General features: G+C 34.8%; 63 protein-coding genes and 1 pseudogene (2 of these 64 running past the window's edge). 43 read left to right on the top strand and 21 right to left on the bottom strand.

Annotated elements, in window-relative coordinates; genetic code table 11:
• Positions 1-424, bottom strand: the 5' portion of a protein-coding gene (trxB, locus tag Q4503_RS05325; RefSeq protein WP_303601600.1) for a thioredoxin-disulfide reductase. Its footprint begins 524 nt before the window's first position; only the first 424 of its 948 coding nucleotides appear in the window; the start codon lies at positions 422-424; its stop codon lies beyond the left edge, outside the window.
• A 187-nt stretch (positions 425-611) separates the two neighbouring features.
• The gene (gene ald, locus Q4503_RS05320) at positions 612-1730 is read right to left on the bottom strand and encodes an alanine dehydrogenase (RefSeq protein WP_303601599.1); all 1119 of its coding nucleotides are present in this window, start codon (positions 1728-1730) and stop codon (positions 612-614) included.
• Positions 1731-1951: 221 nt separating this feature from the next.
• Between ald and lrp the strand changes: the two genes are divergently transcribed.
• From lrp to Q4503_RS05255, 12 genes are all read left to right on the top strand, one after another.
• Positions 1952-2434, top strand: coding sequence for a leucine-responsive transcriptional regulator Lrp (gene lrp, locus Q4503_RS05315; protein WP_215974123.1), 483 nt, complete (start codon positions 1952-1954; stop codon positions 2432-2434).
• 105 nt (positions 2435-2539) lie between these two features.
• Positions 2540-5089: a DNA translocase FtsK gene (locus tag Q4503_RS05305; protein ID WP_368506794.1), complete on the top strand. Its 2550-nt coding sequence runs from the start codon at positions 2540-2542 to the stop codon at positions 5087-5089.
• Between the two features lie 11 nt (positions 5090-5100).
• Positions 5101-5841 carry an outer membrane lipoprotein chaperone LolA gene (gene lolA / locus Q4503_RS05300; protein ID WP_303601598.1) on the top strand — a complete coding sequence of 247 codons (741 nt, stop codon included), beginning with the start codon at positions 5101-5103 and terminating at the stop codon, positions 5839-5841.
• 145 nt (positions 5842-5986) lie between these two features.
• Positions 5987-7315: a replication-associated recombination protein A gene (locus Q4503_RS05295; RefSeq protein WP_303601614.1), complete on the top strand. Its 1329-nt coding sequence runs from the start codon at positions 5987-5989 to the stop codon at positions 7313-7315.
• Positions 7308-7709 carry a fluoride efflux transporter CrcB gene (gene crcB / locus Q4503_RS05290; RefSeq protein WP_215974120.1) on the top strand — a complete coding sequence of 134 codons (402 nt, stop codon included), beginning with the start codon at positions 7308-7310 and terminating at the stop codon, positions 7707-7709. The genes Q4503_RS05295 and crcB overlap by 8 nt, the downstream gene beginning before the upstream one ends.
• A gap of 59 nt (positions 7710-7768) precedes the next feature.
• Entirely contained in the window at positions 7769-9049 is a 1281-nt protein-coding gene (gene serS, locus Q4503_RS05285) for a serine--tRNA ligase (RefSeq protein ID WP_215974119.1), read from the top strand.
• Positions 9050-9381: 332 nt separating this feature from the next.
• Positions 9382-9888 carry a TlpA disulfide reductase family protein gene (locus Q4503_RS05280; protein ID WP_303601597.1) on the top strand — a complete coding sequence of 169 codons (507 nt, stop codon included), beginning with the start codon at positions 9382-9384 and terminating at the stop codon, positions 9886-9888.
• 95 nt (positions 9889-9983) lie between these two features.
• The gene (locus Q4503_RS05275; RefSeq protein ID WP_215974118.1) at positions 9984-11126 is read left to right on the top strand and encodes a M14-type cytosolic carboxypeptidase; all 1143 of its coding nucleotides are present in this window, start codon (positions 9984-9986) and stop codon (positions 11124-11126) included.
• A 122-nt stretch (positions 11127-11248) separates the two neighbouring features.
• Positions 11249-12757, top strand: a complete 1509-nt coding sequence (locus Q4503_RS05270) for a sodium:alanine symporter family protein (protein WP_303601596.1) — start codon at positions 11249-11251, stop codon at positions 12755-12757.
• Between the two features lie 107 nt (positions 12758-12864).
• Complete coding sequence (locus tag Q4503_RS05265) at positions 12865-13191, top strand: hypothetical protein (protein WP_303601595.1); 327 nt, start codon at positions 12865-12867, stop codon at positions 13189-13191.
• Positions 13192-13203: 12 nt separating this feature from the next.
• Complete coding sequence (locus Q4503_RS05260) at positions 13204-13542, top strand: YeaC family protein (RefSeq protein WP_215974115.1); 339 nt, start codon at positions 13204-13206, stop codon at positions 13540-13542.
• 76 nt (positions 13543-13618) lie between these two features.
• The gene (locus Q4503_RS05255) at positions 13619-16564 is read left to right on the top strand and encodes a DUF349 domain-containing protein (RefSeq protein WP_303601594.1); all 2946 of its coding nucleotides are present in this window, start codon (positions 13619-13621) and stop codon (positions 16562-16564) included.
• Between the two features lie 122 nt (positions 16565-16686).
• Here Q4503_RS05255 and Q4503_RS05250 read toward each other — a convergent pair whose 3' ends face one another.
• From Q4503_RS05250 to Q4503_RS05205, 10 genes are all read right to left on the bottom strand, one after another.
• Complete coding sequence (locus Q4503_RS05250) at positions 16687-17556, bottom strand: hypothetical protein (protein ID WP_303601593.1); 870 nt, start codon at positions 17554-17556, stop codon at positions 16687-16689.
• 149 nt (positions 17557-17705) lie between these two features.
• Entirely contained in the window at positions 17706-17942 is a 237-nt protein-coding gene (locus tag Q4503_RS05245; protein ID WP_303601592.1) for a hypothetical protein, read from the bottom strand.
• Between the two features lie 181 nt (positions 17943-18123).
• Positions 18124-19146 (bottom strand): asparaginase, encoded by a 1023-nt coding sequence (gene ansA, locus Q4503_RS05240; RefSeq protein WP_303601591.1) that lies wholly within the window; start codon positions 19144-19146, stop codon positions 18124-18126.
• Entirely contained in the window at positions 19146-21053 is a 1908-nt protein-coding gene (gene sppA, locus Q4503_RS05235) for a signal peptide peptidase SppA (protein ID WP_303601590.1), read from the bottom strand. Before sppA ends, ansA begins: the two co-directional genes overlap by 1 nt.
• A gap of 578 nt (positions 21054-21631) precedes the next feature.
• Positions 21632-21880 carry a hypothetical protein gene (locus Q4503_RS05230; protein WP_159820144.1) on the bottom strand — a complete coding sequence of 83 codons (249 nt, stop codon included), beginning with the start codon at positions 21878-21880 and terminating at the stop codon, positions 21632-21634.
• 325 nt (positions 21881-22205) lie between these two features.
• On the bottom strand, positions 22206-24200 hold the full coding sequence (locus tag Q4503_RS05225; protein ID WP_303601589.1) for a response regulator: 1995 nt from the start codon (positions 24198-24200) through the stop codon (positions 22206-22208).
• 13 nt (positions 24201-24213) lie between these two features.
• On the bottom strand, positions 24214-24696 hold the full coding sequence (locus Q4503_RS05220) for a response regulator (RefSeq protein ID WP_159820148.1): 483 nt from the start codon (positions 24694-24696) through the stop codon (positions 24214-24216).
• A gap of 36 nt (positions 24697-24732) precedes the next feature.
• Positions 24733-26229 carry an ATP-binding protein gene (locus Q4503_RS05215; RefSeq protein ID WP_303601588.1) on the bottom strand — a complete coding sequence of 499 codons (1497 nt, stop codon included), beginning with the start codon at positions 26227-26229 and terminating at the stop codon, positions 24733-24735.
• Between the two features lie 15 nt (positions 26230-26244).
• On the bottom strand, positions 26245-26475 hold the full coding sequence (locus tag Q4503_RS05210) for a histidine kinase (protein WP_215974106.1): 231 nt from the start codon (positions 26473-26475) through the stop codon (positions 26245-26247).
• A 37-nt stretch (positions 26476-26512) separates the two neighbouring features.
• On the bottom strand, positions 26513-27859 hold the full coding sequence (locus tag Q4503_RS05205; RefSeq protein WP_215974105.1) for a sigma-54 dependent transcriptional regulator: 1347 nt from the start codon (positions 27857-27859) through the stop codon (positions 26513-26515).
• A gap of 335 nt (positions 27860-28194) precedes the next feature.
• On the opposite strand from Q4503_RS05205, the gene Q4503_RS05200 reads away from it, so the two are divergent.
• The gene (locus Q4503_RS05200; RefSeq protein WP_215974104.1) at positions 28195-28764 is read left to right on the top strand and encodes a BON domain-containing protein; all 570 of its coding nucleotides are present in this window, start codon (positions 28195-28197) and stop codon (positions 28762-28764) included.
• A 73-nt stretch (positions 28765-28837) separates the two neighbouring features.
• Positions 28838-29038 (top strand): hypothetical protein, encoded by a 201-nt coding sequence (locus tag Q4503_RS05195; protein ID WP_303601587.1) that lies wholly within the window; start codon positions 28838-28840, stop codon positions 29036-29038.
• Positions 29039-29081: 43 nt separating this feature from the next.
• Here the strand turns inward: Q4503_RS05195 and Q4503_RS05190 are convergent, their stop codons facing one another.
• Complete coding sequence (locus Q4503_RS05190) at positions 29082-30005, bottom strand: DMT family transporter (protein ID WP_303601586.1); 924 nt, start codon at positions 30003-30005, stop codon at positions 29082-29084.
• 565 nt (positions 30006-30570) lie between these two features.
• On the opposite strand from Q4503_RS05190, the gene Q4503_RS05185 reads away from it, so the two are divergent.
• Positions 30571-31113, top strand: coding sequence for an NAD(P)H nitroreductase (locus Q4503_RS05185; RefSeq protein ID WP_303601585.1), 543 nt, complete (start codon positions 30571-30573; stop codon positions 31111-31113).
• A 94-nt stretch (positions 31114-31207) separates the two neighbouring features.
• On the opposite strand, the gene asnS is transcribed toward Q4503_RS05185, so the two are convergent.
• Complete coding sequence (gene asnS / locus Q4503_RS05180) at positions 31208-32608, bottom strand: asparagine--tRNA ligase (RefSeq protein WP_215974100.1); 1401 nt, start codon at positions 32606-32608, stop codon at positions 31208-31210.
• A gap of 145 nt (positions 32609-32753) precedes the next feature.
• Between asnS and Q4503_RS05175 the strand changes: the two genes are divergently transcribed.
• From Q4503_RS05175 to bioC, 3 genes are all read left to right on the top strand, one after another.
• Positions 32754-33152, top strand: coding sequence for a hypothetical protein (locus Q4503_RS05175; protein ID WP_303601584.1), 399 nt, complete (start codon positions 32754-32756; stop codon positions 33150-33152).
• A 210-nt stretch (positions 33153-33362) separates the two neighbouring features.
• Positions 33363-34436, top strand: coding sequence for a biotin synthase BioB (gene bioB, locus Q4503_RS05170; protein WP_303601583.1), 1074 nt, complete (start codon positions 33363-33365; stop codon positions 34434-34436).
• Between the two features lie 646 nt (positions 34437-35082).
• A complete protein-coding gene (gene bioC / locus Q4503_RS05165; RefSeq protein ID WP_215974097.1) occupies positions 35083-35880 on the top strand; it encodes a malonyl-ACP O-methyltransferase BioC in 798 nt (265 codons plus the stop codon).
• 108 nt (positions 35881-35988) lie between these two features.
• On the opposite strand, the gene Q4503_RS05160 is transcribed toward bioC, so the two are convergent.
• Positions 35989-36414, bottom strand: coding sequence for a type II toxin-antitoxin system HicB family antitoxin (locus tag Q4503_RS05160; RefSeq protein ID WP_215974096.1), 426 nt, complete (start codon positions 36412-36414; stop codon positions 35989-35991).
• A gap of 458 nt (positions 36415-36872) precedes the next feature.
• On the opposite strand from Q4503_RS05160, the gene Q4503_RS05155 reads away from it, so the two are divergent.
• The gene (locus tag Q4503_RS05155; RefSeq protein ID WP_303601582.1) at positions 36873-37994 is read left to right on the top strand and encodes a cell division protein FtsZ; all 1122 of its coding nucleotides are present in this window, start codon (positions 36873-36875) and stop codon (positions 37992-37994) included.
• A 59-nt stretch (positions 37995-38053) separates the two neighbouring features.
• On the opposite strand, the gene Q4503_RS05150 is transcribed toward Q4503_RS05155, so the two are convergent.
• Positions 38054-39631, bottom strand: a complete 1578-nt coding sequence (locus Q4503_RS05150; protein WP_303601581.1) for an FGGY-family carbohydrate kinase — start codon at positions 39629-39631, stop codon at positions 38054-38056.
• 22 nt (positions 39632-39653) lie between these two features.
• Positions 39654-40334, bottom strand: a complete 681-nt coding sequence (locus Q4503_RS05145; RefSeq protein ID WP_303601580.1) for an alpha/beta hydrolase — start codon at positions 40332-40334, stop codon at positions 39654-39656.
• Between the two features lie 350 nt (positions 40335-40684).
• Here Q4503_RS05145 and Q4503_RS05140 point away from each other — a divergent pair, with 350 nt between their 5' ends.
• Complete coding sequence (locus tag Q4503_RS05140) at positions 40685-40957, top strand: DUF4242 domain-containing protein (RefSeq protein WP_215974092.1); 273 nt, start codon at positions 40685-40687, stop codon at positions 40955-40957.
• A 165-nt stretch (positions 40958-41122) separates the two neighbouring features.
• On the opposite strand, the gene Q4503_RS05135 is transcribed toward Q4503_RS05140, so the two are convergent.
• Positions 41123-41287 carry an Lrp/AsnC ligand binding domain-containing protein gene (locus tag Q4503_RS05135; protein ID WP_215974091.1) on the bottom strand — a complete coding sequence of 55 codons (165 nt, stop codon included), beginning with the start codon at positions 41285-41287 and terminating at the stop codon, positions 41123-41125.
• A gap of 28 nt (positions 41288-41315) precedes the next feature.
• Between Q4503_RS05135 and Q4503_RS05130 the strand changes: the two are divergent.
• The 17 genes and pseudogenes from Q4503_RS05130 to Q4503_RS05050 form a co-directional block, all read left to right on the top strand.
• Positions 41316-41564, top strand: a pseudogene (locus Q4503_RS05130) (hypothetical protein); the annotation flags it as partial.
• 133 nt (positions 41565-41697) lie between these two features.
• On the top strand, positions 41698-42105 hold the full coding sequence (locus Q4503_RS05125) for a GFA family protein (RefSeq protein WP_303601579.1): 408 nt from the start codon (positions 41698-41700) through the stop codon (positions 42103-42105).
• A gap of 194 nt (positions 42106-42299) precedes the next feature.
• Positions 42300-42713: a CBS domain-containing protein gene (locus Q4503_RS05120; RefSeq protein WP_215974089.1), complete on the top strand. Its 414-nt coding sequence runs from the start codon at positions 42300-42302 to the stop codon at positions 42711-42713.
• 36 nt (positions 42714-42749) lie between these two features.
• Entirely contained in the window at positions 42750-43022 is a 273-nt protein-coding gene (gene nrtS, locus Q4503_RS05115; RefSeq protein WP_215974088.1) for a nitrate/nitrite transporter NrtS, read from the top strand.
• Between the two features lie 30 nt (positions 43023-43052).
• Positions 43053-43457, top strand: a complete 405-nt coding sequence (locus Q4503_RS05110) for a DUF1801 domain-containing protein (protein WP_215974087.1) — start codon at positions 43053-43055, stop codon at positions 43455-43457.
• An 89-nt stretch (positions 43458-43546) separates the two neighbouring features.
• Positions 43547-44011: a GNAT family N-acetyltransferase gene (locus Q4503_RS05105; protein ID WP_303601578.1), complete on the top strand. Its 465-nt coding sequence runs from the start codon at positions 43547-43549 to the stop codon at positions 44009-44011.
• 213 nt (positions 44012-44224) lie between these two features.
• Positions 44225-45133: an alpha/beta hydrolase gene (locus tag Q4503_RS05100; protein WP_303601577.1), complete on the top strand. Its 909-nt coding sequence runs from the start codon at positions 44225-44227 to the stop codon at positions 45131-45133.
• 108 nt (positions 45134-45241) lie between these two features.
• Positions 45242-46234, top strand: coding sequence for an alpha/beta fold hydrolase (locus tag Q4503_RS05095; RefSeq protein ID WP_303601576.1), 993 nt, complete (start codon positions 45242-45244; stop codon positions 46232-46234).
• A gap of 173 nt (positions 46235-46407) precedes the next feature.
• Positions 46408-47007 (top strand): glutathione S-transferase family protein, encoded by a 600-nt coding sequence (locus Q4503_RS05090; RefSeq protein WP_303601575.1) that lies wholly within the window; start codon positions 46408-46410, stop codon positions 47005-47007.
• Positions 47007-47477, top strand: coding sequence for an HAD family hydrolase (locus Q4503_RS05085; RefSeq protein WP_303601574.1), 471 nt, complete (start codon positions 47007-47009; stop codon positions 47475-47477). Before Q4503_RS05090 ends, Q4503_RS05085 begins: the two co-directional genes overlap by 1 nt.
• A 33-nt stretch (positions 47478-47510) precedes the next feature.
• Positions 47511-47891: a VOC family protein gene (locus Q4503_RS05080; protein ID WP_303601573.1), complete on the top strand. Its 381-nt coding sequence runs from the start codon at positions 47511-47513 to the stop codon at positions 47889-47891.
• Between the two features lie 16 nt (positions 47892-47907).
• Positions 47908-48381, top strand: coding sequence for a GNAT family N-acetyltransferase (locus Q4503_RS05075; RefSeq protein WP_215974080.1), 474 nt, complete (start codon positions 47908-47910; stop codon positions 48379-48381).
• 103 nt (positions 48382-48484) lie between these two features.
• A complete protein-coding gene (locus Q4503_RS05070; protein ID WP_303601572.1) occupies positions 48485-49090 on the top strand; it encodes a DUF998 domain-containing protein in 606 nt (201 codons plus the stop codon).
• A gap of 80 nt (positions 49091-49170) precedes the next feature.
• Positions 49171-49554, top strand: a complete 384-nt coding sequence (locus Q4503_RS05065; RefSeq protein WP_303601571.1) for an STAS/SEC14 domain-containing protein — start codon at positions 49171-49173, stop codon at positions 49552-49554.
• Positions 49555-49586: 32 nt separating this feature from the next.
• Positions 49587-50189, top strand: coding sequence for a hypothetical protein (locus Q4503_RS05060; RefSeq protein ID WP_303601570.1), 603 nt, complete (start codon positions 49587-49589; stop codon positions 50187-50189).
• 70 nt (positions 50190-50259) lie between these two features.
• Positions 50260-51039: a TSUP family transporter gene (locus tag Q4503_RS05055; RefSeq protein ID WP_303601569.1), complete on the top strand. Its 780-nt coding sequence runs from the start codon at positions 50260-50262 to the stop codon at positions 51037-51039.
• Positions 51040-51119: 80 nt separating this feature from the next.
• Positions 51120-51536 (top strand): GFA family protein, encoded by a 417-nt coding sequence (locus Q4503_RS05050; protein ID WP_215974075.1) that lies wholly within the window; start codon positions 51120-51122, stop codon positions 51534-51536.
• 87 nt (positions 51537-51623) lie between these two features.
• Here the strand turns inward: Q4503_RS05050 and Q4503_RS05045 are convergent, their stop codons facing one another.
• Positions 51624-52703 (bottom strand): nucleoside hydrolase, encoded by a 1080-nt coding sequence (locus tag Q4503_RS05045; protein ID WP_303601568.1) that lies wholly within the window; start codon positions 52701-52703, stop codon positions 51624-51626.
• A 72-nt stretch (positions 52704-52775) separates the two neighbouring features.
• Positions 52776-53687 carry a S9 family peptidase gene (locus tag Q4503_RS05040; RefSeq protein WP_303601567.1) on the bottom strand — a complete coding sequence of 304 codons (912 nt, stop codon included), beginning with the start codon at positions 53685-53687 and terminating at the stop codon, positions 52776-52778.
• Positions 53688-54152: 465 nt separating this feature from the next.
• On the opposite strand from Q4503_RS05040, the gene Q4503_RS05035 reads away from it, so the two are divergent.
• From Q4503_RS05035 to Q4503_RS05025, 3 genes are all read left to right on the top strand, one after another.
• Positions 54153-54812, top strand: coding sequence for an NADPH-dependent FMN reductase (locus Q4503_RS05035; protein ID WP_303601566.1), 660 nt, complete (start codon positions 54153-54155; stop codon positions 54810-54812).
• Between the two features lie 335 nt (positions 54813-55147).
• Positions 55148-55561, top strand: coding sequence for a nucleoside diphosphate kinase regulator (rnk, locus tag Q4503_RS05030; RefSeq protein ID WP_215974071.1), 414 nt, complete (start codon positions 55148-55150; stop codon positions 55559-55561).
• 112 nt (positions 55562-55673) lie between these two features.
• Positions 55674-56276 (top strand): pentapeptide repeat-containing protein, encoded by a 603-nt coding sequence (locus tag Q4503_RS05025; RefSeq protein WP_303601565.1) that lies wholly within the window; start codon positions 55674-55676, stop codon positions 56274-56276.
• 98 nt (positions 56277-56374) lie between these two features.
• Here the strand turns inward: Q4503_RS05025 and Q4503_RS05020 are convergent, their stop codons facing one another.
• Positions 56375-56521, bottom strand: coding sequence for a hypothetical protein (locus tag Q4503_RS05020; protein ID WP_215974070.1), 147 nt, complete (start codon positions 56519-56521; stop codon positions 56375-56377).
• 410 nt (positions 56522-56931) lie between these two features.
• On the opposite strand from Q4503_RS05020, the gene Q4503_RS05015 reads away from it, so the two are divergent.
• The 3 genes from Q4503_RS05015 to minC form a co-directional block, all read left to right on the top strand.
• A complete protein-coding gene (locus tag Q4503_RS05015) occupies positions 56932-57162 on the top strand; it encodes a DUF904 domain-containing protein (RefSeq protein ID WP_215974069.1) in 231 nt (76 codons plus the stop codon).
• Complete coding sequence (locus Q4503_RS05010) at positions 57162-57443, top strand: cell division protein ZapA (protein WP_303601564.1); 282 nt, start codon at positions 57162-57164, stop codon at positions 57441-57443. The genes Q4503_RS05015 and Q4503_RS05010 overlap by 1 nt, the downstream gene beginning before the upstream one ends.
• A 160-nt stretch (positions 57444-57603) precedes the next feature.
• Positions 57604-57671: the start of a septum site-determining protein MinC gene (gene minC / locus Q4503_RS05005; RefSeq protein WP_303601563.1), read on the top strand. Its footprint extends 652 nt past the window's final position; only the first 68 of its 720 coding nucleotides appear in the window; it begins with the start codon at positions 57604-57606; its stop codon lies off the right edge, out of view.

The raw sequence follows: 57671 nt of genomic DNA, 5'->3' as shown, positions 1-57671 counted from the left end.
AGAAACCATCACAAGTAGCACAGGCTGACACACCACGGCCCATAAAGGCTTCTTCAGAAGGTAAACCTAAATATTGTGCCGATGCGCCAGTACAAATAATTAATGCATCACAAGTATATTCACTGCTGCCTGTTAATTTATAAGGTTTAGAAGAAAAATCTACTGATTCAATATGATCAAAAACAATTTCAGTATCGAATTTTTCAGCATGCTTCTGCATACGTTCCATCAATGCTGGACCGGTTAAATCGTCAGCATCTCCTGGCCAGTTTTCTACTTCTGTTGTTGTTGTTAATTGACCACCTTGTTGCATGCCGGTGATTATTACAGGTTTTAAATTTGCACGTGCTGCATATACAGCAGCAGTGTAACCTGCAGGGCCTGAGCCTAGAATAAGTAGTGGGCAATGTCTAACGTCGCTCATGAATGAGTTCTCCAGAATTTTTGATAGTAATATATTTGAAAGATGTATAGCTTTATTAATTGGGATGATAAGAGGTTCTATCAAGGGTGTATAGTGAGAATATGCATTTTTCGAAAAAGAAATAAAAAAAAGAGCACAAATTTTAATTTGTACTCTTAATAAAATTTACCTTTTAAAGACTTAAATACTAAAAGTTAAGTGCTGTCTTTGCTTCGACAAACTCATAACCTAAAACATCAGCTACTGGCTTATAAGTAATTTTACCTGCAGCAACGTTTAACCCTGCTAATAAATGCTCATCTTCAAGTAAAGCTTGTTTAGCACCTTTATTGGCAATAGTAACAGCAAAAGGTAATGTTGCATTAGTGAGTGCAATTGTAGATGTTCTTGCTACGCCACCAGGCATATTAGCAACACAATAATGAACAACATCATCAACCACGTATGTTGGGTCTTGATGAGTTGTTGCTTTGGATGTTTCAAAACAACCGCCTTGATCAATCGCAACATCAACTACAACAGCGCCTTTTTTCATTGCTTTAATGTGTGCTTTAGTGACTAATTTCGGCGCTTCAGCGCCAGGTATTAAGACGGCACCAATGACTAAATCTGCTTCAACAATTAATTGTGCCATTGCATCAGCTGTTGAATAAACTGTTTTTAAACGTCCGTCAAATTCAGTATCTAATTGACGTAAACGTGTTAATGAACGATCTAATATTGTTACGTCTGCACCCATACCAACAGCCATACGAGCCGCTTGAGTACCAACAACACCACCACCAACAACGAGTACTTTTGCTGGTGCCACGCCAGGCACACCACCAAGTAAAGCGCCTAAACCACCTTGTGCTATCTCTAATGCATGTGCACCTGCTTGGATAGACATGCGACCAGCGACTTCAGACATAGGTGCTAGTAAAGGTAAACCACCGGTAGGAGACGTTACAGTTTCATAAGCAATACAAGTAGCACCTGAAGCAATTAATAACTCAGTTTGTTTAGGGTCTGGTGCTAAATGCAAATAGGTAAATAAAATTTGGCCAGGTCTTAGCATTTTACATTCAATAGGCTGTGGCTCTTTTACTTTAATTATCATATCTGCAGTTGCAAATATCTCTGTAGCGTTATCAATTATTTTTGCACCAGCTTCTATATATTGTGCATTGTCAAAACCAATAGCGGCGCCGCCATTATTTTCAACAAGTACTTGATGACCATTTACCGATAACTCTTTAACACCTGCGGGTGTTAAACCTATACGGTACTCGTGGTTTTTAATTTCTTTAGGTACACCAATAATCATAATCTTATCTCTCTTAAGTTAAATTATGATACCCAAGCTACCTCAAAATATAGTGTTGTGTACTACATCTAAGCTAGCTTGGGTATCAGGCAGCTTATTAAAGAAAACTGCCTCGTTAGAGTGAGTAGTATAAAAGTGTTTTAATAGAATAACCTGTCGAAATTTATCGTTTTCCATTATATAATCCTAGAATTAAATAAAAATATAGTGATATATCCAGTATGCCTTTAGTAACAAATAAAGTGATAGATCGTATTGATAAGAATATTCTTGTTGAACTGCAAAAAGACGGTAGGTTATCAAATGTAGAATTATCAAAGCGTATAGGTTTAAGTCCAACAGCTTGTTTAGAAAGGGTTAGGCGACTTGAAAAAGAAAAATATATCACAGGCTACCAAGCAAATTTGAATTCAACAAAGTTAAACCTTGCTTTATTGGTCTTCGTTGAAATAACCTTGTCTAAAACTAGTCCTGATGTTTTTGATGATTTTGCTAGTGCAGTGCATGATTTAGATGTTATACAAGAATGCCATTTAGTTTCTGGAAATTTTGATTTTCTTCTAAAAACCCGTGTAAAAGACATGCTAGCTTATCGGCAATTATTAGGCGATATCCTCTTAAGGTTACCTGGCGTAAGTGAAAGTAGGACTTATGTTGTTATGGATGAAATTAAATCCAGTAATATCTTACCAATTAAGCGATAATTTGTTATTTTAACCGTACCATTGCTTCTTCAAAATGCCTATTAGTCTATTTTGGGTTAACATGGTTACATATAACACTCATCTTCTTTTATCATGGAATTTTAATTGTCTTCAGAACTCGTAAAAAATACTGACGAAACCAGTCAAAAATCTGTTAATACGCCGACTGACGAGCTAACTACACAATTAAGCGGTGTACAACGCTTATTAGAAACAGGCTTACTGTTTTTTAGTGTCTTGGCTATGTTTTTAATGTTGGCATTATTTAGCTTTGATCCAGCTGATCCCGGCTGGGCACAAACTGGTTATCAAACCCAAATTAGAAACCTTGGTGGTGCTGTAGGCGCTTATCTTTCTGATTTATTATTAAACCTTTTCGGCTATATTGCTTATACCTTACCTTTTGTTGTTGCACTTATTGGCTGGCTATTATTCCAAAAATTTCATCAATTAATGCAATTAGATTATTTGACTATTGGCTTGAAACTGATCGGTTTTATCCTTTTTTATATGGGGATAACTTCATTAGCAAGTATGAATTTTAACGATATATACTATTTTTCGGCCGGTGGAATTTTAGGTAATGTATTAAGTGACACCTTCCGTCCTTACTTTTCATTTGTTGGTAGTACATTAATTTTCTTAATGTTTACTTGTTCAGGCTTTGTATTATTAACTGGTTTTTCGTGGTTGAACTTTATTGATGATGTAGGTCGTTACTGTATTTCTTTCTTTATGTTGTTAAAGAACCTTCCACAGTTGATAAAAACTCAGTTTGGTACGGGTGATGCCAATACAGATGAAAAAATTGACAATGAGTTAGAAAAAAATTCAATAGCAGAAGAGCTCAACAATGATGAACCGGTAGTTGAAGAACCTGCTAAGAAAAAAATATCAATACCGTTTTTTAATAAGAACTCAACCCCTGAAGTGTCAGAAAAACCTGAAACTCAAGAGCCATTTGTTGATATTGACGACTTAATGGATGGTCCTTTTAGTATCAATATTCAAGAGCATGTTGATGATTCTGAAATTACAGCTGCTTTTAGCACAGTTGAAAAAATTGATGTGGCCGACGATTTGCAGCCACGTGGTAAACTGTCAGCTAGTTCTGATACCAGCCAAGTTAATTTGGTACCCAGTGTTGAAGATAAATTTGAGGGTATGCCGTCAATTGATTTATTAGATAGGGCAGACAAAGCGAAAAACCCAATTAATCAAGAAGAACTAGAGCAGGTTAGTCGTTTAGTTGAAGCTAAGTTACTTGACTTTAAAGTAGTGGCACAAGTTGTTGCTGTATATCCTGGGCCTGTTATCACCCGTTTTGAATTAGATTTAGCACCAGGTATGAAGGTGAGTAAAATTAGTTCATTATCAAAAGATTTAGCGCGAGCCTTATCTGCTATAAGTGTCCGTGTAGTTGAGGTGATTCCAGGTAAGTCTGTGATCGGTTTAGAGTTACCTAATAAGCACAGAGAAATTGTTCGGTTAAGTGAAGTTATTTCTTGTAAAGAATTTGAAGAGTCAAGTTCATCATTAACTATGGTATTAGGTAAGGATATTGCGGGCGAGCCGGTTGTTGTTGATTTAGCAAAAATGCCTCATTTACTCGTGGCAGGTACTACAGGCTCTGGTAAGTCTGTTGGTGTTAATACCATGATTGTAAGTTTATTGTATAAATCGACTCCTGAAGATGTACGCTTAATTATGATTGACCCTAAAATGCTTGAATTAAGCGTTTATGAAGGTATTCCACATCTGTTAGCTGAAGTGGTTACAGACATGAAAGATGCCGCTAATGCTCTTCGTTGGTGTGTTGCTGAAATGGAACGTCGTTATAAGCTTATGTCAGCTTTGGGAGTTCGTAATTTAAAAGGCTATAACAAGAAAGTTTTAGGGGCGATGAAAGAAGGTGAGCCTATTATTGATCCGTTATGGCAACCTAGCGATGGTTTAGATCAAACACCACCACAATTAGAAAAATTACCGAGTATTGTTGTTATTGTTGATGAGTTTGCTGACATGATGATGATTGTTGGTAAAAAAGTAGAAGAATTAATCGCACGAATTGCACAAAAAGCCCGTGCTGCAGGCATTCATTTAATACTTGCAACGCAACGTCCTTCTGTAGATGTCATTACCGGGTTAATTAAAGCAAATATTCCGACACGTATGGCGTTCCAAGTATCATCAGGTTTAAACTCTCGAACAATTTTAGACCAACAAGGGGCAGAGCAGTTGCTTGGTATGGGCGATATGCTTTATTTACCGCCTGGCACAGGCGTTCCTACCCGTGTTCATGGTGCCTTTATTGATGATCATGAAGTACATGCTGTCGTTAAAGATTGGAAGTTACGCGGTGAGCCAAATTATATTGAAGAAATTTTAGCAGGTGGTAGTGATCCTGATATGTTACTGCCTGGTGAGCAGCCTGAAGGCAGCGAAGATGAAGAATTAGATACACTTTATGATGAAGCTGTTAATTTTGTTACTGAAAAGCGCCGTGTATCTATCTCGAGTGTCCAAAGACAATTCAGAATTGGTTATAACCGTTCAGCAAGAATTGTTGAACAAATGGAAATTCAAGGCATCGTATCTACTGCTGGCAATAACGGTGCTCGCGAAGTACTCGCCCCACCACCAATTAGAGATTAATTCGGATTAAAATGAATATGAATTATGTGAATATTATTACCCTAGCGCTAACATTAAATGTTGCTATAAATAACGTAGTGCAAGCAAATCAACTTGAACTCAATACCACTATACCTGTAAATAATGACGTGGCAGTAAAAGCACAAACTATGGCGAATGAATCCGTGATCACTACACAAACATCAGCCGCTAAAATCGAACTAATGGCTAAACTTGCTAATTTACACCATTTTAGCGCTAAGTTTGATCAACAAGTACAGAGCGAATCAGGCGATATACTTGAACAAAGCTCAGGAAAGTTAGCCATTAGCAAACCAAATTTAGCTAATTGGCATACGTCAGAGCCAGACGAGCTTTTGATTGTGTCTGATGGTGAGAATGTTTGGTTTTATAACCCATGGATCGAGCAAGTGAGTGTGTATTCTTTATCAGCTGCGATTGCACAAACGCCTATTTTATTGTTAACCAGCCAAGATGAGGCAATGTGGCAAGAGTATAGTGTTACTAATGAGGAAGATAACAGTTTTGTTATCACAGCAAAGGATGTAAACAGCCAAATTAAAAGTTTAACTTTGCTTTTTGATACAGACAAAGCTGGGGGGAAATTGAAACAGTTTTCCTTTTTAGATGCTACCGGTCAATTAAGTCATATTAAGCTAAGTGATTTTGACGATCATACGCTTCCTGAGGCAAATTTATTTAACTTTGTCGTGCCAGAAGGTGTGCAAATAGATGATCAACGCGCCAATTAGCTTATAACAGGAATGTGTGACTATTGTGGAAGACAATCAACAAACTAATTTATTTGGCTTAGCGTTAGAAACTTTTGATAACGAGCCAGTGAAAGATACTGTCTTAAGTTCAGCGTTATCTTCTAACGCGCCACTGGCAGCAAAAATGCGTCCTAAAAGCTTAGAGGACTATGTTGGGCAACAGCATATTCTTGGGGAAGAATCCCCTTTAAAACAAGCCATTATACAAGGCCATTGTCATTCGCTTATTTTCTGGGGCCCACCTGGCAGTGGCAAAACGACCCTAGCAGAAATTATAGCAACCCATGCTAATGCTAAAGTAGTTCGATTATCTGCAGTAACGTCAGGTATTAAAGATATTCGTCTTGCTATCGAACAAGCCAAAATTAGAGCTAATAATTCAACAACAGAAAGTAAAACAGTACTCTTTGTTGATGAAGTACACCGTTTTAATAAATCTCAACAAGATGCTTTTTTGCCCTTTATTGAAGATGGCACCATTATTTTTATTGGTGCGACTACTGAAAATCCAGCGTTTGAATTAAATCAGGCTATTTTATCTCGTGCGCGTGTTTATACGTTAAAAAAACTTAATGCGGATGAGTTATCTCAAGTACTTACAAGAGCAATCACCTTAGTCTCACAAGAACAAAGTATTAACATCAGCATAGACCAAGATGCTAAGCAGAGTTTATTAAACCGCAGCGATGGCGATGCTAGAAGACTACTTAACTTGTTAGAAAACTGTCTTGATAGCCAAACCGCTTTTTTATCGGGAAAAGAGCACCAGATAACAATATCTGTTGAACTAATAGCACAAGTAGCAGGCAGTAAAATAGCGCTTTATGATAAAAGTGGTGATGCCTTTTATGATTTAATTAGTGCCTTTCACAAATCCGTCAGAGGCTCAGATCCTAATGCTGCACTTTATTGGTATGCTAGAATTTTAACCGGCGGTGGTGATGCACTTTATGTAGCAAGACGCTTACTTGCGATAGCGAGTGAAGATATAGGTAATGCCGATCCACGTGCGATGCAATTAGCGATTAATGCCTGGGACACGTTTCATCGAGTAGGACCAAGTGAAGGTGAACGAGCTATTGCTCAAGCTGCGGTATACATGGCATTAGCGCCAAAAAGTAATGCCGTTTATATGGCTTTTAATCAAGCTAAAGTGTTAGCGGAGCAAACCTCAAGTTTAGATGTTCCCGATCACTTAAAAAATTCAACCAGTGAAATTACTAAAAATTTAGGCCATGGCGTTGATTATCGTTATGCTCATAATGAAATTAATGCTTTTGCCGCAGGTGAAAATTATTTTCCAGAAGCATTAGCGAAGGCGAATGAACAAGCCAGTGGCTATAATACCGATCTTTATCAACCTAGCGATCGTGGTTTAGAAAAACAATTAAAAGAAAAGCTCGATTATTTAAATCAGCTAAATCAAAACAGTAGTGAGCAACGCTATGAATAATGCGATTAGTAACCTAACTTTATATGCTTTTGTTGCTTTAGGTGGTGCTTGTGGTGCTAGTTTGCGTTTTTATATTTCGCAATTAGTGTTAAATTGGCTAGGAAAGGGGTTTCCTTTTGCAACATTGATGGTTAATATCACCGGCTCATTTATTATGGGTTTGTTATACCAATTAATAGAACATGAAATTTTAGATATTAATGTTCACAGAACCTTAATAGGTATTGGATTTTTAGGTGCTTTTACCACCTTTTCAACATTTTCATTAGACTCTTTGTTATTAATTCAACAAGGAGACTTACTAAAAGCCGGCATTAATATTATATTGAATGTGTCGCTTTGTATTGCTGCTGCTGGTTTAGGACTTTATTTAGTCTCAGCAATAGCCAAATAATATAACTTTTGTAGATTAATTTTAATCTTAATTTTAAACCAGAAATAACGTGAATAATTATGCTTGATGCCAAACAACTTAGAACAGATACAGATAACATTGCCACACAACTGGCAAAGCGTGGTTTTACCCTTGATATTGAAACCCTAAATGCGCTAGAAGAACAACGTAAAGCGATTCAAGTTAAAACCCAAGATTTACAAAATGAACGTAATACCCGTTCGAAATCTATTGGTCAAGCAAAAGCCCGCGGTGAAGATATTGCCCCATTACTTGCTGCTGTTAGCCAACTTGGTAATGACTTAGACGCTGCTAAAGCCGAGCAAGATGAAGTACTTGCTAAAATTAATGATATTGCCAGTGCGATACCTAATTTATTAGATGAATCAGTACCAGAAGGTAAAGATGAAGAGGATAACGTTGAAATTAAACGTTGGGGTACACCACGTGAATTTGATTTTGAAGTTAAAGACCACGTAGACCTAGGCTTCTCTGTCGATAAAGGATTAGACTTTGAAAGCGGTGCAAAATTAGCAGGCACACGTTTTGCTGTAATGCGCGGTAAAATCGCTAAGTTACACCGTGCATTAGCGCAATTTATGCTTGATATGCACACAGAAGAGCATGGTTATCAAGAAATGTACGTACCATACTTAGTTAATGCTAATTCTTTATATGGTACTGGACAATTGCCAAAGTTTGGTGAAGATTTATTTCATACCGATTTATCAGGTAAAAAATTCTCTTTAATACCTACATCAGAAGTACCGTTAACTAATATGTACCGTGATGAAATTGTTGAAGAATCAGAATTACCAATAAAAATGACCGCGCACACACCTTGTTTCCGTAGTGAAGCTGGCTCAGGTGGACGTGATATCAGAGGTCTAATTCGCCAGCATCAGTTTGATAAAGTAGAAATGGTGCAGTTGGTGAAACCTGAAAATTCATTTGAAGCACTAGATGAATTAACTAGTCATGCAGAAGCTATTCTGGAAAAATTAGAGTTACCGTATCGTACTATGGCATTGTGTAGTGGTGATGTAGGTTTTAGCGCAACTAAAACATTTGATTTAGAAGTTTGGTTACCAGCACAAAATACTTACCGAGAAATTTCTTCTTGTTCAAATATGGGGGCTTTCCAAGCGCGTCGTATGCAAGCTCGTTTCCGTAATAGTGAAACTAATAAACCAGAATTATTACATACCTTAAATGGCTCTGGTTTAGCCGTAGGTCGAACGTTAGTTGCGGTATTAGAGAATTACCAACAAGCCGATGGTAGTATTAATATTCCAACAGCATTACAACCTTATATGAATGGCTTAACCAAAATTGGTTAATTAGTTCGTAAATTACCGTTAGTCATTATTGTCGTTATTACTTTACGTCGTTATTCCGTAGGTGACTTAATACGGAATCTCGTATAGCTAGTTTTGTAAAGAAAGAGAGCCTGAATCAAGTTCAGGATGACAATAAGTCGTTGTTAGGATTGACGATAAATAGTTATTTAGAATAGTAATGGAACTACATTGATACTAACGATAATCCTTTGGAAAGAGCTATTAACACTTTATTAATAGCTCTTTTTTTATTATCTATTAAAATATTTCTGTAATAAATTACCACTTATCGGGTCTACTCCTTGTAACCTAAAATTTAAAGGAATATTCACTTGCTTACTACACTCCGTAATTTGTTCATTCAAGCGTTGATTGTTGTTGTCGTTTTTCAAACTGTATCTTATCTTCGCGAAACCAGCATGCTATCTTCTGATACTAAAATAACGCCAACGAGTGCATTGTCATTTACGCAAGTACCAACACTGTTAGGCGAGACAGTGTCATTAAATTCACAAGGTAAAAAAACGATTATTTATTTTTTTGCGCCGTGGTGTAAAATTTGTCATGTCAGTATTAGTAATTTGCAATCACTGTATGAAAAAAATAGCAATATTGATGTTATTGCAGTTGCGTTAGATTATAGAAAGCTTAGTGAAGTATCTGATTTTTCAAAAGACAAAAAATTAACCTTTCCTATAGCACTGGGAAATGAAGAAATTAAAAATGCTTTTTTAATTACTGCATACCCTAGTTACTATGTTATCGACGAAGAAAATACAGTTATTGGCAAATCTTTAGGGTATTCTTCTGAACTTGGTCTTTATTTAAGATCTCTATAGTGATCTTATTTATGTTTGTGTACACTGTTTCCTTACTCTTTAGTCCATACCGAGCAATAGATAAGTCGGTATGAAAGAAAAAGGCTTTCAATTTTATGCAAATATCTGACAACTTTGACAGCGGTAATATCCGTGTTATTGATGCAAGTAATATCAACAATATTCAATTAGAAATAAAACATGATAATCAATCTGAATTTTATCAGTGGTTTCATTTCAAACTCCAGACAGATACTAGTCCAAGTAATACTCGTCAAGAACATGTTCTTAATATTATTAATGCTGGAAAATCCGCTTATGTTGAGGGTTGGAAAGGTTATCAAGCGGTAGCATCGTATGATCGTGACCATTGGTTTCGTGTTCCTACCACCTTTGATGGTGATAAATTAACAATAACGATGACTCCTGAATTTGATTCTGTTTATTTCGCTTACTTCTCACCTTACAGTTATGAACGTCATCAAGACTTATTACATAATGCCCAAATGGATCTTGACTGTCAGTTACAAGTGTTAGGCCAAACAATTGATGGCAGAGATGTTAGTTTATTAAAAATTGGTGAAGAAGGTGAGGGGAAGCGTGTTATTTGGTTAACAGCACGTCAACATCCAGGTGAAACCATGGCCGAGTGGTTTATTGAAGGATTTCTAGATCGTTTACTTGATGAAGATGATGGTGTTGCACGTGCCTTATTAAATAAAGCAGTATTTTATATTGTGCCTAACATGAATCCCGATGGCAGTGTTCGTGGTCACCTGCGTACCAATGCTGTAGGTACCAACTTAAACCGTGAATGGTTATCGCCTTCAATGGAGAGAAGTCCTGAAGTTTATTTAGTACGTGAAAAAATGCTTGAAACAGGTGTTGATATGTTTTTAGACGTACATGGTGATGAAGCATTACCTGTTAACTTTGTAGCAGGTTGTGAAGGTGTAGTTAATTATGATGAACGCCATAAAGCACTTGAAGACAAGTTTAAAAGCATTTTATTGTCATTAACACCTGAATTTCAAGATGAACGTGGTTACGACAAAGATGAGCCTGGTCAAGCAAACCCTACAGTTGGAACAAATTGGGTCGGTAACCAATTTAAATGCTTAGCTTATACTATTGAAATGCCTTTTAAAGATAATGACTTACTTCCTGATTATAGTGTAGGTTGGTCTGATATTCGAAGTAGTCTACTAGGACGTGACTTCTTAACAGGTATCTATCACATGGTTGATGACTTAAGATAGATAACGCTTTACTGTATTCGTCAATGAAAATGTCACTAGAACATATAAATTGACGAATACATTTTCAAACTAAACACTATTTAATAAGTGTATAAAATAATAAAAATAAAGAGGAAGTTTACGTGCAAGATTTAGTCAATACTATTAATGGTTATATTTGGAGTAGTGCTCTGATCTACCTGTGCTTAGGTGCGGGTTTGTTTTTTACTGTGTTAACACGTTTTGTTCAAGTACGACAGTTTTCAGAAATGTGGCGTTTATTAATGTCAGGCCAAAGTTCAGAAAAGGGCATATCATCGTTTCAAGCTTTAGCCGTATCTTTATCTGGTCGTGTTGGTGCTGGTAATATCGCTGGTGTAGCTGCAGCTATAGGTTTTGGTGGGCCAGGTGCAGTTTTTTGGATGTGGATAGTTGCTTTTTTTGGTGCCGCGACAGCCTATATTGAATCTGCTAATGCACAAATTTATAAAGAAGAGCATGATGGTAAATATTATGGCGGTCCCGCTTATTATATTGAAAAAGCAATGGGGCAAAAATGGTATGCATGGACTTTTGCCATAGCCACAATTCTTGCTACGGGTGTGTTATTACCTACCGTACAATCGAATACAATAGGCACAGCTGTAGAGCAAGTTTTTTCTAATAGTGGCAGTATTGCAACAGGCATTGGTGTAATAAGTTATGCCAAACTCTATACAGCAACAGGTATAGTATTATTGCTTGGTTTTATCATTTTTGGTGGTATTAAACGGATCGCTAATTTTACACAAGTTGTTGTGCCATTTATGGCGCTAGCCTATATTTTAATTTCATTAATTATTATCGCGTTAAATATCACTGAACTACCCAGAGCATTTATGATGATTATTACTGATGCCTTTACGCCAATGGCCGGTTTTGGTGCTGCAATAGGTTGGGGGGTTAAACGTGGTGTCTATTCTAATGAAGCTGGTCAAGGTACTGGGCCTCATGCCGCAGCTGCAGCTGAAGTTGATCATCCTGCTCAGCAAGGGTTAGTACAATCATTCTCAGTATATATCGATACGCTATTTATTTGTTCTGCTACTGCATTTATGATTATTATTACCGGTGCTTATAATGTTCATGGTGTAGGTGATGGATTTATTGTGCAGAATGTAGCAAGTGATATTGCAGCCAATGGTCCAGAGTTTACGCAAATTGCAGTGGAAAGTGTTTTTACTGGCGTGGGTAAACCTTTTGTTGCTTTGGCATTATTCTTCTTTGCCTTTACAACTATATTGGCATATTACTTTATTGCTGAAAATAATATTTACTACATTAAGCGAACGTTTAAACTCCCAGGGGCAGTATTTATCCTAAAAGCCGTCATTATGATCGCTACTTTTTATGGTACTGTGAAAGCCGCTAATATTGCTTGGGGCTTAGGTGACATCGGTGTTGGGCTAATGGCTTGGTTAAATATTATTGGTATTATCATCATTTTCTTTATGTCGAAACCCGCGATAAAAGCGTTAAAAGATTATGAAGAACAACAAAAAGCCAATGTTGATAAATATACTTTTGATCCACAGAAACTAGGGATTAAAAATGCAACATTTTGGGAAAATCGTTTAGCAAAAGCTAAGAGTAACAAGATTAACGAGCCATAGTGCTGTATTAAGAGAAATAATAGTAAAAAACGTCTTTAGGGACGTTTTTTTTTGCCTGAAAAAGGGTAGAATATTGATAAAATAATGCGTTACAAAGGTTTATCAAAATGGCAGTAATTAATTGCCCTAGTTGCAAAAAAAAAATATCAGATAAAGCAAAAGACTGTAGCCACTGTGGATTAGCTTTACAAGCATTAGACAGTGAAAAGATCGCTAGTATAAATCGCGTCAATAGAATTAATAAAGCACAACGATTAATGAATTTTTCTTTTGTTGCTATGTTAATGTTTTGTGGCGGCTTTTTGTTTATGTTTTGGGATAATGTTGAACAAGGCACTTGGCAACATACATTAGCGATGATTTGTACCATTATTGGTTTTATTATGTATTTAGTTATCCGAGTAAAATTACTTCTCTTTAAACGAAAAAAATAACCTGAGTCTCTTATGAATTTACAAGATACAATTGAACATATGCCAGAGGCAATGTATTTACGTCTAAAATGTGCAGCTGAAACGGGTAAATGGCCAGAAGGCACTGTGGTAGAACAAGCTCAACGTGATACCGCGCTACAATTAATTATGGCCTATCAGGCTCGTCACTTAAATAGTGATGAAATGTTAACCATTGGTAGTGATGGTCAAATGGTACACAAAAATAAACGTCAATTAAAAGAACAATTTTCCTCCAATACTAAAGAAGAAACTGTTAGCGCAAGCTCCATAGCTAACTCAGAAAATGAAAGTTCAATTAAGAGCGATATTGCTCATTTTACCAACCTATAATAATCAAAAGTATATTTTCTAATTCATTTTTCTTAGAAGTATTGGATGTTTATTTATCATCAAAATGTGATTTCCTATGATTTTCAATTTGTTTAAAAGTAAAAAAAGCTGGCAACATAAAGATAGCAATGTACGTATCGGCGCTATAAATGATGAATTAACTAATAATAATAGTGAGGATAAAGCGGTATTATTATCGTTACTACATGACGATGATAACGAATTAGTCCGTCGTGCTGTGTTATTAAAACTCAATAGTTTAGAGCACTATTTGAACGAGAGTGTTGTTAATAATAATAAAAATGTAAGAGCATTTGCTAAAGCGCAAGTACAAGATATTTTATCTGGCAAACATAATATTATTTTATCCACCAAGGAAAAACAGGATTTTCTATCTAAAGTAATTGAATCAACAAAAACCAATCAAGAACTTGGTGTTGATAGTTCGGTGTTAAGCCAATGGCTTGATCATGAAAATGAACCGTGTTTGGTGGTAAGCTTATTTGAAATTTTGGTTCACAATAAAAATACAGCGCAATTTCTATTACAAACGTTTACTAAAAAACAATCAGCTGAAATACAAAAGCACTTAATGTCGCTAGAACTTAATGAACTCAACGATGTGTCATTACTAACAAAGTTAAGTAAAAAAGCAATAAATGATGAAGTTGTTCAAGTTATCAACACCCGTTTATCACAGCTAATTGAAGAAAAAGAAAAGCCTATACGCGTACTAAAACAAAAACAATTAATACTTTCAAAGTTATTAGCACTGAAAGATCAATCAGATTATGCACATTACTTAACAAACAAATCAGTGTTAGTCGAAGCGTGGGAGCAAGATAATTCTGATATAACTTGTTTACCAAAAGAAGAGCAAGAAATTTTATTAAATAAATTTAATAAAATTATGGGGCAACTAACGCAAATTTTTGCGCCAAAAGAAGAGGCATACCAACAAGCAAAAATTGCAGAAAAATTGCTTAATGAAAAAAATTCAGCGAAAGAACGTTTTAATAAAACTATTGCTCAGTTAAATGAAAAAATAACCGCAGCAGTTTTCGATGGTAGCTTAGAAGGGGCAACTTCTGATAAACAGGGCGATAACAATACAGAAGAAAAATTTCTAATCACCTTGGATACACTTAACGATAATATCACTGCAAGTGTTTTAAACAATAAAGAACAAAATGAGTTTTTACAAAAAAGCGAACAATTGAGAGTACGATTAACGCAATTGCCTGAAATTGCTCAATCGGTAAGTGAAGCAACTTACCTTATTTCCAATATTTCTCAATTGACGTTACCTGAATCACTTAATGAGTTAAATGAACGTCAACAAACATATAATGATTGGTTAAGTAATTACAAAGCGGTAAATAAAAAGGCACACGGTGTGTTGCCACAGTCTATTACTGAGTCTTATAAAGAGATTACACAGAGTTGGCAAAATGGCTTACGACCTTTGCAGCAAGAGCAAAAAAAATTATTTGAGCAAACTAAGAAAAAATTGATTGATTTAAAACGTTTATTACTTCGCGGCAAATACAAAGTTTGTTTCGGTTTATTTAAAGGTGTTAATCAAGCAATTACCTTATTATCGATCCAACAACAGCAACAATTACAGCGTGATTTTGATAATGTCAGTAAAAGAATGGCCGAAATTAGCGATTGGGAACATTATATTGCAACGCCACGCAAACAAGAGTTATTAGTTGAAATAAATGCTTTAGTAACAACACCGTTAGATGATCCTAATGCGCAAGCGAATAAAGTAAAGCAATACAGAAAAACGTGGAATTCATTAGGCCACGCAGATGAAGACATTGATAAAGAGTTAAATGAGCAGTTTAACCTTGCGTGTGAACAAGCATTCGCGCCATGTCGCTTATTTTATGCTGAACAAGAGAAAATGCGAGCGCAACATTTAGTTACTCGTAATGAAATAATAACTCAAGCGCAAGACTTAGCAGAAATGTTACAACCTGAAAATACTGACAGCACTACAGTAGACTTTAAAGCAATTGATGGAAAATTAAATAAATTACAACAACGCTGGCAGCAAGCAGGTGAGGTTGATAGGGAGCAGTATCAAAAACTGTTTAAGCAATTTAAAAATATCATCCAACCTATCAAAAATGCAATTAAAGCTTTTCACGATGCTAATAGTAATAAAAAACAAGCATTAATTGTAGAAGCGGAACAACAGCTTGCTAATGAAGATACCTATCAAGCAATCGAAAATGTTAAAAAATTACAAGCACAATGGCGTGAGATTAGTTTTGCTGGTGCTCATCAAGAGTCTAAACTTTGGCAAAAGTTTAGAGCGATTAATGATCAAGTGTTCGCCAAACGAGATCAGGCTAAGTCTGAGCAAAAATCAGAATTAGCGCAGGTAGCTGAAGCGTTTAATAAAACGCTTATTGATATAAAAGTAAGTCTTAATGATGTAGCCGACGATAGTAAAGAAAACAGTATAGAAAAAAATACTATTATTAATGCTAAAACACAGGCGGAAGAATTATTATCACAAGTGATTGCCAATAAACCTGTTATTAAATCAGTGGCCAGCGAGATTGAAGTATTTATAAAACAGCTTAATAAAAAAATTGAACATATAATCGCCGAAGAAGAAAAGGAAAGTTGGCAGAGTTTATTTATTATGCTTGAGAAAGTGGCAAAGTCAGAAATTATGGCTGAAAATCTTATTAGTTTACCTGAGTATCAAGCGCTAACGAGTTTTTGGCAAAAACGATTATCAGATCTATGTTTGACCACAGAGCAGGCTGATCCAAATGAACGTGCTGAAAAAACATTAGAGCTGGAAATTTTGGCTCAAGTTGAATCACCTGATGAACTTGCGTCACAACGAATGGCAGTACAAGTAAAGTTAATACAAGAACAAATGCAATCATCAGGTATTATTGATTTAAATAAACGTTTAATTGATTGGTTAGCATTAGGAAAATTAAATGCGTCAGATGTTGAATTATTGATTCGATTAAAGAAAGTATTTGTTTAATAATAACCTAAATAAGCATGGCTGCTCAGTTAAAACTGCTAATGCCGTTTACCGATAGTGAACGGCATTACTAATTAAAAGCCTTTATATTGTTTTATTTAAATGAATACATTGATTTTTAATTACATACAGCTTCCTAAACAAATTAAACCTCCTCCTTCTCTTTCTACACAAGAGACAGTAACTGGAATACATGAGTGTTTCCATTGAAGTGTAATTCCCCAATACCCCAAATATTGACTAAAACTTTGGGTATTTTCTTTTGACGAAAAAATATAATTTCCATTTACAACAGCTTTAGATAGTGGAATTGTATTCCCATCTGACTCCCGAGCAGAATTAGCAACAATGTCATATGTTTCTGTTTGTGGATTAGGAATAACTGTCAAAAGACTATCATCATTAAAAATTAACTTAATGCCCAATTTTATATCTTTTAAGTGAATAGATCCTAAACTTAGTTTAGATGTAATGCTGTTAACAACAACGGAAAACGCATTTACTTTTGTTGCTAAATGCAGTTGATACAAATCAGATCTCATCTTGCTTGTTTTAATGAAATCATAAGCGCTATCTCCATTAGGACCACTTGCTATTACAATATCCGCAATTAATTCACCAGAATGACTGTTTCGGTATTGTTTTCCGGAATAAAGTTCGCTAATGCCTTCAAGTAATTCAGTACCCGCTTCTTGTTCTAAACTAGTTAATGTTCTCTCTATACCTCGCCTGACAGGAACATTGTGATCTCCAGTATTGGTCCATTCAGTGTAAACTGTATATTTTCTAAATGAATTGTTTTTCTTATCAACAACATAACTAATTCCATTTTGAGTTATTTCATATGCATTTAAGGCTGCTGACTTTGTATTTTCTGCATCACAACCATGACAAGCTGTTAATTTGAATCCATCAGCATGACTGGTATTACTGTAAAATGTAGAAATCGCTAAAAGTGCGCCTAAAAAAATACTATTTAAAGTTAACTTCATATTTCATCCTTATAAATATTTCGGTTAATATCGCTCATAAAAAATACTAATATTCTATTTATGATTGTCAATAATAGTTCGATATTCAATCAATATATGTATAATTTACACTCGTACTTATATTATGAATAGTAGATAATAAGTATAATTTAACTTCCTAAAATTATAGAAATCAAAATTAATCCTATACCTACTAGCCACATAAAAAATGGAATTTTAGCTTCCTGCCAATATATGTATAAGAATATAATTGCAATCGGCGGGAAAAATAAGCAGCCCAACCCCCACAAGATACTTTGTCTAAACGCTGTAGCTACAAATATAATGACACCTGCAAGCGTAACTCCGTAACCTATATTTACCAAATATAATAAAATATCCAACATAGTGATCCTTGTTATTTCAGTTAATCATCCTTTTTAACCTTGCTATGGTGAGGAAAAAAGACTTATGCTCTTTTCATCATACATGTACTAATTTCACAAATACAAATTCAAAATTTTTATATAATAATTGTTTTTTGCTTGCTGTTTATTTATCTAAATATAAAAAAACTTGGTAGGGGGGCTAACTTGTTAATTCGCCTCGTAAATTCACTTCCATCAAACGACACGTTTCCGCATAACTTAAATTTTGACTAAGCAAATAGTGAAGCTTGGTTAATGTTGCTTCTAATGTCATATCATGGCCACTAATAACACCTGCTTGATTCAGGGCATTGCCTGTTGCATAGCCTGACATATTAACCATACCTTTAATGCATTGACTACAATTAATCACCACAATTTCTTGCTCTTTCGCTTTAGTTAAACAAGCGAGCAGCGCGGGATCTTGTGGCGCATTGCCAACGCCATAACTTCTGATTATTAGAGCTTTTACTGGTTGCCTAATAACATTCTCTATAACATCGCTACTAATGCCTGGGTACAAATGCACAACACCAATGGGTTGAGGTGTAATATCGCGAACAATTACGGGAGGTGTATATACACATTGATCTGAAATTTTCCCCGCGATCACGTTAATATTAATACCCGCTTCAATTAATGGCGGCATATTCGGTGAATCAAAGGCATTAAAACCATCGGCATAAGCTTTTATTGAGCGGTTGCCGCGGTAAAGCTTATTATTAAAAAATAAACCCACTTCATTAATAGGGTAATTAGCTGCTATATACAGGGAGTTTAGCACATTAACCTGGCCATCAGAACGCAATTGACTAAGCGGTATTTGAGAGCCGGTGACAATAATGGGTTTGTTTAAATTTTCAAACATAAATGACAAGGCTGAACTAGTGTAAGCCATAGTATCCGTGCCATGTAATACAACAAAGCCATCATAATCATCATAATGTTTTTTTATATCATTAGCGATACGTTGCCAATCACTTGGTGTCATATTGGATGAATCAATTAACGGATGATATTCGTTAATGGTAAACTCTGGCATCTCCTCGCGATAAAACTCAGGTAATGCATGAATAGAGTCTGTTAAGTGACCTTTAACAGGAATATATCCTTGATCACTTTTTTTCATTCCAATTGTGCCACCAGTGTAGGCAACGTAGATTTTTTTCTTTTTAAGCATCATTATTGAACGTTACACGCTAAACATAAAGTATACATGCCTTGTGGATCATTAAATTGATTCATCTTGGTTATTTCCTTTTGCATTTGTTCAATAAATTGTGTCATTGGTTTTGCATTAACACTTTGTGGAGCTGATAAGTCGCTATCAAGCGGTAATAAAGTGTCGACAAACATAAATGATTGCGCTTCACCTATCATCTTTTGAAGAAATTTATCCCGTTCAGATACTTCTTTTTCAATTAATAACGTATCGTATTGTTCAATATTTGCTAAGTTAGCAGCAGCAATAATGGCATCGTTTAAATTACCTAATTCATCAACTAAGCCTAATTCTTTCGCTTTTGCACCTGACCAAACACGACCTTGAGCAATAGAATCTACTTGCGCTAAAGTCATGTCTCTATTTTCTGCTACTAAGGTAATAAAATCTTGGTAACCTTTATTGATAGAAAGTTGAAATAGCTGTGCCATACCTTCAGTTAATGGTCGAGTTGGACCAAAGCCCGCGATATCTGTTGTTCCGACACCATCAGTATAAACGCCTATCTTACTGAGTGAGTCTTCAAAGGTCATCATCATACCAAAAATACCAATAGAGCCAGTAATAGTAGCAGGAGAGGCATAAATTTTATTTGCAGGAGCTGATATCCAGTAACCACCTGAAGCAGCATAAGTACCCATTGAAGCAACAACAGGCTTACCTGCAAGTTTTAATAATTCGACTTCTTGACGAATTATTTCAGAAGCAAAAGCGCTACCACCAGGGCTATCAACACGCAATACCACCGCTTTTACATTTTTATTTTCTCGTGCTTTACGTAATAAGGCTGCTGTTGAATCACCACCAATAGTTCCTGGCTTTTGCACACCATTTAAAATAGTACCTTTAGCAACTATTACGGCAACTTTATCTAATTGGGCAAGGGCGGTACTTTGATCAAAGGTTTTATCAAGATTTATAAGAGATAAGTAATCTTTAAAGCCAATATGACTATAGCTATCACCTTTTTTATTTTTACCAACCAGTTCAATTAATGCATCACGCATTTGAGTACGGGTTTTCAATTGATCAACCCAGTGATTATTCAGGGCATAATCAGCAAAACTACCGTTGGCTTGTTCTATTTTTTTGACTAAATCTTCAATACTTTCATCAAAATTTTCAATATCAAAATCTCTTTGTTGTGCAACATCACTTTTATACTGAGTCCATAAATCATTTAGCCATAGTTCATTTGCTTCTTTTGCCGCGTCAGACATGTCGTCACGTAAGAAAGGCTCTACTGCTGATTTAAAAGTTCCAACACGAAAAATATGTTGGTTTATTGATAGCTTTTCTAACGCTGATTTAAAATACATGCCATATCTACCGTAACCTTCAAGTAACATATAGCCTTCGGTATTTAACCAAATATCATCAGCATAACTGGCAAGGTAATATTGATCTTGTGTATATTGATCACCTAGCGCAATAACTTTTTTACCTGAGTTTTTAAAGTCAACTAGTGCAGCACCAACATCTTGTAGTTTTGCTAAACCGGCTGAACCAAGTCCTTGTAACTGTAATACTAATATTTGCACCCGATCATCATTTTTAGCTTTGGTGATAACCTCGAGTAAATCTGAAAGTAAAACTTCAGGATTACCTTCTTTTTCACCTAGTGCTTCGACTAATAGAGTATCTAAAGGATTAACCTCTTTTTTTTGTTCTACTAAATCACCAGTCAAATTCAATACAAGCGCGGTATTATTCGGTACAGTGACACTCTTAGAGTCTGTGTTTAACATGGCTATTAGACCGATAAAAAATACAATAAAAATAATATTAAGGACTACTGAGCGGGTAATCGTGAATACTCGCCAGAGGCTAGTGAAAATGGTTTTAAAAAAGTTAACTAAAGCGTTCATAAAAAATTATTCAAATAAAATTTAATAGGTAGCTATATATTACCTTAATCAAATAGCAAATAGACGATTAAGTGATAAATATATTAATATTTAACATGTACTTGATCTTGTTTAGACATATGAAGTGCTATGTATACAACGCTTGAATATATTTTATGGTTAATAAAATTAACGTTTGTCAGGGATATTCGAAAGAGGGGAGTGAATAAGACTTAACTCTGTTGATGATTGTTTAGCGTTTAGTTACGTAAATGACGTCTTGAACGATAGTGGTACATGAAAAAAGTATAAGTACATAAAGGAACTATAATCGCGGCGGCAAAACTAAAAAATAAACAAGTAATAGCTTTCGTAAATATTTTTTTAATCGTTATTAATAACATAAATTCCATTCTTATTTTTACGATAAAATAGGGGGCTTGGATAAATCATGCGCTGATGTAGTCATTTAGTAAAAAAGGCTAGTTATTACACTAGCCTTTCTGAATCAGGCTATAACTTCTAAACCATATTCTTAAAGCTTTTAACTACTTCATTAGTATTTCAGTAGTTATTAACTTTAATCTATAGTTACAAAATTAACAGTCGGTATCTTCAGTATCCATTTTCTCTTTTGCGTCTTCACAAGCATCTTCGATAGCATTACCTGTATCAGTGACTGCTTTTTGAATTTTGTCACCTGTATTCTTGGCAGCATCTTTAGTACTAGAAATCATATCATCAACTGTTTCGCCAGCTTCTTCTGCTTTATCATCGCTACAGGCAGCTAAACTTAGTACTGCTGCAAATGAGATCGCCATTATTGAAAGTCTTTTATTGTTATTCATTTCCTACTCCTTAAAATTTTAAAATAATTAAACTTGGGAATTTTTATTTTGTAATGCCAATATTATTAATCAAATAACAAGTAATACGACATAGATACAAAAGTTAATGCACAATCTAACATATTATAGTTCTCCTTAACTTAACGCTTAGAGATACCTAGACTATGCTATTGTTGTGCCAGGTGTTAACTTGTTGTATTTTATGTGGTTTGTGTTGGTGCTTTTATCTGTGCTAGCGAGGAGTAGGTAAATATTACAGGGTGCTTTGCAGTATTTGCACAATGTTAGTACTTTTGTTATCTATAAAAGTTGCGCATAGCGACAATTAAGCTTCATTAAAAAGCTGTTGTAACATAGTTAAATTAACGGGCTTGAGAAGAGAGCTATTTGCGCCATTTTCGGTTAATTCTTGTTTGGATACTTCATAACCACTAACAATAGTAATAGTAGTATTAGGCATATATGTTTTTAATGATGAACTTAATTCAAGCCCGTTACCATCAGGTAAGTTCATATCGACTAAAACGTGCTGCCAATCTATATCGGCTTTAACAATATTTTTAGCTTGTTCAGCATTGTTTGCTATTTGTACGTGCTTACCAATAGTACTCAGTAATAACGCAGTTATTTCAGCGGCATCAATATCATCTTCAATTAGTAACACGCGTTGATTAGGTTTTTTTTCTTTATCATCTTGTGATGTTGACTCTGATGATGTTACTGACATTTTCTGGTTAGGAGCAGAAATATGATGGCTTAATTGTTGTTGTATTTTTTTGTGTAATTCATATTTATCAATAGGTTTCGCTACTACATCATTAAAGCCCAACCCCTTGAGTTCTTTACGTACACCTTTCATTGTTGCTGCAGTGATTGCGATTATTGGCGTATCTACGTGCATTTCTCTTAATTGTTTTATTGCGCGCTTACCATCTAAAACCGGCATATGAATATCCATTAAGACGAGATCATATTTCGTATTTTCTTTTTCTGCTGACACTATTTTAGTGATGGCTTGTTGGCCATTATTAGCATAACTTACTTCTAATCCAAAAGATCGACACACATAGCCGAGTAATCGTCTAATATCGTCAATATCATCAACAATCAGTATTTTACCTGAAATTTTATTGAGAACTTCAGTAGACGATTTATAGTCACTGCGTTTAAAAGTTAAATTTTTATGTTCTGTATCGGCTATTTGTCCTGGATCGATACAAACCACGAACTTGCTACCAACACCAACGTTAGATTCTACTGAAATATTACCGCCCATATACTTTAGCAATTCACTGCAAATGGACAAGCCAAGCCCGGTACCTTCTTCGTTTCGTGACACAATGTCTTGTACTTGTTCAAAAGGTTTAAAGATTGTCGCTAATAAATTATCAGGAATACCCATCCCAGTATCGGTTATAGCAAAATATAAACGGGGTTGATCGCGTAACTCATCTAACCACACGTCAATATTCACTGTTCCTTGATTAGTAAACTTTATCGCATTATGAATAATATTGATCAATACTTGGCGTAATCTAAGCGAATCAGCGTTAATCTCAATGGGTAAGGCTGATTTAGCTGATAAGGTTAAATTGATTCCTTTATCTTGGGCTGCCATCGACATTAAGGTATATACGTCTGCGATAAAGCTTTCGAGGGAGATAGTTGTAGCATTCAGCTCAAACTTTCCGGCAGCAATTTTAGAAAGATCGAGTACATTATTGAGTAATCCTAATAAGTGATTACCGTTATCTAATATAGTGGTTAACTCGGGTTGTATGCTTTTGTTACTATCATCGCTGAGTAATAATTCGGTGTACCCAAGTATCGAGGTAAGCGGTGTGCGTAATTCATGACTCAAGTGCGCTAAAAACTTATCTTTAGAGCGACTTCTTGCTTCAGCTTTTATTCGTTCAACCCGTTCGTTTTCAATATCTTTCCTTGCTAAAGCGTAACGTATTGCTCTGTTAAATCTTGCACTGTTGAGTTCAGATTTTACTAAGTAGTCAACGGCACCGGCATCCAATGCATTATTATCTAATTCAGTATCTGTTTGGCCGGTAAGCATAATAATTGGTACTGTGCAGCCATCACCACTGGTTTGTTTAAGCACTGATAAACCGTTGACTCCGCCTAATTGATAGTCAAGTAAGCAAATGTCGTGATTATTTTCTTTGAGCAACGCCAATGCTTCAATGGAGTTGTCGACCCAATCAACTTCAAAATGATGGTTTGGCATTTGTTGAAGATAATCAAGGGTGAGAATATAATCATCTTCATCATCTTCAACTAGCAGTATATGTTTAGTTAGCTTTTGCATAGATTAATTTAAATTAGTCATTATTTGTTAGTGTGCTATTTGACGTTTTTTCTGATGAGGGAAGTTCGACAAATTCCACCCAATACTTACCTAACGCCTTCATTAAATCAACTAGGCCTTCAAAGTTGACAGGTTTGGTAATATAAGAAGCAGCACCAAGATCATAACCTTTAACCATGTCTTCTTCCTGTTTTGACGTAGTTAAAATAACGACGGGTATACTTCTAAGGTTCGGGTCCGCTTTAATTTCTTTTAATGCTTCCCGCCCATCTTTGCGTGGCATATTCAAATCTAGCAAGATAAGCCCAGGCCGTGGCGCACTGACTTTATCTTGAAACTTACCGGTATGTGTTAAGTATTCGATAAGCTCAACACCATCTTCTACAAAATAAAGCTCATTTAAAACGCGGCTTTCTATTAGTGCATCTTGTGCGAGTAGGCGATCATCGTCGTCATCATCCGCCATTAATATGATAATAGGTGTACTTTTTTTCATGTAATAATTTCCTTTAGCATTGATAAACTTATGTGATTACAGTTCATTGCTCACATTTAAGTTATTAGGAGCAATATAATTTTGTGGAATACGGATAGTAAAACAAGTACCTTTTCCTATCTCACTTGTTACATCAATTGTACCACCATGGCGCTCAACAATACGTCGACAAACAGCTAAACCTATACCTGTTCCCTTGTAAGCTGATCTTGCATGAAGGCGTTGAAAGGGGACAAATATTTTATCTTCAAACTCTTGGTCAAAGCCAATACCGTTATCGCGTACAGTAATAATATTCCAAAGAATGTCAGCATTTAGAATTGAATCAAATACTGACTCATGGCTATGGCTGATATTAATTTTTGGTATGTTGTTTTCTTGTCTAAACTTTATCGCATTACTGAGTAAGTTTAAAAAGAGCTGGTTTAGCTGTGAGATATCACCATTAATTTCAGGTAAGTCTTGATACTCAATAATTGCTGAGCTTTCTTCAATAGATACTTCTAAGTCGTCAATAACGTCAGTGACAATCTGTGTCAGTGGTACTGCTGCAAAGGCTTTACCGCGGGTATTAATGCGCGAATATTCTAATAAATCGCTGATTAAATTTGACATACGTTCAGCAGCATTTCGCATACGTTCAATAAAGTCTAACCCTCTTTCATCTATTACTTCGTTATAATTAGAGGATAGCCTATCACCAAATGCTCTAATTTTACGCAAAGGCTCTTGAAGATCATGTGAAGCAACAAAAGCGAAGTCTTCTAATTCACGGTTACTACGTGCTAGCTCTTCAGAATAGATGGTTAACTCTTTGGTGCGTAGTTTAACTTTTTCAGTTAACTCTTCATTTTTAGCCTCTAAAGACTGGCGATGTCGTAACTCATTTCTATTATTGAGTCGTACTAATGCACCAAGCCCTAACAGCAATAAAAAACTGGTAATTGCGGACACATTAAAAGTAAATTTTGCTTCTGTTTTAATGGTTTCTAATTTTTTATATAAACTATTTCGGTATAATATTTCCCGAGATTTTACCTCATTAAACAGTTTTTCCATTTTCTTGTATAAGTCTTTACCACGGCCAGTCATCACAATAGAGACGGCACGTTTTTCTTTGTCGTCTAATGCTAGATCAACCGTTGCACTTAGCTCTATCATTTTCATTTCAACTAAGTTAGTTAACTCAGTAATTTTATTGGCTTGTATACCAATGTCGGACTTTAATGATTGAACCAATTTTATTTGTTTTAGTACGTGATCAATGGCGTTTTGGTATGGTTGTAAAAAATCTTCGTTTTCGGTAAGTAAATATCCACGTTGGCCTGTTTCGGCAGAGAGCACTAAGTTATGAAGTTTATCTAAACTAAGAATTATTTCACCAGTATTAGCCATACTTTTTTGCGCTACTGATAAGTCATCAATGGTTTTTATTGATAGCATTACATTGATCACAATAACGATACTGACAATAGAGAATACTATACTCCATGAGACTTTTTTGTTTGCTAATAATCTTTCAATGTAGAACATTATAAATAACTTGCCTTAGCTTTTAGCTGTTTCTAATAGTTGCTCAAGTGTATGACTACAGTCTTGGCATGAAACAAGAATTTTGTTTGCGGCCTCTATTGCTTTTTCAGGTGGCATGTCATTTTCAAGTACTAATTTAATAAGCTCTGCCTGCATAGAGATTCTATTTAATGGACCTCGGGCGTCATGAACGAGTTGATTTAAATCAGGTTGCGCTGATTGTATATTACTTCCATCATCTTTCATTGCTGGTTCCTCCAAGCTATCTTTAGTTCAATTAATATTATTCTTCAAATTCTCCGTAGGCATGTAAACGGTTATATAAAGTTTTCGTGCTAATGCCTAGCATTTTTGCAGCAAGTGATTTATTACCATCAACATCATCAAGCGTTACTTTAATTAACTCTCGCTCTACATCTTCAATAGTTCGACCTGCACTTAAATTATGTTGTTTTTCTGTGATAGACGAGAAGGGCGAACGAAAGTCTTTTGGTAAAGCTAAACTGTTACTGTCGGGATCAGACATAATAAAAGCACGATGAATCGCGTGTCGCATTTCCCTAATATTTCCTGGCCAGTCGTAGTCAGTTAATCGTTGAATTTGTTCGGCACTCCATTCATAGCTACGGTTATATTCTTCGTTTAATTCTTCTAGAAACACTCTGGCTAATAACGGAATATCTTCTTTTCGTTTTCTTAGCGGTGGAATGTTAATAGGAAAAACAGCCAGTCTGAAATAAATATCTTCTCTTAACACTTTATTTTGTGCTATTTCTTCAATAGAGCGGTTAGTGGCAGAAATAACTCGGCAGTTTACTTCAATCTCTTTTGTTCCACCTAAAGGGGTTATTTTATTACTTTCGAGTACGCGTAATAAGTTTGGTTGCATATCAATGGGCATTTCCGTTATTTCATCTAAAAATAATGTACCATTACCGGCACGTAAAAATACGCCATCTTTTTTGGTAATTGCGCCAGTAAATGCGCCTTTTTCATGCCCAAATAGTTCACTAGCGATTAAGTCTTTTGCTAATGCGCCACAGTTAGTTGCAACCAATTCAGCATCGTTTTTTGTTGTTAAATTACTTGCGCTATGAATAGCTTGCGCCACTAACTCTTTACCTACGCCACTTTCACCTAATAACATCACATTTGCTTTGGTTAGCGCAATACGAGATATCATAGTATACATTTCTTGCATCACGGCCGATTCACCAATAAGGCAATCAAAATGTTTTTTAGCTAGTGTGCTGTTATGCTTTGTTTCGCTAGTTTGCTTTGACTGGCGTGTTAAGGCTTGCTCTAGGTCTTCACGTTGTATGGGTTTAGCAATATAGTTAACTTTAGGTCCGCATAAGCCAGCTAGTAAGCCTTTAACTAAAGGGTGCCCAGTAATTAGCGTAATATAAGGGGTATCGTTTGATTTTTTAATGTGATCTATTAGGTGTAAGCCACTACCATCTGGCAGCATAAAATCTAAAAGAATGTGATCAAACGTATTGTTTTCTAGCCATTCATAGGCTTCTTCCAGACAACTAGCGATACTAATATCATGGCCTAAAAACTCAATTATTTGACAGGCAATTTCAGTAAACTCGGTATCATCATCTACCAATAATACTTTTAACACATTAACTCCTTAACTTTATTTAAGACTAGTATAAGCTCATTATATTTGTCTTACTCTTTTAATTTCAGAGCTTTATTGTTTATGTTTACGTATTTCAAGTGTTTTCACTATTAAATACAAGCATTATTATCATTTAGTGTAATATTTCTGCCCCGCCTATCTACTCTATGATTAAAAATTCCAACAGTGTAACTATTACCAATGTATCAGTAATAGTTACACTGTTTGCTTGATGATTTTGTTGAGTTTTTATATTTATTCATTATATTTCAATGCGTTACATTTTGGCATCAAACTCGCAATAGTACTAATGAACTTTTAACAGGAGAACAAATATGAAAAATACAACTCTTTCAATTATTATCGCGACTGCTATTAGTACAGCTTCTTTAAATGTTAGTGCAGAAAACACTTGGAAAGATAATGCTAAAGATGCATGGATAGATGGAAAAGCTGAATCTACACTGCTATTTAACGGCAATTTAAATTCTTTCGATATTAATACCGACGTTAAAAACGGTACCGTTATTCTAACAGGTAAAGTGAAAAACTCTGTCGACAAAGCTTTAGCAGAAGAGCTGGTAGCTTCTCTTGAAGGTGTCACCAAAGTTAATAATATGTTATCGGTTATTGATGATAATAATACACAAGGAAAAGATGTTGAGATAATGCAAAATCTCAAGGACTCTAAAGTGGAAACAGTGGTTAAAACAAGGTTGTTGTTTGAATCACAGATCAGTGGATTAGACATCGAAGTAGAAGTTGATAAGGGCGTTGTTACGCTGGAAGGTAATGTAGCATCGGAATCAGAGCGTGATCTAGCTGTTGCCATCGCAATGAATACAAATGATGTTACCAATGTTGTTAATAAACTTGTTTTAAAAGAGTTAGTAGCAAGTAACTAAACATTTTTAAACAGTTTAACCGCGCCTAAGTTGGCGCGGCTTTATCAAGTAACAAGGACAGGACATTGCCATTATGAACTTTTCAAATATTAAGTTACCTAAACTTTTTCGCTCTAACAAACCTATTGAAGCTAATATACCGGTAATAAATCAATTTAACTGGTTTGAGCGCGATGATACCAATATAGATGAATCTTCAGATCATTCTAGAATAACCTATTTGTCAGGAATTGATATTAACGCTCCTTTGCCAACTGAGCAAAATAGTAGTTAAGAAAAATAACAAAATAAATCAGCTGCTTATTGATGATTGTTGTTTACTCTTTATCCATTACATTATTTCTAAGTATAATTTTTTTTTGTTGATATTTAACAACAAAAATCTCCCCCCAGTGATACATAGCCAATCCAGATATTACTAATAGTGCACCAACAATTAATTGGCTATGAATCACTTCATTATTTAGTACTGCGCCTAAACTTAAGGCGATAACAGGTGTAATTAATGTAATTAAGGCAACGGTACTTGCTGTTAATCTTTGCAATACAAAAAAATAAGCGACAAAGCCAATTAATGAACCGAATATACCTAGATATAATGTTGCCCATATTGATCTTGGCTCCCATTGGCCGGTATCAAGACTACCATCCAAAAAAAGCCAATTGATAATAAATAAAGGCATAGATAAAGCCAGTGCGCCAACGGTTGTTGCCATAGGGTGAATAGCTAATGACACACTTTTTACTAATACACTGCTTAAACTAAATAAAAATACCGCAATTAAAACAAATATAAAACCATAAATACTATCCGTACTTAATGATAAATTGTTAGCGCATACTAAACCTAACCCAGCAAAAGAAAGTGCCATAGATAACTTTCTTAACACTGATATTTTAGGCTCTGCAAGTATCCTTCGTGCTAGGATAGCTGAGAAAGCTGGGGCTAAACCAAAAACTAATGATAAAACTCCTGAAGATAAATACCCCGCCGCAAGATAAGAGAATGACATACCACCAAATATTCCTAACGCAGAAAAAGCATATAAACGTACCGCTTTTGGGTGCCAAGGAAATGCTATTTTCCTGGTAACTATAATAAGGCCACCTAACACTACTGCGATCAGCATGCGTAAAAGAACAGCCATAGTAGGATTGATTGATTCACTACTCCAAACGATAGCTAAGGGGGTAGTAGACCAGATTAACAAAACTACCATATAGGCAATAGACACTTGCATTTGACGCTCCTTTTTATTATTTCTTGTTGATTACAGTGTCTTTTACGGAATGTTTTATTTATCACAATAAAAGTTGGAATATAAAAAAGCCGCAAAAGAGGATTTCTGCGGCTTGAATATTATGGTTAACTAAACTATCTATTATTAACTTGAACGCTCCGCATAATTTGGCCACAGTCGAATAACCTGACTTTGCCAACATCGCGTTAACAAAATTAAGTTTTGATTGAGCACCAAGGCTTGCTTTGTATGAAAAACGTTCATTATGGTAATTACTTATTTAATTTTTAAAATATATTTATTAGGTATTAAACCGTCATCATTTATTAAACATGTCATTTAGAACCTTACTATTACAAAGCGCTTTAAATAAGATTCCGTATTAAGTAACCTATGAAATGTCAAATGGCTTAAACTTAATAGGTAAATTATAGTGCTGTTGCTTACGTGTTAAGTCAAGCAATAATACAAAGAGTAAATGATTTATTTTATTGAATAAAGTCGTGCGTAAAAGAAATGGTCGTTATACACTTAACTATCGTTTACCAACTTATATATTTTATTTATGAAAGGCATTGAATTACTGTTACAGCGTCAGTCTAACCCTTTAGTTACTTCACCTGCACCAGATAAGCAAGCATTAGAACAAATTTTAGCCGCAGGTATGCGTGTTCCTGATCATGCTTGTTTGAAACCTTGGCACTTTACGGTAATAACCGATGACGGATTACAGCGTTTAAGCGATTTATTTGTTGCTAGCAGTGATCAACAAACGGCTAACCTTGAAAAAATTGCAAAAATGCCATTTCGAGCGCCAATGGTAATTGTCATTAGCTCAGAGTTTACTCAACATGAAAAAGTACCGACTAAGGAGCAACTAATAACTGCTGGCTGCTGTGCTCATGCAATGCAAATGGCAGCTTATACTTTAGGATTTGGGGCAATATGGCGTACAGGTGAACTAGCCTCTAATGAACAAGTAAAACAGGGCTTAGGTGTTAATAAAGAAGATGAAATTATAGGTTTTTTATATATTGGAACACCTTGTAAAGAACAAGGACTGAAAGCCAGTAAGAGTTTTGAAGAAAAAGTAACTTATTGGAAATAAATGTAGGTTGTACTTTAATACGACATGATTCTTGTTTAACAAGATATCGACATAAATAGTCGGAATAAATTCCAACCTACATTATTAATAGCTACTAGAACGAAGCGTTATTCGGTGTTCTTGGGAACGGAATAACGTCACGTACGTTTTGCATACCAGTAGCATAAGCAACTAAACGTTCAAAACCTAAGCCGAAACCTGAATGTGGTACAGTGCCGTAACGACGAAGATCACGATACCAACTATAATCAGCAGTATCTAAGCCCATTTCTTCTAAACGACTATCTAAGACATCAAGACGTTCTTCACGTTGGCTACCACCAATAATTTCACCAATGCCAGGTGCTAAAATGTCCATCGCGGCAACAGTTTTTCCGTCATCATTTAATCGCATATAGAAAGACTTAATATCTTTCGGGTAGTTTTGTAAAACAACAGGGCCATTAAAGTGTTCTTCAGCTAAGAAACGTTCATGCTCTGAGTTTAAATCTACACCCCAAGAAACAGGATTTTCAAATGTTTTACCACAGTTTTCTAAAATGGTAATTGCATCGGTATAATCTAAACGAACAAAATCTGTTTCAATAACGGAGGTTAATCTTTCAATAACGGTTTTATCAACACGCTGCTGGAAGAAAGCCATATCATCAGCACGTTCATCTAACACAGCTTTTAATACGTATTTAAGCATTTCTTCTGCTAAATCGGCAGCATCTGATAAATTAGCAAACGCGATTTCAGGTTCTACCATCCAAAACTCGGCTAAGTGACGAGAAGTGTTAGAGTTTTCTGCTCTAAATGTTGGGCCAAATGTATACACTTTTGATAACGCGTTACAATAAGTTTCAACGTTTAATTGGCCAGAAACGGTTAAAAAGGTTTCTTTACCAAAAAAGTCTTTATTGTAATCTACTGTACCAGCGTCATTGCGTGGTAAGTTTTCCATATCTAAAGTACTAACACGGAACATCTCGCCGGCGCCTTCACAATCACTACCGGTAATAAGTGGTGTACTGATCCAAAAGTAACCTTTACTGTGTAAAAATCTATGGATAGCTTGGGCTAAACAGTTACGAACACGTGTTACAGCACCACCAATATTTGTACGTGGGCGTAGATGCGCTTGTTCACGTAAAAATTCAATACTATGGCGTTTAGCAGCCATTGGATAAGTATCAGGATCTTCAACAAATCCTAGTACTTCCACTGCTGTTGCTTGAACTTCAAAAGATTGACCTTTACCCGGTGATTCAACTAATATACCCGTAACTTTAACAGCACAGCCCGTAGTTAGCTTAAGAACATCATCTTGATAATTATTAAGATCACTCGGTACGATAGCTTGAATTGCATCAAAGCATGATCCGTCATGAACTGCTAAAAAAGAAATACCTGCTTTTGAATCACGGCGAGTTCTAATCCAACCATGTACGGTGATAGTTTCATTAACAGGATATTTGCCTGCTAATACATCAGTAATTGCTATAACTGACATGTAATGACCTCTTATATTTTATCAAATGTACTGAATTTTTTAAGGTGGTTATGTTACCGTGACTATTATGTTTAACAAGTAAAACTTACTAAATTAATAAACTATATTTCAAAAAAATAATAATATTGGCCAAAAAAGTAGAAACATGATGAAAATAGAGCAAAGACGACCAATAAAAGAACGTAGAAAGTCGGCTGACTTTTGGTACTCATTAGCAAGAACATTAACGGCTTGTAGTTGGCTTGCTTTTTTTTTCTCAGTGATTATTTCTTTTTTCGTTGCCCCCGAAACAGATTATGGCGTTTTACGTTACCATGATATTGAAGTGCGACAGTTTTGGTTAACACCGTTAACAGGATATTTATATCTTGTTATCTGGTTTAGTGCTGCGGGAATTTATACATCTACGTTAATAGATAAATACCGAAGTAGAAGGCGTAGTGATAATACAAATTATAGTGCTTATTTCCTGTTAATTATTAACTTATTTTGGCTATTAATAATTCTACAACACATTTTAACGACCAAGAATAGTGTTTTTTGAATCATGTTATAACTGATTTTATATCAGTATTTGCTTTTTCGGGAGAGCCATAAACATTGAAATAAATTAACCTTCCAAAAATGTTAACTCAGTTATGAATAACATGCTTGTTATTTATGCGCATGTCAACATAAATGGTTGGCGTGTATTGACAAGCAAGAGGCGCCGACTAGACTATTCGCTAATTTAATTAGATGTAATCGAGTAATCATGTCAAAAGTAATTCTTCCTGCTACTTCAGAAAATAATGACAACCTTCGCCATCATTGGACTGTAACAGAGGTTCAAGCACTATTTGATCTTCCTTTTAATGATTTAATGTTTAAAGCACAAACGGTTCATCGACAACATTTTAATGCAAATGAAGTTCAAGTTAGTACGTTATTATCAATTAAAACTGGTGCTTGTCCTGAAGATTGTAAATATTGTTCACAGAGTGCGCGTAATAAAACAAATTTAGAAAAAGAGCGTTTACTTGAGTTAGAAAAAGTACTTGAAGCCGCAGCAAAAGCTAAGGAAATGGGGTCAACGCGTTTTTGTATGGGGGCTGCTTGGCGAAATCCTAAAGCTCGAGATATGCCAATAGTGTTAGAGATGATTAAAGGAGTTAAGGCCTTAGGATTAGAATCTTGTATGACCCTAGGTATGTTAGATAAAGCGCAAGCAAAACAACTACAAGATGCTGGACTTGACTATTACAATCACAACCTTGATACATCACCAGAGCATTATGATCAAATTATCACCACACGTACTTATCAAGATAGGCTAGACACATTAGAACATGTACGTAGTGCAGGTATGAAAGTTTGCAGTGGCGGTATTGTTGGTTTAGGAGAAAGTGCGACTGATAGATGCTCACTATTAGTACAATTAGCAAATTTACCCCAGCAGCCAGAAAGTGTGCCAATTAACATGTTGGTCAAAGTAGAAGGGACGCCACTAGCAGATGTTGATGATTTAGAAAGTTTTGATTTTATTCGCTGTATTGCAGTTGCACGTATCATGATGCCAAAATCACATGTACGTCTGTCTGCAGGACGAGCCGAAATGAATGAGCAAATGCAATCTTTATGTTTCTTAGCGGGGGCTAACTCAATATTTTATGGTTGTAAGTTACTAACTACTCAAAATCCGGAAACAGATCAAGATTCACTATTATTTAGCAAACTCGGTATCAATACTGAAATAATTACTGATGAAAGCGTATCACAAGAGCTCGCCCTTAAAACATCTTTGGTTAATGACCAATATAAAGATTTATTCTACGAAGCAAACTGTTGATTAAAATCTTTGTCGCCCTATGAAAATTAACAAGTAAATAGGTACAACAATAACAGCTTCATTAATTAAGTGAACAATTTTATATGTAAAAAACGGGCAACTTCATCGTTATTATAACCAGTAGAAATGATCACATAGCAAGTTAGGTTGGAATAAGAGGTTTCAAATAAAAACCAGTCGTTAAATTTGAGTTATACTCAAGTTTAACGACTGGTTTTTTTATATTTATAAAACTTCAGAAAATAAAGCTTATCTACCTTTTAATAAATTTAAATGATAATTATTCTCTAGTGGCTTTGCTGTAAATGTGGCATTATTTTGTTCCCTTGAACAATATAGTACTTACTCGAACAACGATATAGGTAGTCAAAGTCATTATCATGGCAAATGCTATTATGCTATTTCAACGGTAGTAACGACCATATTTTCAATTGGGTTATGACAGTCATAAAAGTATTGTTGTGTAGTTCTAGATGAAAATATAAAGATAATAATATTGCGCAGTTAAAGGTGGGTTATTTAATATAAATTTTCCTATAAATGATTTCAACCACCATTCATTTGGTTACGTGTTACTCGTTCGTCATGTTATTATTATCTAGTATATCAATAAGTTAAAGTAAAAATTAAACAGGCCGTTAAGTAAATGAGCATAACAAAGTTAAATAATAAAAATAAAATAAAAATAGCGGAGAGTTTTGGCTCCGCTAGTAAGTCTTATGATATTTCAGCTAGGTTACAACGTTTTTCTGGAAAACATTTAATGCCTTGGTTACCCAAAAAAAGTGCACTTACCGTACTTGATTTAGGCTCAGGCACAGGTTTTTTTACTGATGTATTAGCATCATCCTATGACCAAGTTATAGGGTTAGATTTTTCTAAAAAAATGCTTGAGTTTGCAAAAAGTTGTCGAAATGAAAATATAGTTTGGCTTGAAGCCGATGCACATAAAGTTCCCTTACAAAACGAAACTGTCGACTTTATATATTCTAATTTAGTGCTGCAATGGTGTCAGCCGCTTGATATTGCCATTAAAGAAATGTTAAGAGTACTTAAACCAGGTGGCACCATTGTTTTTACTACCTTAGTTGATGGTACATTACACGAGTTAAAATCATCATGGAAAAAAGTAGATGATGATCAACATGTTATTGATTTTAAGACAGAAGAGCAGCTTGACCAATATTTTAATACATCACACTCAAATATCGTGGCGCACAAATGCCAAGATGTTACGCTTGATTATAAAAATGTTATTCATTTAGCGAGGGAGCTAAAAGGCTTAGGGGCCAATCATTTACCCAAAAAGAAGAATCGAGGCTTGTCAGGTAAAGATAAGTGGTTTGCTATGACAGAGCATTATAAAGATTTTCTTAAACCTAATAATATTTACCCAGCAACCTATCGTTTATATTCAGGCTTGGTTGTTAAGTTAAGTAGTTAACATAATTATATTTCCCCATCGACAAAGATAAAATATTAATAAACTGGCGGAAAGGGTAGGTGAGTGCTTTAAAAGGTTAGTTCATCATAATACTTAATAAACTCAACATTATTGTTTTCCTAACTCTATTAAACAAGCACTGGCTATAAAGCCTGAACGGGTTTTGTAGTGTGAACTTTTACTTACCCGTTCATCAATTTGTTTTATCAATAATTCAGGTAGCGTAACATTAATTTTGTGACTTTTTCCTAAATATGCACTGATATCAATATCCACAATAGCCCAAAAAGCTTGAGAATATGTATGTGGATTGTCGAGAGCATATTGCTGTCTATGTTTTTCTATGCTTAAAGCTGATGGGATTTTTTCCCCATATTCAGCAAGAATAGCCAAATGACTTTTAATGCTTTGCCTTATTTTTTCTAATCCTAAATCAATAGATTCTACACTAACACTACAACCGGGTAGGTCTGGCACTGTTACCTGATATAATGCCGAATTTTGTAAATTAGCAAAAACAACAACATATTTCATTTTTCATTCCTTGTACAATTTTTGATCGTTAATTAAACATAACTCTTGTAACCCTAAAGGTCAATAACTACACAACCCCAATAACCCTAAATCAGCATTATCCAATAACCCTGATAACCCTATTTGCCTCACTATTGATAACCCTGACAACTCCACGGTATAAAAAGTGAACGTTTACTCTCATTTTAAACGACTATTAAAAAGAATAAAAAATAATCGAATAAGTAAATTTAGCTTTTAATTTAGTTATTCGATTATTCGTTAATCTGCCACACTATTTATAACGCTAGAGTTATAAATAGTGTGGCAGATTAGAAAATTGATCCTTATAATGAAGTAATATAGATGGGGTTTAATAATCTCAAATCGAAAAATTTATTGGTTATATTCTACATATAATCCTAACGATTTCTCGGTAATAAATTTTAAAAGTGACCAAGTATTGATTAGGAAAAGTTATGAAAGAATTGATTCATGCAAATCCAGATTTATTAATTACTGTTGTTGGCATTGGTGGCTGTGGTTGTAATACCGTTAATATGCTGTATGAAAATAACTTAGCTAGCAGTGTTAATTTAATTGCCATTAATACAGACTTAGCTGCGCTCAACTCTCTGCAAGTAGAAAATAAAATATTAATTGGAGAAGATCTGACTAAAGGTTATGGCGCAGGTTCGAATCCAGATGTTGGTTTAAAAGCAGCACAAGAAAGTGAGGGCTTATTACTCAATGCTATTAAAGGAAGCGATATTATTATTATCACTGCTGGATTTGGTGGTGGTACAGGTACCGGAGCAAGTCCGTTAGTTGCAAGAATAGCGCGAGAACTGAATATTAATTGTTTGGCAATTGTTACTCTACCTTTTGAATCTGAAGGTGAATTACGTATGGACTTCGCCTTACAAGGCATCGCAGAAATTAAAGCGCCTATTCATGCTTATATCACTTTATCTAATGATCTATTGCTAAAAGGGTTAGGGGAAAGTGTTGGTTTATTTTCAGCTTTTAATCAAAGTAATGAAGTACTCAAAAATTTACTTGTCTCGTTAGTGCAAATGTTAACTGAAACTGGCTATGTGAATGTTGATAAAAATGACTTTTCCAGTATTCTTTCCTATGAAGGCGAATCAATTTTAGGTGTGGGTAAAGCCGATAGCGAAGAGCTAGCTTATGAAGCTCTGGATCAGGCTTTAAATAATCCGCTTGTTTCTATCGCGAATATAGACACAGCTAAAGGAATAATTTTTCAGCTATTTTGTAAATCTGAGCCTAAGCTCTCGACTTACAATGGCTTAATTGATCACATCAGAGAAAAAATCACCAATAAATCTGTACTGATAGTACCAGGAGTCACTTTAGATCCTAATCTTTCTTCAGAAATAGAAATTTTAATTGTTGCTTCAGGTATTGACTCTAATGTTGATAAACAAATAAACACTGAAGCATCAACAAGTATAAAAGAGGATTATCTTGATGAAAGTCTAACTTTTATTGATTTAAATGAAGAAGTTGATACAGATATACCTGCTATAACACGTAAGTTAATGGCTAATAGAGCATTAGACATAAATAATATCTAAATCTAATAGAGTTTATTTTATTAAGCGACATTAAATTCGTAATATTCGTATTCTACATGTTATTTTGAATAGCCAATTATGCTACGAATACTTTTATATAAAGGATTTAATCTAGCATACATCTTTTGATATACATCGCGATAAAGCTCATCATATATTGCTTTGTTTTCTGCTATTGGTGTGAAAACATCACCACTATGGGTCATTTTTTTTACAGCACTTTGATAATTCTCAAACAAGCCAATACCAACTGCTGCATTGATTGCAGCTCCTAAGCCTGATGTTTCATATGTATGCGGTCGTTGCGCCGGCATACCAAAAATATCTGCAGTAATTTGCATAGCTTCATCACTTTGTGATCCGCCACCAGAGACCATTAACTTAGTAATTTTAACCTTTGATCGCTTTTCTGATAATTCTTTTCCTTCACGTAAGGCATAACCTATGCCTTCAATTATTGCTCGATAAATATGCGCCCGAGTATGAACATCGCTAAACCCAATCATTGCTCCTTTTGCTTCAGGACCTGGTGTTTTTATACCGGGATTCCAATATGGCTGTAAAATGAGCCCCATAGACCCTGCGGGTACTTGCTTGAGTAGATCATCAAATAAGCTTTCTACCATAATGCCTTGGTAGTCAGCAATTTGTTGCTCTTTTAAACCAAACTCACGTTTAAACCAACTGACCATCCAATATCCGCGCTGGACAATAATTTCGGTATTATAATTATCTGGCATTGCTGCAGGGTAAGCAGGTAACCGTTTGATTGCTTCGACATATTTATTATTTGTGGTGTTATAAGTCGCAGTGGTGCCGTAGCTTAAACTGCCAACATTAGGAGTTAAGCAGCCAGAGCCTAATACTTCACATGCCTTATCTGAGCCTGCTGAAATAAGTGGTAGGCCTTTTGGCATACCAGTATCAATTGCCGCTTGTTCAGAAATTTTACCTAATTCATCACCACAAGGAATTAATGTTGGCAACATACTTTTAGTAATCGGCAGTGCTTGCCAGCGCCAATCTAATGATACTGACCAACGATGCTTTCTAAAATTAAAGGGAAGGTAACCAACTTGGCTTGAGACAGAATCAACATAGTTTCCTGTTAATTTAAAACTATGAAAACCTGACAGTAGCATAAACTTATGTGTTTTTTGCCAAATATCAGGTTGTTGATGTTTAATCCAATTGGCTTCAGCCTGACTTCTAAAATACGCAACGGTATTTTTTTCACCTGCCAAGTTAAAAAGAGCTCGCCAGTACCAACTCATTTTATCTAAGGTTTTTTGTTCTCGTTGATCTAACCACACAACTGCTGGTCTTAAAGGTAAGCCATTAGCGTCTAGATTAACCATAGTCGCTCGTTGACACGTAAGTGCAGCAGCTTTAATTTGTGATTTTTTAATCGCTAATTCATCAAGCTTGGGCCAAAGTTCATGACAAGCCTTTGTTAGCATTTGCCAATAATAATTAGGCTCTTGCTCAGCCCAACCGGGTTGCTTTGAAAAGTAAGGTTCAATATCAACCTTACTTTTAGCCACTAATTGTCCATTAAGGTCAAATAACAAAGCACGAATACTTTGTGTGCCGTTATCAAGCGCTAAAATGTACTTTTCAGTTAAATGATTACTCAATAGCTCATTACTCGATAGGTAATTACTTAATAAGCTGCTTAGTTAGCCAAAGCCCAATATCATTTAATTGCTCTGGTACAACACTATGCGGCATTTGATAGGTTTTCCATTGCGTATTATAGCCATTATTTTTCATTAATTCGTTTGCCATTTTACCAGAAGATAACGGAACCACATTATCTTGTTCACCGTGATGTTGTAAAATTGCTGTTGTTTTGTTGGCTGCACTTAATTCACTTGGTAATTGATCTTTTATTGGTAAATAACATGACAAAGCAAGTATACCCGCTAATTTATGTTCAAACCGTAAGCCGGCAAATAAACTCATCACACCGCCTTGACTAAAACCGGCTAAAACAATATTACTTGCAGCAATACCATTATCTATTTGTTCATTGATTAATGCACGCACTAGGGCTTCAGATATAAGAACACCAGTCATGTCAGCTCTATTATGCAAATTGTTATTATTAATATCGTACCAAGAAGGCATAACAAAACCATTATTAATGGTAACTGGCTGCTTTGGTGCATTAGGAAAAATAAATCGTATACTATGGTCTTTAGGCAGGTTTAATACAGGTACCACAGGTGCAAAACCGGCGCCTGAATCACCTAAACCATGTAACCAAATAACACACGCTGTCGCCGGTGTATTAGGTTCAACTGTAATACGATCTAACAAGGTTGGTTGCTTATTCATTATTGTCCATTCTGTTTAATACTATGTTTATTATGCCAGCTAATATACGCTAATTCTTTTTAGAATAGGAGGTTATAATGAGTAAAAGTGAAGGGGGGTCATGTCGTTCTCATAAAAGAAATGGAAAATTTATTGTAATTCACTTAGATACCTACTGATGTGAGTAGCAACCTGAAATAAGCCTTAAGCTTTATTATTGTGAAAATAAAATAATCGCGTTAGAGTTGTTTAGTTAGAATTATTCAACGCAATTATAAACTAATAAGACAAGCTCGAATTATTCTACACGCCACTGCGTAAAATTAGTGTTAATTTTTATTTTGAATCAATTTATATATGGGGAAGATATCATGCCAAAATTTGTAATAGAAAGAGAAATTGAAGGTGCTGGAAAACTAAGCGGAGATGATTTACAAGGGATTTCTCAAAAATCTTGTTGTGTATTAGAAGAACTCGGATCTAAAGTTCAATGGGTGCATAGTTATGTGACCGATGATAAAATTTATTGTGTATACATTGCACCTGATGCTGAGTCAGTGAAAAAACATGCGGATATGGGGGGATTTCCTGCTAATTCAATTTCACAAGTGAGAGCGATAATCGATCCTACAACATCAGAATAATCACGCTTAGCGATAGCGTAATATTGATGATAATAGTTGGCTTGTAAATCTTAACGATTAGCTAACTATTATTATCTGTTCGTCATTAAACCAAATTAAACTGATTATAAACTCATGCACAGGTAAATAATGTTTATCTACAAGCCTTATCTCTATCAACATTTTCTATAAAATTGGGTACGCTCTCTCTGGTACTACGTTTTTCATAACAATTGTTGAAATTAAGCGTTGCACACCTGGTATCGCAGATAGTTTTTCATCATAAAGCTTTTGGTACTCAGGAAGATCCTCCGAAACCACATGAAGCAAATTGGTTAACAAAAGGAACATGTGTTAGTGGACTAAATCCAAAAGTTTTTTACTTTTTCATGTGTTATTACCTCAGTTTACCGATTCAACAGCATCATGGTCGATATCAATTCAAATTATTGCCTTAGGGTTAATTCATATTTTTAGCTCTGCAATCGTATATTTACTTGTCGGTTTTGGTTCACAAGCAGTATTAAAATCAAGACCGTTGACGGCCAAAATTGTGAGTAGAGTGTCAGGTTTATTAATGATAATTATTGTTTTTTTATTATTAAGTGAACAATTTTTTACTAGGTAGTACCTAGTTATTCACTGTTTTTATGAAAAAAATAAGCTACTAATCTAAAAAAAAATATTTTACTATGAAATTTATTGATAGATAACACGCTCTTAGATAAAACTATAAAAATAAATCTAGAAGGAAATATAAAATGACACAAACTCATTCAGGCTCTTGTTTATGTGGTTCGATTAAATTTGAAATGGAAGGAGAGTTTAAAAAATTCTTCCTATGTCATTGTAGCCTCTGCCGAAAAACATCGGGTTCAGCGCATTGTGCTAATGTATTTGCCCCAGGCGCTAAATTGAATTGGTTAAGCGGAAAAGAAAATTTGAGTTTTTATCGACATGCAGACACTAATTTTGCGCGTAATTTTTGCGCTACCTGTAGTTCGTTAATGCCTTTGCATGTAGAAGCTCGTGATCTCGTTATAATGCCCGCGGGTTGTTTAGATACTGATATAGAAATTACACCTCAAGCACATATTTTTGCCGATAGTAAATGTAATTGGGATGCAGTGTTAAATGACACACCGATCTACGATCAATTACCGACCTAGAATAAATGGTCAATATAGCAACGAGTCACATGTTTAATTTTGTTGAATTAGCCTAAACCACCTTTTGATAGTCTATATTATTAATAGGTGGTTATTTAGCGATGCATTATTAACTTCCATCAGGTATATGAATTACAACATAATTACTGCTGTAATTCACATAATTGCATAGTAGAGTTTTAAGAGAGAATATAATGAGCGTTAAACAGATAATGACTTCTCCCGTTATAACCATAGAGCTCGATGACAATCTAACCGTTGTTGGTGAGAAGTTTTCAGATACTAAGTTTCATCATTTACTGGTCGTTGAACATAATAAATTATTTGGCGTCGTTTCTGATAGAGATTTATTGAAAGCTATCAGCCCCAAAATAGGTACTGCTGCTGAAAAAATGAATGATGTTGCAACGTTAAATAAAAAAGTTCATCAAATAATGACCAGAAATCCTATCTGCATTCAACAAGAGCAAAGTGTTCATGATGCTATCGCATTATTTTTAGATAATAATATCTCTTGTATACCCGTTGTTGATAGTAGCAATATTCCTGTTGGTATAATTAGCTGGCGAGATATTCTGAAAACCATCAAAAAGCCCAAATCAAATTAAAACATTACGGTATTATCTACCTAAGTAAGGAGTCTCTTGACTGATCGAACGATAACCTCGGTAAATAAAAGTTTTTTTGCCATAGCCTGTTCACGTGCTGTTGTTATTAGAGCTATTAAGGTTGCTGTGCTTGTTGGTACTATGTTGGCTTTTATCAATCATGGAGAAAAAATATTAGATTTGTCTTTTTCCAGCCAAGATGGGTTTAAAATTTTACTGACCTATTTAGTACCTTATGGTGTTTCAACATGGTCTGCTGTTGGCGCAATCAAAGCGAAGAATACTAATGATGACTCTGGTGATGAATAAATTCTCTGCTTTTCAATGGATGGTTTTAAAATGGATTTAATAGTAAAGAAAAAATTTGAAAGTTATCCTCCTCATATTAATAAATTACTTCAACAAATACGTGAAGTAATATTAACTGTTGCTGAGCAAGAAGGTATTACGAGTATAGAAGAAACGTTAAAATGGGGCGAGCCTAGTTATGTATCTAATATCGGTAGTACTATTCGTATTGATTGGAAAGCAAAATCCCCCGAACAGTTTGGTATTTATTTCAACTGTAAAACAACATTAGTAGAAACATTTAAAGAAATTTATGGTGATACGTTTAAATATGAAGGTAATCGTGCGATTATTTTAAATGTTGATGGCACCTTGCCAATAAATGAGCTATCTCATTGTATTTCAATGTCATTACGCTACAAAAAAATTAAACACTTAGCTTTACTTGGTGTTTAGTTGTGTAACGCGTAACCAGTGAAGACTGATTTTTTGTCTTTATTTATTTTTAAATTCTACATTATTGGCCATATTTTATGGTTATTGTAATGAGTAGTACAATGATAATCAGACGATATAAAGATGACGATTTTGAACAACTAGCAGAGATATATAATACTGCTCATCCTGACGAATTTTATCGTGAAGAAGGTCAGTTTTCGTTGCTGCCTTGGGCTGAAGATAAACACATATTAGCGCTATTGGATAGCTCTGATGTTTATGTATATGAAGATGGCGCGATTCTAGGCTTTTGCGGTTATTTAGGAAGAAAAATAAATTGGCTATTTGTTGAGCCTAATGCAAGAGGTAAAGGGGTAGCTGCTAAACTTCTGTCCTATATTGTTCCTAAATTGCCAAGTAATGCGTTTTTGTTCGTTTTGAAGTCAAATGTGCGTGCAATTGCACTTTATGAAAAGTTTGGTTTTGTTGCTCAACAAGAGTTTATGATAGATTTTCAAGGTCGCAATATTATGTTAACTAAAATGATTATTAAAAACCTGAGCTCGGTTTAATAAATCCTTATCTAATAGTTATTTTCCTTACTTCATCGTTCAATTTACTTGCAATACACTAGCTATTGACGCGAAATTTGCCTTGAATTAAGAAAAACTATTAAGTTAGAGTATAAAATATAGTTATATTATTAATAATTTCAATAGATTAAAAACATCTTAAACCGAGTTCAGGTTAAATATTAAAAGGACATTCACATTAAATTACATACATTGAAAGCATTATTCACTTTTTTACTCTTTACTTCTTTTGCTGTGTTTGCAGACGCAGTAATATCAACGCCATTTAATATACCTCGAAGCACCGTGGTAGACATTAATGATCCGGCAACAAATTTAATTTACCCTTTATTTATAAAAACTCCCGCTTCCTATAACAAACAAGTCGAGAAACAATATCCTGTTATCTATCTAACGGATGCTTATTACGAATTTCAAATAGTGTCAGGCGCAACTCGTTATCCAATGAACATTGCAGTTATGGAAGAAGCAATTATAGTTGGTATTTCGTATGCTAAAGGCAGTAAAGGTTCGTCGAGCCGAAATCGCGACTACACACCAACGTTTAATAAAAAGTGGAAAGATAAAACGGGCGAGGCCAAGCAACACGCTAAATTTATTGAAAAGTCAGTCTTTGACTATATCGATACTAAGTATCGTACTGACCCAACTAATCGAACCTTTATTGGAAATTCCCTTGGTGGTTTATTTGGCACTTATATTCTATTAAATAAACCAAGTATGTTTAAAAACTATATTTTAGGTAGTCCATCCTATTGGTGGGACAATGAGTATATTTTTACGCAAGAATTAGAATTTGCTAAGCAAAATGTAGCCATTAACGCCAATGTATTTATTGCCATTGGTGAACTCGAGACTATAGAGTTCGGGGCTGGCTACAATATGGTTGGCGATGCCAAAGAGTTTTATAAAAGAATGTTAAATTGGCAATCAGATAACTTAAATGTAAAATTAATGATTATTCCGCAAGCAGATCATGCGACCGCATTTCCAACCACCGCTATTCAAGGCTTGAAATGGGTATTAGGAAAATGTGATAAAGCGAATAACTGCTTACTCAGTCCAAAAAAAGCAACAACAAATAATATTTTACAAAAATAGAAAATATTTCAATGAATAAGACCTTATAATGACGTGAATTAAATAATTTCCTTGATTCAACTATTTATAACAAGTTAAAGCATTAACCCATTTATTAAGTGAGATTTTATGAAAAAGTATTGTTTTATTTTATTTTCTCTAGTTGTTGCAATGTCACAGGCATTCGCGGCTCCTACTGTGAAATACAATAAAGAACTGGATGGCTTTGCATATCCGTTTGAAGTAAAAACATTTGATTTTAATTCTCAAAATAAAATGTTAAAAATGCGCTATATGGACATTGGTGATAAAAACGCAAAAAAAACAATAGTCTTGTTACATGGTAAAAACTTTGCTGGTTACTACTGGGAAAGCGTTGCAAACGACTTACTTAACAACAATTACCGAGTTATTATTCCTGATCAAATTGGTTTTGGTAAATCGTCAAAGCCTGACTACTACCAATATAGCTTTGGTCAGTTGGCGTTAAACACTAAGCTGCTTTTAGATAGTTTACACATTAACAAAGCTGATATTGTCGGTCATTCCATGGGCGGCATGGTAGCAACAACCTATACTGCTAATTATGCTGATAAGGTTAATAAGTTAATTTTGATTAATCCTATTGGCTTAGAAGCTTATGGTAAATACACTGAATTTAAAGATGTTAACTTTTTTTATAAAAACGAACTCGGTAAAACACTGGATAAAGCGAGAGACTATCAGAAGAAAAATTATTATGATGGTAAATGGTCTGAGGAATATGAAAAACTATTAATTCCTCTAAAAGGTATGCTTGCCGGTGATGACTGGCAAACAGTTGCTTGGAATAATGCGCTAACTTACGGACCTATTTTTTCAGAAAATATTGTTGATAGATTTTCTCAAATTAAAAATGACACGGTAATTATTATTGGTACGCGAGATACTACAGGTCCTGGTCGAGGTTGGATGAAAGCGGGTGAAACTAGAAAGCTAGGTAACTTTAAACAGTTAGGTGTAGATACTCAGAATCGCATTGCAGGCTCGACACTAATTGAATTAGAAGGGTTAGGGCATATGCCACACTTTGAAGACTATGATGCCTTTATCAAAGCATTTCATCAAGCGCTTGATAAGTAATTAATAATTTTGATAAATTAATAGGCCATAGTTTTATAAACTATGGCCTTTTTTATATAATTTTCTCGCCCTGATATGATAATTTTACTGCTTCAATTCTTAGGATTATATCTACTGATTGTCTAGAGTTATTTATATTACTGAATCGTGTACGTTAACTTAAGGAAATCCAATTGAAAATTTATGCAGATAGTCAGTCAGGTAATTGTTATAAAGTAAAATTACTCACATCGCTTTTAGCTATTGAGCACGAATGGATCAATATCGATATCCTTGCGAACGAAACACTAACAGCGTCTTTTTTAGAAAAGAATCCGAATGGAAAAATTCCATTGCTTGAGCTAGATGATGGTCGATTTTTATCGGAATCTAATGCCATTATCAATTATCTTGCTACTGACTCCTTACTTATTCCCAATAATAGCTTTGATGTTGCTAAAATTCAGCAATGGCAATTTTTTGAACAATATAGTCATGAGCCCTTTATTGCTGTAGCAAGGTTTATCGCTAAATACCTAGGTTTACCTGCAGATCGTAAAGCTGATTATGAAGCAAAGCAAGCGGGTGGTCACAAAGCGCTTAAAGTAATGGAAGGGCAATTGCAAAAAACACCTTATTTGGTAGGCAATGATTTAACAACTGCTGATATCTCTCTTTATGGCTACACTCATGTTGCCCATGAAGGAGGGTTTGATTTAAGTGAATACCCAGCAATTCAACAATGGATAAATAACATTCAAGCGCTTCCTAACTATGTAAGCATGGAGTCATAATGATTGAGGTATACCTTTTTGATTGGGGAGATACTTTAATGGTTGATTTCCCGGGTGTTAGTGGAAAAATGTGTCAGTGGGGAAAAGTAGAGGCGGTTTATGGCGCTAGAGAAGCATTAGAAACATTAGCTAAAACGGCACAAATATATATTGCGACAGGCGCTGCTGATTCCACTGAATTAGAAATTAAGTTAGCCTTTGAACGGGTTGGTTTAAGTCAATTTATTACCGGCTATTTTTGTCAAGAAAATGTAGGGTTTTTAAAAGGAAGTCCTGAATTTCTCTCATCTATTTTAAATAAACTCAATACGCCCTTAGCTAATATAGCCATGGTTGGTGATAATTTTGAAAAAGATATTAACCCTGCAATAAACGCAGGAATTAAGCCTATTTGGTTTACACAAAAAAATATAGAAAATTCCCACGATAATGTTAAAGTAATTAGTAAGTTAAGTGCTTTATACAAGTAAGTATTTACAAGTAAACAACCACTAGGAGGATAAGTGAACTTAAATCAAGTTACATTACCTGTTAACGATATGGAAGTATCGACAAAATTTTATCGAACTTTAGGTTTTACACAAATTGTTGATACGCCACATTATGCACGTTTTGAGTGTCCCGAAGGTGGTGCAAGTTTTTCACTATTATTAGAAAAAGCTAAAATTACCAACAGTGCCATCATTTATTTTGAACATGAAGCGCTGGATAACTGGGTTAATGATTTAAAGGTGCGGGGTATTAATTTTGACCAAGAGCCTACAAATCAAAGCTATTTATGGCGAGAAGCGATATTACACGATCCTTCAGGTAATAAAATAAAGCTATACTGGGCTGGAGAAAATCGCCTCAATCCACCTTGGCGTGTAGAAAAATGTAATTAACCATATAAGTAGATAAATGAAAATTAAAATAGATAACCTTGAAAGCCTCGAGGTTAAAACGTTATTACAAGAACATCACGAAGATATGTTGCAGCATTCTCCGCCGGAAAGTGTTCATGCATTGGATTTATCTTCATTAAAGGCACCGGAGGTTACTTTTTTTACTGCTTGGATTAACGATCAATTAGCTGGGTGTGGCGCGTTAAAAAAGCTTGATAATAAGCATGTTGAACTTAAATCAATGCGAACATCACAGCATTTTTTGAGAAGGGGCGTTGCCGCTAAGTTATTAACGCACATGTTAGCGATAGCGAAAAAGGAATCGTTTACTAAAATTAGCTTAGAAACAGGGACTCAAACAGCATTTCTTCCGGCTCAACAACTATATAAAAATTTTGCCTTTGAAGAATGTAAGCCTTTTGCAGATTATCAAGAAGATCCTTACAGCATGTTTTTAACAAAAGATCTGGCATCAGTTGTTAGTAAGTAGAGATCTCACGATATAAATCATTCACTAAGTATTAGGTACTCAATAGTTTATCTAGTCAATATTCATGTCTATTTAAGGTTATATACTAATAAGGGAAGCGCTCATGTTTCAAAATATTGCGATTTATTCAGGCTTAATAGCAAGTGTTTGGATTATCATTGGGGTTTATGTTGCAAGTTGTTTTTATACTGGTTACAGCCATTCTAAACAATTTTGTAGTGAACTTGGTGCAACGGGTAGTCCAACTGAAAAATTATCACCATTAATTAATAATTACCCTTTAGGCGTTTTATTTTGCTTGTTTGGCTGGTATCTAGTGAGTATTACAAACGTCTCAATATTAATAAACATGACAGGTTGGCTTGTTATTGCTCATGGTATTGGTACTTGGATTGCAGGATACTTCCCAATGGATGCCGATCCTTTTACTAAAACCCCAACTTTTCATTGTAAAATACATTCTTGGGCGGGTTTTATTATGCTACTTTCATTAGTTATCGCGCCCATATTAGTTGCTGTTAGTCCAACCACAGCGCTTATCCCTTTGCATTTCAAAATTTTTTCAATTGTTTCTGTAGTCGCTGTTGTGTATTATTTATTTGCGATGGCTAGGGCCGTTCGTACTCAAACTAATCCAGGTATTTATCAGCGTATTTCTTATGGTTTCCAGTTGCTTTGGTTAAGTGTATTTTCCTTAGTTTTAGCATAAATTTAAATTACAGTGATTTCTTTCACTAACAGGTATATTAACTTACGTTGATTATTATATTTTAATTGGAGAGGATCGAAATGCATAGTAAACGTCATGGCCTATCAATAGGGATGGAAAGAGCCGAAAATGATTTTTTTCTTTTTATAAAGGCTCAAGGCAAACTAACCCATCAAGATTATGAAATAATTACACCCTTTATTGAATCTATGTTAACTCAAGTGAGAACTCCTACCGTTAATGTTTTATTTGATGGAACGGAATTAGACGGTTGGGAGCTTAGAGCTGCTTGGGATGATCTAAAACTTGGTTTAAAACACGGTACTAGTTTTAATAAGGTCGCGCTTTATGGTAATAAAAAATGGCAAGCATTCTCAGTAAAAGTCGCTGACTGGTTTATGTCAGGTGAAATTAAGTACTTTGAAAAAGAAAACGACGCCATTGCTTGGCTTAATAAAGAATAACAATCACTTAAATAGTTTGGAATATAGTTTTAATGAATGTGTTTAAAAAAAATCATCATACAATAGCCTTTAACCCAAAGCATAAAACCCATGGAGAATCACTTTTAAAGTTTGTTGCCTTAATTTCTATTATTGTTGGCTACTTTTTATATATGACATGGAAATATGATGCCTCTACTGGCTTGGGTGTATCAATATTATCATGGAGCTTTTTTGTGTTATGTACCCCAGTTGCAGACGGAGGCTTTATTCTCGCTTTTCCTATTAGATTACTTTTTAAAATTAAAATGGCCTATACGCAAATAGTGCTTTGGTTTGTGGCTATTGCTCTTAATATTTTTTATATGGCATCTAGTCCAGACACTTATGAGTTAACGTTTATCACTCGGTTGCTCAATCATATTCTATCAGAGCCATATCCTTATTGGAGTATTCTAATAATCAGTGCGTTAGGTACTTTCTTATCGATATATTTTGGTGATGAAATGATGGATGTTGCTTCCCATGCAGAACGTAAAAATAACCATCGTCACGGGGCAAAGTATCGAACCTTATTAGTACTAGGACTTGGTATTTTAACCGTTGTCGCTTATTACTATTTACTCAGTAGCTTAAATGTCGTATTACCTGAATAATGTTTATGATTAAAATATGACAATAAATATTATTACCTTATTATAACGCGATAAAGAGAAGGGCAGTTAATTGGAATTCGCTAATATATCTATTGAATTATTATCTCTGTTATTTTTAGTCGCCGTAGTAGCAGGTTTAATTGATACCTTAGCTGGCGGTGGCGGACTTATTTCTATACCCGCCTTAATTTTAAGTGGTGTTCCCCCTTTAACCGCTTTAGGGACTAATAAACTTCAAGGCAGTATGGGGACAGCAACTGCGACCTATATGATGATAAAAAACAGAAGAATTAAATGGGAGCATGTTAAACCTTTAATGTTAATGGCGTTTGTTGGGGCTACTGTAGGCACCATCACGGTGCAGTTCATAAATACTGAAGTCTTGTCATTTGTTATTCCTATCGTACTTATATTTATTGCTGTATATTTTCTTATTTCACCTAATCCAGCGATACATAATAGTAAATCTAAAATGTCGTATGATAAGTACAAAAATATTGTTGTACCTTTAGTTGGTTATTATGATGGTATGTTTGGTCCAGGTACGGGATCTTTCTTTGCATTATCGGGTGTTTCGTGTCGAGGTCATGACTTAATCTCTGCTACGGCAATTGCCAAGTCGTTAAATTTTGCGACTAATATTGCCTCTTTAATTGTATTTATAATTGCAGGTCATATTGTTTGGGCAATTGGAATAACCATGATGCTTGGTCAAGTCTTGGGTGCATGGGCAGGGTCTCATTGTCTATTCAAAATCAATCCTGCATATCTGAGGGCAATTGTTGTTGTTATGTGTAGTGGAATGCTACTAAAATATGCTGAGTCAATGGGTTGGCTTAATTATGGATAATAAAATCAATCAAATTGTAAATTATTAACGTTAAGCCATTAAACGTGGTTTATTTTAACTTAAATGATAGAGAGTAAACCATGAAAAATATTCAATACCCTATTCAAGGCGCTTGCCAATGTGGCGGCGTTACCTATGAACTGCTAGAGCCACCTTTGATGGTCATTGCGTGCCATTGTATCGAATGTCAAAAATTATCAACTAGTGCATTTAGCATTACGGCTATGGTAAAAACTGACACTGTTGTATTTAAGGGGGAGATGAAAGATTGGAGTCGCCTTGCTGACAGTGGCAATGTCAGTGCAGCTAAATTTTGTGTTACTTGTGGTAATCGAATTTATCATTACGACCCTAAAGATCCAGAGAAATTAAAACTTAAGCCTACTAATTTATCTGATACCCGTATTATAAATCCTACAGCGCATCTGTGGGTTAGTGAAAAACAAGATTGGTTTCAAATTCCAGAAGGTGTAAAAACCTTTGAATATCAATCTTAGTAGCGCGAAATTAGTGTGCAGTATGAACCGTCTATTTATAAACTTAACTAGTCATAAATAGACGGAGATTGTTGGAGAGTTATACGCTTACTGACGATTTAAAACTTCAGAAAATAACGAGAATACTTTACTTGGATTGGTTTTCTTACATACTTTAATCGCAGGATATTTATCAGACTTTATCAATTTACCAGCCCATTGTGCATCAAGATGTTGGCGGTCTTGTCCATCCCAACGTTTTTTAGGAAAATCAAGTTGTGATGTTGGTAACCAAGGGGTGTCGGTAGCTTTATGCTCAACACTAAATGATCCCATTTCACCTTCACATAATTCTGGTTCAACAGCCACTATTGCCGCTAAAGTATCCCAAAAATAATATTCACCTGATTCAATGAACCAATCATTTTTATCTAATATTTGATCCCAAAACTGAGCAGCAGGCGTTGTGACACTTTTCTTAAATTCACTGGCAACTTTAGCGGTTAATCTAACAGAATTTGTTACATCTAAACCAACTAATTCAATCGGCAAACCAGAAGCAAACACCTTGTCTGCGGCCAATGGGTCAATAAATATATTCCACTCGGCACTGACATTCGGATGGCCATCGGTGAAATTAGGTACAATAATATTACCTGGTGCGTCAACATTACCGCCCATAATAATAAGGCGAGATACTTCTTTCATATCTGCAGGATATTTTTCTATCCATTGGGCAATATTGGTAAGCGTACCTGTTGCAACAATAATAACAGGCTCGTTAGCTTCTTTAATTGCTTGGTGAATAATCTCGATTGCATGCTCAGACGAAGCCTTACGGTTACTTGGCTTAACGGCTACACCGGATAATGTATCAGAGTCTTTTCGCCACGCATCTGGAAATACGGCATATCCGTCTAGTGGTTCATCATCGCCACAAGCAACTAACACGGAATCACGGCTATATTTTGACAGGTCAAGTAATGAGTTGGTATTGGTAAGGCCTGGAGAACAATGACTTTCGCCACTTGATGAGATAGTGATAGCAACTACGTCAGCCTGAGGGTGTTGAAGTAAAAATAATAATGCCGCCCAATCATCTATTGCCATATCATTGTCAAAAATTACGGGTTTAGCGAAAACTACAGAGGTGAAGCATAAAGCAAGTGTAAAAATGAGTGTTCTCATTAATGTATCCTTTGGTTAATTGTCATATTTTAATGTTATTTGATTTACTATTTAACCTGAACTCGGTTTAAATTATTGTTTAGTTTGATCAATAAAATAGTGTGCTGTTATCGCTAATAATTCCTCCGCAAGGGATTGATCATTATTCAACTCAGCGCTATTGTCAGCTAATACATTGAATATATGATTAGCATTCTTGATTAAATACAGAGATGTTTGAGCTTGTTTTGCTCCTTTTATTAATGACAGAGAGTTTTGCCAAGGCACTGTTTTATCTGCATCTCCTGCTATCGCGAGTAATCTGCCTTGATACATAGCCATTTGAGTAAGACTAGTATTATTACGTATTTGCTCAAACCATTGATGACTAAAATTTAATGGTTTATCGAGCCAAGGGTAATTTATTTCAGCAAAGCCGTTATTTATTGCTTCTTGTTCGTATTGTGTAAAAAATGGCTGAAAGCTACCAATACCATTGCCAGCGACACTTGACCAAGTAACCATGGAGGCTACAGGTAATGTCTCATTAACTGCTGCTAACTGGGCAATGAGACCTCCTTGGCTAAACCCCAATAAATGAATAGATTTGTGTTCAAGCCGCTTTTGTTGCTGAATAAACTGATGAACGTTAACTACATCATTTACTGCGTTTTCTAGGTTGTAAACTTTATAATCGACACTACTTGCCCCCGATCCTGCTAAATCGAAACGTATAGAAGCAACATTCTGTTTGGCGAGCTTTTCTGCTAAGCGTTTAAATAAATTACCCACTTCATTTTTATTTGAAGCAGTACCATGCAACATAATAACAACAGGGAATGGTTTTAATGATTTAAAATCAGGTAGTGTTAATATTGCAGGTATTTGGTAGTTATCTCCTTTAAGTGATAATTCTTGCTCAATAGCTGCGTAAGCAGGCATTAAGATTATATTAAGTAAAAGAGTACATATAGATAATGTATAACGATATTTTAACTTTTTCATAAAGTTCCAACCTATTTCTTAAAAAGAAGCGGCAATGTTAGTGCATCAACAACGAGCAATACCTGCTTGGTTTACGGGATAAATGCAACAAAATGGAGCGTTTAAAGAATAACCAATGATTTTACTTTAAATATATCATTATAAAACAAGCTGTTACTGTTAATATGTTAATGAATCACTAATCTGATATAAAATTGTGACTTACTACAAGCAAAAAGCTGACCATATAGCCAGGTTTTTAATTAATTGAAAGAATAAATTCTATCATTTGGTGAAAAAATACGAATTTACTTGGATTTTGTTACACAATCACTTATTTTAATAACCATAAAATTTATAGGGATAATGTTAAGGGGGGTTAGTGTATCTATGGTATTTAGACTAACCGTTTATAAATACGCTTGATTTAATAGACGTTAATAAATATAACAAAAAAACATACACATTTAATAGAAGGAGTTTTAAATGAAATTTTTAATATTTTTGGGCACTACACGTGATAGTACACCGCCAAAACCATCTCGTCTTGGTTTACGTGTTGCTAAAGCTTGTTTAGATTGTCTAAATATTCAATTTAGTGATCACGAAATTGAATTGATAGATGCGTTAGATTACCCACTAGAGTCTGTATTTAAACCATACTTTTCTTATGCGAACAGTAAAGCCCCTGCGGCCTTAAGTTCACTTGCTGAAAAAATTGAGTCTGCAGATGGCTTTATTATGGTCAGTCCTGAATATAATCATTCTATGAGCCCAGCACTATCAAATTTACTCAATCATTTTGGTAGTTCTTTGTTTTCATATAAACCCAGTGCCATTGTTACTTATTCAGCAGGCCAATGGGGAGGGATGCGAGCGGCAATTGGAATGCGAACATTTCTTTCGGAGCTAGGCTGCCTTTCTGTGTCAGCAATGATTCATATCCCCAAAGCACAAGAAGTACTAACCGAAGATGGAGCGATAGAAGCACATGAAGATCAAAGAGCTTGGTTTAATTACTTTGGTCGAACATTTAACCAATTAGATTGGTGGGCTCAAGCGACAAAGAATCAACGAGATAAAATTGACCCACACAATACTGTTAGTGATTTTAAAAGGGATCCTTCGCAAAGAAATGCTCCTTAACCGCTTTATACTAACGTTTAATCGTCACTTGGTTATTCTTTATTAAATAATTAAATAATTAAATAATTAAATAATTAAATAATTAAGGAATAAGCTAACTCGTTTTAGCGTAATAATTATTGTTTTAAATAATAATTATTACGGTTTATCTTGTTTATATAATAAATGATCCTTTACTTACAATTTATTCATGTTTAGTCGCTATTAATAGATTGTTTAAAAAAATCATTACAGTTAGAGTATCAAGATCCCATATATAGGATCCACAAATAAGAATAAAACGAGTTACTAAGACTCGTTAAAAAACTTAAAACTATAGGTTATAGAGAACGAAAATGAACAAACAACCAGAAATAACTATTTCATCATTAGATGCAGACAGATTGTATGATTTAATCGAATCATTACCCAATGATGGATTAGTTGGTATAAATGAACTTGAAAAAGAACTTGCGCGAGCAAATATTGTAGAGCCTTCAGAAGTGCCTCCTACCATAGTAACAATGAACTCAACCGTTAAGTTCTCTGTTGAGTCTTCTCAAGAAGAATTTCTGTTAACTTTAGTATACCCAAAAGATATTGATGCTAGTGGCGAAAAAATATCAATTCTAGCACCTGTTGGCAGTGCATTACTGGGTCTTTCTCAAGGGGATCAAATTGAATGGCCAAAACCTGGTGGCGGGTTGATAAAAGTGATAATTAAAGAGATAACTTATCAGCCAGAAAGAGCAGGTGAGTTACATCGGTAGTGATAACTCAATCATTGTAATATCGTCATGTCGATGTGAATTTTATATAAAAAGAACGTTTTACGTTCTTTTTATATTTTATCTTCAATCAACTGTATCAGGATAAAAATCATTGAAAAATTTAACAAACGATATTAATAGTATTCATGAGCAAGATTTCATTGATATTAAATACGCCGAACATAAAATTTCAAACAAAGAGTTTTATAACTGTCATTTTAAGTCTTGTGATTTTAATGCGGCTATTTTTATGAATTGTGAATTTACTCATTGCACATTTTTAGACTGTAACCTAAACAACGTTACTGTAAATAATAGTACATTTGTCGATATTGCGTTTGATAATTGTAAAGTTATTGGCGTTAACTGGACTATGGCCCATTGGCGTGATCTTATGCTATCAGCACCGCTAATTTTTAAAAAATGTCTGATTAACTCATCTTCTTTTTATGGATTAGCATTAGAAAAAATCATCATTGAAGAATGTCGAGCACATGATGTAGATTTTAGAGAAGCTAATGTAAAGGGCGGCAGTTTTAATCGTACAGATTTAAAAGATAGTTTATTTAACAATACTAATCTTACTGGTGTGAATTTTAGTGAAGCAGAAAATTACGATATTAATATCAAAAACAACATTATTAAAAACGCGACTTTTTGTCGTTACGAAGCGGTCAGACTATTAAGTGGTTTAGATATCAACTTAATCGATTAAATAAAACTAATAAATAGCAATTATTCTTTAATAGTTACTGATTTGTTACTATTAACGTTGAACAAGAGAATTATCTTACGTGCGGCTTTATTCGTCGGCTAACTTAACTCAGAAGAGTTTCGCCCAAACTCTCTATTCCATTCATCAACTAATTTATTAAATATCTGTACTTCTTCAGGGGTTGCAATACCAAGTATTATATTTGCCGAGAGGTTATCACGACTGTCGAGCTCATCATCTTCCATAAGAATAAACATCCTTGTTTGTTTACGCGGATAATATGAAGGAAAATGTTTGATCAAGCAAGTGTTGTTTATTCACTGTGCATAAATTTTTTTAACTTATGTCAATATTGAAAATCTATTTACTCACTTAAGTTAAATCCTTAAACAACATGTGCTGAACCTTTAAAAAATCCTTAAATATAACCTAATTTACTCTTGCCCTATGGACCTAAATTTTTTGGATAGCCATTCTTATTAACTGTTTAAATTCAACGCTAAACGTTTGTTTTTTGTTCGTAATAACATATACAAGCATTTAATTGAAAATTGTTACAAAAATTCAGCTAATAATTACGCTAAAGAGTAGCATTTTTTCTCACTTTAGATTAAGTTTGCGCTTTTATTTATTATACAGTTAACCAGAGCGCCTTATGTTAGAAAATACTCTCCCACAACTCGAACAACTGATTGAACAAATCATTGAAAAAAATAACCACCTAAAAAGCCAAGTGGCTGAATTAGAAAAGCAAAAATCAGTGCTGGTTGAAGAAAATGAAATGTTGCAATTAGAAGCTCTTGAAGGTGAAGAAAAGCAAAAACAAACAAGTACAGTTTTAGCAAACCTACTAGATAAATTACAAAGTGTAGAAGAGCTAAGCTAATGTTAGCCGAAGACTCTAATGGACTCAGCATTGAAATTATGGGCAAGCAACATCAGTTTTCTTGCTCAGCTGAACAAGCAGAGGATTTAAAACAGGCTGTGAACAACCTCACTGCTATGTGTAATGACATTAAGCAACAAAAGTCCGCAGCTAGTAGAGAGCGCACTTTATTGGTGGCATCAATTAATTTAAGTTATTCGCTACTTATGGCAAATAATGAAATTAGTCGTTATCAACATGGCCAAGAAGCCTTGATTGCAAAACTAAAAAGCGCGTTGTAATACTAAATCCATTACGTTCACTTTTCAGAATTGCTATTGTTTTTAATTAAATAATGGCAATTTTGGCGACTTTTTGTCACGTTGCATTATACTTAGCAGCATTTATAAGGTAAATTGCATATATATACATTGAGTTGCGTTATTTAGGACCACCTTTATTATGGCTGATGCCAGTATTGAATTTAAAGGGTCAAGTTTTACCCTATCAGTTTTACATTTAAAATCGTC

Origin of the sequence: Colwellia sp. 6_MG-2023, from assembly GCF_030547765.1 — a bacterium.
Lineage (GTDB): Bacteria > Pseudomonadota > Gammaproteobacteria > Enterobacterales > Alteromonadaceae > Colwellia.
The sequence above is the reverse complement of the archived record's forward strand: the minus strand, read 5'-3'. Positions and strand labels throughout refer to the sequence as shown.

Excerpts from the sequence above, each read along its gene's own strand:
- ald (WP_303601599.1), bottom strand. The coding sequence starts at position 1,730 with ATGATTATTGGTGTACCTAAAGAAATTAAAAACCACGAGTACCGTATA.
- lrp (WP_215974123.1), top strand. The coding sequence starts at position 1,952 with ATGCCTTTAGTAACAAATAAAGTGATAGATCGTATTGATAAGAATATT.
- lolA (WP_303601598.1), top strand. The coding sequence starts at position 5,101 with ATGAATATGAATTATGTGAATATTATTACCCTAGCGCTAACATTAAAT.
- Q4503_RS05295 (WP_303601614.1), top strand. The coding sequence starts at position 5,987 with ATGCGTCCTAAAAGCTTAGAGGACTATGTTGGGCAACAGCATATTCTT.
- crcB (WP_215974120.1), top strand. The coding sequence starts at position 7,308 with ATGAATAATGCGATTAGTAACCTAACTTTATATGCTTTTGTTGCTTTA.
- serS (WP_215974119.1), top strand. The coding sequence starts at position 7,769 with ATGCTTGATGCCAAACAACTTAGAACAGATACAGATAACATTGCCACA.
- Q4503_RS05275 (WP_215974118.1), top strand. The coding sequence starts at position 9,984 with ATGCAAATATCTGACAACTTTGACAGCGGTAATATCCGTGTTATTGAT.
- Q4503_RS05265 (WP_303601595.1), top strand. The coding sequence starts at position 12,865 with ATGGCAGTAATTAATTGCCCTAGTTGCAAAAAAAAAATATCAGATAAA.
- Q4503_RS05260 (WP_215974115.1), top strand. The coding sequence starts at position 13,204 with ATGAATTTACAAGATACAATTGAACATATGCCAGAGGCAATGTATTTA.
- Q4503_RS05255 (WP_303601594.1), top strand. The coding sequence starts at position 13,619 with ATGATTTTCAATTTGTTTAAAAGTAAAAAAAGCTGGCAACATAAAGAT.
- Q4503_RS05250 (WP_303601593.1), bottom strand. The coding sequence starts at position 17,556 with ATGAAGTTAACTTTAAATAGTATTTTTTTAGGCGCACTTTTAGCGATT.
- Q4503_RS05245 (WP_303601592.1), bottom strand. The coding sequence starts at position 17,942 with ATGTTGGATATTTTATTATATTTGGTAAATATAGGTTACGGAGTTACG.
- ansA (WP_303601591.1), bottom strand. The coding sequence starts at position 19,146 with ATGATGCTTAAAAAGAAAAAAATCTACGTTGCCTACACTGGTGGCACA.
- sppA (WP_303601590.1), bottom strand. The coding sequence starts at position 21,053 with ATGAACGCTTTAGTTAACTTTTTTAAAACCATTTTCACTAGCCTCTGG.
- Q4503_RS05230 (WP_159820144.1), bottom strand. The coding sequence starts at position 21,880 with ATGAATAACAATAAAAGACTTTCAATAATGGCGATCTCATTTGCAGCA.
- Q4503_RS05225 (WP_303601589.1), bottom strand. The coding sequence starts at position 24,200 with ATGCAAAAGCTAACTAAACATATACTGCTAGTTGAAGATGATGAAGAT.
- Q4503_RS05220 (WP_159820148.1), bottom strand. The coding sequence starts at position 24,696 with ATGAAAAAAAGTACACCTATTATCATATTAATGGCGGATGATGACGAC.
- Q4503_RS05215 (WP_303601588.1), bottom strand. The coding sequence starts at position 26,229 with ATGTTCTACATTGAAAGATTATTAGCAAACAAAAAAGTCTCATGGAGT.
- Q4503_RS05210 (WP_215974106.1), bottom strand. The coding sequence starts at position 26,475 with ATGAAAGATGATGGAAGTAATATACAATCAGCGCAACCTGATTTAAAT.
- Q4503_RS05200 (WP_215974104.1), top strand. The coding sequence starts at position 28,195 with ATGAAAAATACAACTCTTTCAATTATTATCGCGACTGCTATTAGTACA.
- Q4503_RS05195 (WP_303601587.1), top strand. The coding sequence starts at position 28,838 with ATGAACTTTTCAAATATTAAGTTACCTAAACTTTTTCGCTCTAACAAA.
- Q4503_RS05190 (WP_303601586.1), bottom strand. The coding sequence starts at position 30,005 with ATGCAAGTGTCTATTGCCTATATGGTAGTTTTGTTAATCTGGTCTACT.
- Q4503_RS05185 (WP_303601585.1), top strand. The coding sequence starts at position 30,571 with ATGAAAGGCATTGAATTACTGTTACAGCGTCAGTCTAACCCTTTAGTT.
- asnS (WP_215974100.1), bottom strand. The coding sequence starts at position 32,608 with ATGTCAGTTATAGCAATTACTGATGTATTAGCAGGCAAATATCCTGTT.
- Q4503_RS05175 (WP_303601584.1), top strand. The coding sequence starts at position 32,754 with ATGATGAAAATAGAGCAAAGACGACCAATAAAAGAACGTAGAAAGTCG.
- bioB (WP_303601583.1), top strand. The coding sequence starts at position 33,363 with ATGTCAAAAGTAATTCTTCCTGCTACTTCAGAAAATAATGACAACCTT.
- bioC (WP_215974097.1), top strand. The coding sequence starts at position 35,083 with ATGAGCATAACAAAGTTAAATAATAAAAATAAAATAAAAATAGCGGAG.
- Q4503_RS05160 (WP_215974096.1), bottom strand. The coding sequence starts at position 36,414 with ATGAAATATGTTGTTGTTTTTGCTAATTTACAAAATTCGGCATTATAT.
- Q4503_RS05155 (WP_303601582.1), top strand. The coding sequence starts at position 36,873 with ATGAAAGAATTGATTCATGCAAATCCAGATTTATTAATTACTGTTGTT.
- Q4503_RS05145 (WP_303601580.1), bottom strand. The coding sequence starts at position 40,334 with ATGAATAAGCAACCAACCTTGTTAGATCGTATTACAGTTGAACCTAAT.
- Q4503_RS05140 (WP_215974092.1), top strand. The coding sequence starts at position 40,685 with ATGCCAAAATTTGTAATAGAAAGAGAAATTGAAGGTGCTGGAAAACTA.
- Q4503_RS05135 (WP_215974091.1), bottom strand. The coding sequence starts at position 41,287 with ATGTTCCTTTTGTTAACCAATTTGCTTCATGTGGTTTCGGAGGATCTT.
- Q4503_RS05125 (WP_303601579.1), top strand. The coding sequence starts at position 41,698 with ATGACACAAACTCATTCAGGCTCTTGTTTATGTGGTTCGATTAAATTT.
- Q4503_RS05120 (WP_215974089.1), top strand. The coding sequence starts at position 42,300 with ATGAGCGTTAAACAGATAATGACTTCTCCCGTTATAACCATAGAGCTC.
- Q4503_RS05110 (WP_215974087.1), top strand. The coding sequence starts at position 43,053 with ATGGATTTAATAGTAAAGAAAAAATTTGAAAGTTATCCTCCTCATATT.
- Q4503_RS05105 (WP_303601578.1), top strand. The coding sequence starts at position 43,547 with ATGAGTAGTACAATGATAATCAGACGATATAAAGATGACGATTTTGAA.
- Q4503_RS05095 (WP_303601576.1), top strand. The coding sequence starts at position 45,242 with ATGAAAAAGTATTGTTTTATTTTATTTTCTCTAGTTGTTGCAATGTCA.
- Q4503_RS05085 (WP_303601574.1), top strand. The coding sequence starts at position 47,007 with ATGATTGAGGTATACCTTTTTGATTGGGGAGATACTTTAATGGTTGAT.
- Q4503_RS05075 (WP_215974080.1), top strand. The coding sequence starts at position 47,908 with ATGAAAATTAAAATAGATAACCTTGAAAGCCTCGAGGTTAAAACGTTA.
- Q4503_RS05070 (WP_303601572.1), top strand. The coding sequence starts at position 48,485 with ATGTTTCAAAATATTGCGATTTATTCAGGCTTAATAGCAAGTGTTTGG.
- Q4503_RS05065 (WP_303601571.1), top strand. The coding sequence starts at position 49,171 with ATGCATAGTAAACGTCATGGCCTATCAATAGGGATGGAAAGAGCCGAA.
- Q4503_RS05060 (WP_303601570.1), top strand. The coding sequence starts at position 49,587 with ATGAATGTGTTTAAAAAAAATCATCATACAATAGCCTTTAACCCAAAG.
- Q4503_RS05050 (WP_215974075.1), top strand. The coding sequence starts at position 51,120 with ATGAAAAATATTCAATACCCTATTCAAGGCGCTTGCCAATGTGGCGGC.
- Q4503_RS05045 (WP_303601568.1), bottom strand. The coding sequence starts at position 52,703 with ATGAGAACACTCATTTTTACACTTGCTTTATGCTTCACCTCTGTAGTT.
- Q4503_RS05040 (WP_303601567.1), bottom strand. The coding sequence starts at position 53,687 with ATGAAAAAGTTAAAATATCGTTATACATTATCTATATGTACTCTTTTA.
- Q4503_RS05035 (WP_303601566.1), top strand. The coding sequence starts at position 54,153 with ATGAAATTTTTAATATTTTTGGGCACTACACGTGATAGTACACCGCCA.
- rnk (WP_215974071.1), top strand. The coding sequence starts at position 55,148 with ATGAACAAACAACCAGAAATAACTATTTCATCATTAGATGCAGACAGA.
- Q4503_RS05020 (WP_215974070.1), bottom strand. The coding sequence starts at position 56,521 with ATGGAAGATGATGAGCTCGACAGTCGTGATAACCTCTCGGCAAATATA.
- Q4503_RS05015 (WP_215974069.1), top strand. The coding sequence starts at position 56,932 with ATGTTAGAAAATACTCTCCCACAACTCGAACAACTGATTGAACAAATC.
- Q4503_RS05010 (WP_303601564.1), top strand. The coding sequence starts at position 57,162 with ATGTTAGCCGAAGACTCTAATGGACTCAGCATTGAAATTATGGGCAAG.